The 56,309-nt window shown below is 69.4% G+C and carries 47 protein-coding genes, 10 pseudogenes and 1 CRISPR repeat array (1 of these 58 running past the window's edge); of the genes and pseudogenes, 27 read left to right on the top strand and 30 right to left on the bottom strand.

Going from position 1 to position 56,309, the window contains the following annotated elements:
• Together CTZ28_RS40020 and CTZ28_RS49030 are read right to left on the bottom strand one after the other, a co-directional pair.
• Positions 1-465 carry the 5' portion of a GNAT family N-acetyltransferase gene (locus CTZ28_RS40020; RefSeq protein ID WP_259472033.1) on the bottom strand. The gene continues 48 nt to the left of window position 1, outside the view, so 465 of the gene's 513 nt are visible here — the first part of the coding sequence; the start codon lies at positions 463-465; its stop codon lies beyond the left edge, outside the window.
• A gap of 204 nt (positions 466-669) precedes the next feature.
• Complete coding sequence (locus CTZ28_RS49030) at positions 670-807, bottom strand: hypothetical protein (RefSeq protein ID WP_259472038.1); 138 nt, start codon at positions 805-807, stop codon at positions 670-672.
• Here CTZ28_RS49030 and CTZ28_RS49025 point away from each other — a divergent pair.
• A pseudogene (locus CTZ28_RS49025) lies at positions 793-939 on the top strand (JmjC domain-containing protein); the annotation flags it as partial. The gene CTZ28_RS49030 and the pseudogene CTZ28_RS49025 overlap by 15 nt on opposite strands.
• A gap of 275 nt (positions 940-1,214) precedes the next feature.
• On the opposite strand, the gene CTZ28_RS40010 reads toward CTZ28_RS49025, so the two are convergent.
• Positions 1,215-1,559, bottom strand: coding sequence for a MerR family transcriptional regulator (locus CTZ28_RS40010; RefSeq protein ID WP_121894678.1), 345 nt, complete (start codon positions 1,557-1,559; stop codon positions 1,215-1,217).
• Positions 1,560-2,116: 557 nt separating this feature from the next.
• On the opposite strand from CTZ28_RS40010, the gene CTZ28_RS40005 reads away from it, so the two are divergent.
• Positions 2,117-2,551, top strand: a complete 435-nt coding sequence (locus tag CTZ28_RS40005) for an ATP-binding protein (protein ID WP_121894677.1) — start codon at positions 2,117-2,119, stop codon at positions 2,549-2,551.
• A 93-nt stretch (positions 2,552-2,644) separates the two neighbouring features.
• On the opposite strand, the gene CTZ28_RS40000 is transcribed toward CTZ28_RS40005, so the two are convergent.
• Entirely contained in the window at positions 2,645-3,304 is a 660-nt protein-coding gene (locus tag CTZ28_RS40000; protein WP_121894701.1) for a type III effector protein, read from the bottom strand.
• A gap of 127 nt (positions 3,305-3,431) precedes the next feature.
• On the opposite strand from CTZ28_RS40000, the gene CTZ28_RS39995 reads away from it, so the two are divergent.
• The 3 genes from CTZ28_RS39995 (at position 3,432) to CTZ28_RS39985 (ending at position 4,865) form a co-directional block, all read left to right on the top strand.
• Entirely contained in the window at positions 3,432-3,863 is a 432-nt protein-coding gene (locus CTZ28_RS39995; protein WP_121894676.1) for an Hsp20/alpha crystallin family protein, read from the top strand.
• A gap of 105 nt (positions 3,864-3,968) precedes the next feature.
• Positions 3,969-4,364, top strand: a complete 396-nt coding sequence (locus CTZ28_RS39990) for a DUF2267 domain-containing protein (RefSeq protein WP_121894700.1) — start codon at positions 3,969-3,971, stop codon at positions 4,362-4,364.
• Positions 4,365-4,427: 63 nt separating this feature from the next.
• Positions 4,428-4,865: a DUF2267 domain-containing protein gene (locus CTZ28_RS39985; RefSeq protein WP_121894675.1), complete on the top strand. Its 438-nt coding sequence runs from the start codon at positions 4,428-4,430 to the stop codon at positions 4,863-4,865.
• 312 nt (positions 4,866-5,177) lie between these two features.
• Here the strand turns inward: CTZ28_RS39985 and CTZ28_RS49800 are convergent, their stop codons facing one another.
• Positions 5,178-5,657 (bottom strand): RNaseH domain-containing protein, encoded by a 480-nt coding sequence (locus CTZ28_RS49800; protein WP_398657714.1) that lies wholly within the window; start codon positions 5,655-5,657, stop codon positions 5,178-5,180.
• A 602-nt stretch (positions 5,658-6,259) separates the two neighbouring features.
• A pseudogene (locus CTZ28_RS39975) lies at positions 6,260-6,579 on the bottom strand (DUF6191 domain-containing protein).
• Between the two features lie 197 nt (positions 6,580-6,776).
• Here CTZ28_RS39975 and CTZ28_RS39970 point away from each other — a divergent pair.
• Entirely contained in the window at positions 6,777-7,214 is a 438-nt protein-coding gene (locus tag CTZ28_RS39970) for a VOC family protein (RefSeq protein ID WP_121894674.1), read from the top strand.
• A 48-nt stretch (positions 7,215-7,262) separates the two neighbouring features.
• Here CTZ28_RS39970 and CTZ28_RS39965 read toward each other — a convergent pair.
• Together CTZ28_RS39965 and CTZ28_RS39960 are read right to left on the bottom strand one after the other, a co-directional pair.
• A pseudogene (locus CTZ28_RS39965) lies at positions 7,263-8,451 on the bottom strand (IS110 family RNA-guided transposase).
• Positions 8,452-8,758: 307 nt separating this feature from the next.
• Positions 8,759-9,034 (bottom strand): hypothetical protein, encoded by a 276-nt coding sequence (locus CTZ28_RS39960; protein ID WP_121894673.1) that lies wholly within the window; start codon positions 9,032-9,034, stop codon positions 8,759-8,761.
• 895 nt (positions 9,035-9,929) lie between these two features.
• Between CTZ28_RS39960 and cas3 the strand changes: the two genes are divergently transcribed.
• From cas3 to cas2e, 8 genes are read left to right on the top strand one after another with little or no spacing between them, the layout of a single operon-like run.
• Positions 9,930-12,743: a CRISPR-associated helicase Cas3' gene (cas3, locus tag CTZ28_RS39950; protein WP_259472032.1), complete on the top strand. Its 2,814-nt coding sequence runs from the start codon at positions 9,930-9,932 to the stop codon at positions 12,741-12,743.
• Positions 12,736-14,475 carry a type I-E CRISPR-associated protein Cse1/CasA gene (gene casA / locus CTZ28_RS39945; protein WP_121894699.1) on the top strand — a complete coding sequence of 580 codons (1,740 nt, stop codon included), beginning with the start codon at positions 12,736-12,738 and terminating at the stop codon, positions 14,473-14,475. The genes cas3 and casA overlap by 8 nt, the downstream gene beginning before the upstream one ends.
• The gene (casB, locus tag CTZ28_RS39940) at positions 14,472-15,161 is read left to right on the top strand and encodes a type I-E CRISPR-associated protein Cse2/CasB (protein ID WP_121894670.1); all 690 of its coding nucleotides are present in this window, start codon (positions 14,472-14,474) and stop codon (positions 15,159-15,161) included. Before casA ends, casB begins: the two co-directional genes overlap by 4 nt.
• Positions 15,158-16,348 carry a type I-E CRISPR-associated protein Cas7/Cse4/CasC gene (cas7e, locus tag CTZ28_RS39935; protein ID WP_121894669.1) on the top strand — a complete coding sequence of 397 codons (1,191 nt, stop codon included), beginning with the start codon at positions 15,158-15,160 and terminating at the stop codon, positions 16,346-16,348. Before casB ends, cas7e begins: the two co-directional genes overlap by 4 nt.
• Positions 16,345-17,097 (top strand): type I-E CRISPR-associated protein Cas5/CasD, encoded by a 753-nt coding sequence (gene cas5e / locus CTZ28_RS39930; protein WP_121894668.1) that lies wholly within the window; start codon positions 16,345-16,347, stop codon positions 17,095-17,097. Before cas7e ends, cas5e begins: the two co-directional genes overlap by 4 nt.
• A complete protein-coding gene (gene cas6e / locus CTZ28_RS39925) occupies positions 17,097-17,879 on the top strand; it encodes a type I-E CRISPR-associated protein Cas6/Cse3/CasE (RefSeq protein ID WP_121894667.1) in 783 nt (260 codons plus the stop codon). The genes cas5e and cas6e overlap by 1 nt, the downstream gene beginning before the upstream one ends.
• Positions 17,876-18,847: a type I-E CRISPR-associated endonuclease Cas1e gene (gene cas1e / locus CTZ28_RS39920; protein WP_121894666.1), complete on the top strand. Its 972-nt coding sequence runs from the start codon at positions 17,876-17,878 to the stop codon at positions 18,845-18,847. The genes cas6e and cas1e overlap by 4 nt, the downstream gene beginning before the upstream one ends.
• Entirely contained in the window at positions 18,844-19,227 is a 384-nt protein-coding gene (gene cas2e, locus CTZ28_RS39915; protein WP_121894665.1) for a type I-E CRISPR-associated endoribonuclease Cas2e, read from the top strand. Before cas1e ends, cas2e begins: the two co-directional genes overlap by 4 nt.
• Positions 19,228-19,316: 89 nt before the next feature.
• Positions 19,317-20,260: a CRISPR direct-repeat array (repeat unit 29 nt; unit sequence CTGCTCCCCGCACCCGCGGGGATGGACCC).
• A 526-nt stretch (positions 20,261-20,786) separates the two neighbouring features.
• Here the strand turns inward: cas2e and CTZ28_RS49020 are convergent.
• The 11 genes and pseudogenes from CTZ28_RS49020 to CTZ28_RS39865 all read right to left on the bottom strand — a co-directional run.
• Positions 20,787-20,912, bottom strand: coding sequence for a hypothetical protein (locus CTZ28_RS49020; protein ID WP_259472031.1), 126 nt, complete (start codon positions 20,910-20,912; stop codon positions 20,787-20,789).
• Positions 20,913-21,051: 139 nt separating this feature from the next.
• Entirely contained in the window at positions 21,052-21,801 is a 750-nt protein-coding gene (locus CTZ28_RS39910; RefSeq protein ID WP_121894664.1) for an SPDY domain-containing protein, read from the bottom strand.
• A gap of 54 nt (positions 21,802-21,855) precedes the next feature.
• A complete protein-coding gene (locus CTZ28_RS39905) occupies positions 21,856-22,980 on the bottom strand; it encodes a DnaB-like helicase N-terminal domain-containing protein (protein ID WP_121894663.1) in 1,125 nt (374 codons plus the stop codon).
• Positions 22,977-24,227, bottom strand: coding sequence for a DNA cytosine methyltransferase (locus CTZ28_RS39900; RefSeq protein ID WP_121894662.1), 1,251 nt, complete (start codon positions 24,225-24,227; stop codon positions 22,977-22,979). Before CTZ28_RS39900 ends, CTZ28_RS39905 begins: the two co-directional genes overlap by 4 nt.
• Positions 24,224-25,111 (bottom strand): adenine nucleotide alpha hydrolase family protein, encoded by an 888-nt coding sequence (locus CTZ28_RS39895; protein ID WP_121894661.1) that lies wholly within the window; start codon positions 25,109-25,111, stop codon positions 24,224-24,226. The genes CTZ28_RS39900 and CTZ28_RS39895 overlap by 4 nt, the downstream gene beginning before the upstream one ends.
• A gap of 124 nt (positions 25,112-25,235) precedes the next feature.
• Positions 25,236-26,075 (bottom strand): hypothetical protein, encoded by an 840-nt coding sequence (locus CTZ28_RS47475; RefSeq protein WP_183154830.1) that lies wholly within the window; start codon positions 26,073-26,075, stop codon positions 25,236-25,238.
• The gene (locus CTZ28_RS39885) at positions 26,059-26,622 is read right to left on the bottom strand and encodes a hypothetical protein (RefSeq protein WP_147481268.1); all 564 of its coding nucleotides are present in this window, start codon (positions 26,620-26,622) and stop codon (positions 26,059-26,061) included. Before CTZ28_RS39885 ends, CTZ28_RS47475 begins: the two co-directional genes overlap by 17 nt.
• 35 nt (positions 26,623-26,657) lie before the next feature.
• Positions 26,658-27,308 carry a hypothetical protein gene (locus CTZ28_RS39880; RefSeq protein ID WP_183154829.1) on the bottom strand — a complete coding sequence of 217 codons (651 nt, stop codon included), beginning with the start codon at positions 27,306-27,308 and terminating at the stop codon, positions 26,658-26,660.
• 64 nt (positions 27,309-27,372) lie between these two features.
• Positions 27,373-27,951, bottom strand: coding sequence for a hypothetical protein (locus tag CTZ28_RS39875; protein ID WP_121894698.1), 579 nt, complete (start codon positions 27,949-27,951; stop codon positions 27,373-27,375).
• 76 nt (positions 27,952-28,027) lie between these two features.
• The gene (locus CTZ28_RS39870; RefSeq protein WP_259472030.1) at positions 28,028-28,366 is read right to left on the bottom strand and encodes an XF1762 family protein; all 339 of its coding nucleotides are present in this window, start codon (positions 28,364-28,366) and stop codon (positions 28,028-28,030) included.
• Positions 28,367-28,483: 117 nt separating this feature from the next.
• Positions 28,484-28,708: pseudogene (locus tag CTZ28_RS39865) on the bottom strand (hypothetical protein); the annotation flags it as partial.
• On the opposite strand from CTZ28_RS39865, the pseudogene CTZ28_RS39860 reads away from it, so the two are divergent.
• The 3 genes and pseudogenes from CTZ28_RS39860 (at position 28,623) to CTZ28_RS49795 (ending at position 30,419) form a co-directional block, all read left to right on the top strand.
• Positions 28,623-29,330, top strand: a pseudogene (locus CTZ28_RS39860) (DUF2397 family protein). The pseudogenes CTZ28_RS39865 and CTZ28_RS39860 sit on opposite strands and share 86 nt — an antisense overlap.
• Before the next feature lie 65 nt (positions 29,331-29,395).
• Entirely contained in the window at positions 29,396-30,004 is a 609-nt protein-coding gene (locus tag CTZ28_RS39855; RefSeq protein ID WP_121894659.1) for a MarR family winged helix-turn-helix transcriptional regulator, read from the top strand.
• A gap of 115 nt (positions 30,005-30,119) precedes the next feature.
• Positions 30,120-30,419, top strand: a complete 300-nt coding sequence (locus CTZ28_RS49795) for a DUF2180 family protein (protein ID WP_121894658.1) — start codon at positions 30,120-30,122, stop codon at positions 30,417-30,419.
• A gap of 467 nt (positions 30,420-30,886) precedes the next feature.
• On the opposite strand, the gene CTZ28_RS49790 is transcribed toward CTZ28_RS49795, so the two are convergent.
• Positions 30,887-31,309 carry a DUF3040 domain-containing protein gene (locus CTZ28_RS49790; protein WP_398657696.1) on the bottom strand — a complete coding sequence of 141 codons (423 nt, stop codon included), beginning with the start codon at positions 31,307-31,309 and terminating at the stop codon, positions 30,887-30,889.
• Complete coding sequence (locus CTZ28_RS39840; RefSeq protein ID WP_121894656.1) at positions 31,233-31,685, bottom strand: SPW repeat protein; 453 nt, start codon at positions 31,683-31,685, stop codon at positions 31,233-31,235. The genes CTZ28_RS49790 and CTZ28_RS39840 overlap by 77 nt, the downstream gene beginning before the upstream one ends.
• A 350-nt stretch (positions 31,686-32,035) precedes the next feature.
• Here CTZ28_RS39840 and CTZ28_RS39835 point away from each other — a divergent pair, with 350 nt between their 5' ends.
• The 6 genes and pseudogenes from CTZ28_RS39835 to CTZ28_RS50055 all read left to right on the top strand — a co-directional run.
• Entirely contained in the window at positions 32,036-32,956 is a 921-nt protein-coding gene (locus tag CTZ28_RS39835; protein ID WP_121894655.1) for a patatin-like phospholipase family protein, read from the top strand.
• Positions 32,957-34,266: 1,310 nt separating this feature from the next.
• On the top strand, positions 34,267-34,470 hold the full coding sequence (locus tag CTZ28_RS49785; RefSeq protein WP_398657693.1) for a Helicase associated domain protein: 204 nt from the start codon (positions 34,267-34,269) through the stop codon (positions 34,468-34,470).
• Positions 34,471-34,642: 172 nt separating this feature from the next.
• A complete protein-coding gene (locus CTZ28_RS47470) occupies positions 34,643-35,119 on the top strand; it encodes an effector-associated constant component EACC1 (protein WP_310887650.1) in 477 nt (158 codons plus the stop codon).
• Positions 35,119-39,696 (top strand): caspase, EACC1-associated type, encoded by a 4,578-nt coding sequence (locus CTZ28_RS39810; RefSeq protein WP_121894653.1) that lies wholly within the window; start codon positions 35,119-35,121, stop codon positions 39,694-39,696. The genes CTZ28_RS47470 and CTZ28_RS39810 overlap by 1 nt, the downstream gene beginning before the upstream one ends.
• 378 nt (positions 39,697-40,074) lie before the next feature.
• A pseudogene (locus CTZ28_RS39805) lies at positions 40,075-40,533 on the top strand (8-oxoguanine DNA glycosylase OGG fold protein); the annotation flags it as partial.
• Between the two features lie 34 nt (positions 40,534-40,567).
• Positions 40,568-40,810: pseudogene (locus CTZ28_RS50055) on the top strand (hypothetical protein); the annotation flags it as partial.
• An 81-nt stretch (positions 40,811-40,891) separates the two neighbouring features.
• Here the strand turns inward: CTZ28_RS50055 and CTZ28_RS50050 are convergent.
• A pseudogene (locus CTZ28_RS50050) lies at positions 40,892-41,316 on the bottom strand (site-specific integrase); the annotation flags it as partial.
• Positions 41,267-41,507: pseudogene (locus CTZ28_RS50045) on the bottom strand (IS110 family transposase); the annotation flags it as partial. The pseudogenes CTZ28_RS50050 and CTZ28_RS50045, both read right to left, overlap by 50 nt.
• Before the next feature lie 350 nt (positions 41,508-41,857).
• Here CTZ28_RS50045 and CTZ28_RS39780 point away from each other — a divergent pair.
• Positions 41,858-45,892: a Pls/PosA family non-ribosomal peptide synthetase gene (locus CTZ28_RS39780; protein WP_121894651.1), complete on the top strand. Its 4,035-nt coding sequence runs from the start codon at positions 41,858-41,860 to the stop codon at positions 45,890-45,892.
• Positions 45,893-47,244: 1,352 nt separating this feature from the next.
• Here CTZ28_RS39780 and CTZ28_RS39770 read toward each other — a convergent pair.
• On the bottom strand, positions 47,245-47,436 hold the full coding sequence (locus tag CTZ28_RS39770) for a hypothetical protein (RefSeq protein WP_121894649.1): 192 nt from the start codon (positions 47,434-47,436) through the stop codon (positions 47,245-47,247).
• Between the two features lie 159 nt (positions 47,437-47,595).
• Between CTZ28_RS39770 and CTZ28_RS39765 the strand changes: the two genes are divergently transcribed.
• From CTZ28_RS39765 to CTZ28_RS39755, 3 genes are all read left to right on the top strand, one after another.
• Positions 47,596-48,273: a response regulator transcription factor gene (locus CTZ28_RS39765; RefSeq protein ID WP_121894648.1), complete on the top strand. Its 678-nt coding sequence runs from the start codon at positions 47,596-47,598 to the stop codon at positions 48,271-48,273.
• A 3-nt stretch (positions 48,274-48,276) separates the two neighbouring features.
• Complete coding sequence (locus tag CTZ28_RS39760) at positions 48,277-49,773, top strand: sensor histidine kinase (protein ID WP_183154825.1); 1,497 nt, start codon at positions 48,277-48,279, stop codon at positions 49,771-49,773.
• A 242-nt stretch (positions 49,774-50,015) separates the two neighbouring features.
• On the top strand, positions 50,016-50,420 hold the full coding sequence (locus CTZ28_RS39755) for a nuclear transport factor 2 family protein (RefSeq protein ID WP_121894647.1): 405 nt from the start codon (positions 50,016-50,018) through the stop codon (positions 50,418-50,420).
• Between the two features lie 225 nt (positions 50,421-50,645).
• Here the strand turns inward: CTZ28_RS39755 and CTZ28_RS39750 are convergent, their stop codons facing one another.
• The 6 genes and pseudogenes from CTZ28_RS39750 to CTZ28_RS47460 form a co-directional block, all read right to left on the bottom strand.
• Positions 50,646-51,518: an ABC transporter substrate-binding protein gene (locus CTZ28_RS39750; RefSeq protein ID WP_121894646.1), complete on the bottom strand. Its 873-nt coding sequence runs from the start codon at positions 51,516-51,518 to the stop codon at positions 50,646-50,648.
• 104 nt (positions 51,519-51,622) lie between these two features.
• Entirely contained in the window at positions 51,623-52,348 is a 726-nt protein-coding gene (locus CTZ28_RS39745) for an SDR family NAD(P)-dependent oxidoreductase (RefSeq protein ID WP_259472037.1), read from the bottom strand.
• Between the two features lie 389 nt (positions 52,349-52,737).
• Positions 52,738-52,932, bottom strand: a pseudogene (locus tag CTZ28_RS39740) (site-specific integrase); the annotation flags it as partial.
• Positions 52,933-53,279: 347 nt separating this feature from the next.
• Positions 53,280-54,050, bottom strand: coding sequence for an MgtC/SapB family protein (locus CTZ28_RS39735; RefSeq protein ID WP_121894644.1), 771 nt, complete (start codon positions 54,048-54,050; stop codon positions 53,280-53,282).
• Positions 54,051-55,400: 1,350 nt separating this feature from the next.
• Positions 55,401-55,748, bottom strand: coding sequence for a hypothetical protein (locus CTZ28_RS39730; RefSeq protein ID WP_121894643.1), 348 nt, complete (start codon positions 55,746-55,748; stop codon positions 55,401-55,403).
• 114 nt (positions 55,749-55,862) lie between these two features.
• Positions 55,863-56,006: a hypothetical protein gene (locus tag CTZ28_RS47460; protein WP_183154824.1), complete on the bottom strand. Its 144-nt coding sequence runs from the start codon at positions 56,004-56,006 to the stop codon at positions 55,863-55,865.
• Between the last annotated feature and the right edge of the window lie 303 nt (positions 56,007-56,309).

The raw sequence follows: 56,309 nt of genomic DNA, 5'->3' as shown, positions 1-56,309 counted from the left end.
GGGCACCTCCTCCCGCTCGTCGCAGACGACTTTGCCGAGCGTCTGCCACAGCCCCATCGCGCCGGGCGAGTGCGGATACGTGTGCAGATACACGGCTCGGTAACCACCGTCCGCCCGGGCAAAGTCCAGCAGGCTGTCCACCAGTCGCCGGGCCAGCCCGCGTCGGCGGTGCTCCGGCCGGACGTACACCCGCCGCAGCTGGGCGGTCTCGCCCGACGGATACCGCTCGGCCAGCCACCGCGGGTTCGGTGGATGCGCCGGCCCGCGCGCGTCGAGCGCGGCCGTCGCGGCCACGGCCCCGTCGCGCTCGTCCACCGCGACCAGCAGGGTGTGCCGGGGCGGGACGACATAGAAGGACTCGGGATCGACGATGTCGGCGTGCCAGCGCGGCACGTACCCGGTGCCGAAGTCGCGGTAGACGGTGTCGAGCATCACTGCCCGGGCTTCGCCCAGGTCTGCGAGCATGGCTGTCTTAATACGGTACTCAAGCACCTGCGCATCATATGCAGTAGATTCTGTGGGTCCGATCCGGGGCGGGCCGGGGCCCGCGGGTACCGCGCTCGCTCGCGGGCAGCTCGCCGACCCAGACCTGATCACCCGGCTGATGGGGCCGGACCGTCTGCCGGAGATCATTCGGCACCGCCACCTCGCCAACCCCCAGCTGCGCTGCTACGCCGAGGGGGACGAGGTACCTCCCTCACTCTTCCTGTCCACCAGCGTCAACCGGCGCAGGCAGGCTGTCAGCCAGGCCGACGGGCAGCCCTCGGCCGGATCCTCGACGGCGGCGGAACCGTGGTCCTGGACCACGTCGACTCCTTCGACCCGACACTGGAAGTCACCTGCCGCGCCCTGGGCTGGTGGTCCGGCGAGTTCACCTCCGCCAACGCCTACCTGGCAGTCGGCGACACGGACGGCTTCACCCTGCACTGGGGCGACCACGACGTGATCGCCGTCCAGCTTTCCGGCGAGAAGCCCTGGGAGGTCCGGGGCCCCTCCCGGCCCGCTCCCATGTACCGGGGCGCCGAACGCAACCTCCCCCCGTCGGAGGAGGTGCTCTGGAAGGGCGCGGGCCCGGCAGTGGGATGCCGGGCGATCGCCATCCGCACCCGTGCGTGGTTGGTCAGGAAGGTCCAGCGTCGGCTCTGGTGGTCCATGATGATCGAAGCCCTTCCCACCGCAGTGCCTGTCAGTGTCCAGCTCGGCCCGGCGTCCGGTCAGGCTGAGGTCTTCGACTGCGGACCGGGGCCTTGTGTGCGCAGTTGCTCGTTGATGCGCTGGGCTTCTTCGAGTTGGTCTTCGAGGACGATGATGCGGCAGGCAGCTTCGATCGGGGTGCCCTGGTCGACGAGTTCGCGGGCGCGGGCGGCGATGCGCAGCTGATATCGGGAGTAGCGGCGGTGGCCGCCCTCGGAGCGCAGAGGTGTGATCAGACGATGTTCGCCGAGGGCGCGCAGGAAGGCGGGGGTGGTGCCGAGCATGTCGGCGGCCCGGCCCATGGTGTAGGCGGGGTAGTCGTCATCGTCGAGGTTGTCGGCGGGACGAGATGCGGCAGGGGGCATAGACCTCTTCTTCCGGGGACGCATCGGGGGGCCCGGGTGCCGTACCGGCACCCGGGCCCCGAGCTTGCAACACCATCTACCGGCGCATCGTGCCGGTCTTCTGTGTCCGCAGGTTCCGCCTGGGAGGACGGGGCTGCGGGGATCGTGAATACGTAACCGGGGACCACCTTCCAATCCGGGGTCTGCGTAGCCGGGCGGACTGCTTCCTCGCCCGGGCGATCCTGATGGCGTCTCGCTCCTTACCTTCGGTTACACGGTTTGTACTGCTGGATATCGCGGGTACTGCTCGCGGCCCCCTGCGGGGTCGCGTCCTGCTTGACCTGCTTGCACGGCAGTTCGTGTCTGCCGTGCCCTCTTTGACTTCCTGAGTGCGACCACAACAGTAACTCCGCGACGAGCCCATGTCTACTACCGCCATGACAGGTTTTCTCCAGGAGTGATGCGCAGACTCTTGTCTCAGATGAACCCGAAAGACTGCTGTCCCGGGTTGCTTCCTGGCCCGGCGGGCACATGCTGAGCCGGGAGGCGCAACCGATCCAGGGTGGGGTGATACGCGCATGACCGACATGGAGACGACACGCACGCAGGCCCTCAAGGCTCCTGCCGTGGTTGAGGGCGACAGCCCCGCCGGTGTCGCTCGTGCCCGTGACGTCGCCCGCGCCTTCGTCGAAGACCTGGATCCGCCCCCGGCCTCCGAGACGGCGGAAACTTTCGTTCTCGTGGTCTTTGAACTCACCACCAACGCCCTGCGTCACGGCGGCGGCCGCTACATCCTCCGACTCGGCGCCACCGCCGACGCGGTGCGCGTCGCCGTCACCGACCTCAACCTGTCACCCCCGCAGGGACGCGCCCCCGACCAGGGCGATGGCGCCGGTGGGTTCGGGTGGCCCATGGTCCGTCGCCTCGCCAGCGGGGTGACCATCGCTCCTGGCCCCGGGCGGGGATGGCCGCCTGCCACGGTGACAGCGCCGCCAAGGGGCAGCCGTGGCTGATTGGAGTTGATCTCTTAAAGAGCGGCAGGCTCCGGCCGACCGGCCGGAGCCTGCCGCGTGCGTTCCGACGTCGCGCTTGGAGCTGTATATCGGTCAGTCGGGGGCGGCATCTGTGGCTCCGGCGGAGTCCGTGAGGGCGTCGAGCCGGGCGGCGAGGCCGGGGTGGGTGGGGGTCAGGTGGGGGCGGGTGGCGCCCAGGGGGCGGATGAGGGCGGCGGGGTCGTCGTCGGCGAGGGCCGCGTTCAGCTGCCTGAGCGGGGAACGCGCGGCGGCTGGAAGGTCGGTGAGGGCGGTGATCTGGCCGGCGATGCGGCGCAGGTCGGCGGCGTTGCGGCGGGCCCAGGTGGCGGCGCTGCGTTCGGCGGCGCGGTGTTCGCGGGTGGCCTGGACGCGTTGTTCGCCGGTGGTTCCGGCGGGTCCGGGCCGGCCGCGCAGGTAGCGGCGTTCGGCGGCCTGGCGGCTGGCGACGCCGAGGGGTTGGGCGAGGTCGGCCCAGCTGGCGCCTGCGTGGCGGGCGGTTTCGATCAGGCCGGTTTCCCAGCCGGCGAGCTGCTCGCGCACCTGTCGCAGCAGCAGCAGGGAGGCCAGGGCCTGCTCAGAGCCGACGCCGGGGGCATCGGGGGAGCCGGGGGCCTCGTGCCGAGCGGCGCGCAGGGCGTCATCTATGGCGTGCAGGGCCGCCGTGGCGGCGAGAAACGATGCCGGGCTCTGCGCGCCGGTGCTGGAAGAGGCCGGCTGGTCGGCTGCTGTCACGGGCACCTCCCTCAGACTGTCATCCTTCAGACGACGCTCTTGTTTGTCATCCATTGGATGACATGTTACAACGGTGTCAGTGCAGCGCATTGGCAGCAACTGCCCGAACCTGCTGGAGGTGTTTTCGATGTTGATGCGCACCGACCCCTTCCGTGAGCTCGACCGGCTGGCTCAGCAGCTGATGGGCCCGGGCACCTGGTCGCGGCCGTCCGCGATGGCGATGGACGCCTACCGCGAGGGGCACGAGTACGTAGTGGCCTTCGACCTCCCCGGTGTCAGCGCGGACGCGATCGACATCGACGTCGAACGCAACATGCTGACCGTCAAGGCCGAACGCCGGCCCATGGCCAAGAGCGACGACGTGCAGATGGAACTCTCCGAGCGGCCGCTGGGCGTCTTCTCCCGCCAGATCGTGCTCGCGGACACGCTGGACACTGAGCAGATCAAGGCCGACTACGACGCTGGGGTGCTCACCCTGCGCATCCCGATCGCCGAGCGGGCCAAGCCCCGCAAGATCTCCATCGACTCGGGATCCGACCGCAAGGAGATCTCCGGCTGAGCCGGACGATCCGGGCCGAACGCCGGCGGAGGACGGGCACCTGATCTCCCCCTCACCCCGTCCTCCGTCTCCACGGGACAGGCTCGAAGAAGGGCGGCGATGAACGTGACCCTGCGACGGGAAGCGTTCCTGGAACATGTGAGGGAACGCGGCGAGTACGACAGCCTGCCAGAAGCAGAACGCGCGGCCCGCGTGGTGCTCGCCCTGCTCGGCGCACACCTGGTCGGCGAGGTCCGCGCCGAGCTGGCCGCGCGCCTGCCGGAAGACTTCGCCCTGATCCTCCTCAACCCGCTGCAGAGCCGAGAGCCCCTGCCACCGGAGCGGTTCCTGCGCGCGACCGTCGCCTGGATCGAAGGGGCCACCGAGCAGACCGCCGCCTGGGACGTCAGCGCCATCCTCAGCACGGTCGCCGACGCGGCCGGCGACAACCTGCTGGGCCAGATCCTGCTCCAGCTCCCCGCCGGCTACGACCTCCTCTTCGGCCGCCCCCAGCCCGCCTGACCACCCACACCCCGGTGCCCACAGGCACCACGACCTTCGGCGGCAGAAAGGGCAACGACCACGGTGATGACCGACCGGCGTGCACCACTCCAGCACACGCCCGTGATGACGTACGAGCAGCTGCTGGAGAAGGTCCGCTACGAAGGCGCCTACCCCACCCGAGAAAGAGCGGAGAAAGCCGTCCGCCTGGTCCTCGCAGGACTCGGACGCCAGCTGGCGGGCGACGAACGCGTCGAACTCGCCGCCCGCCTCCCCTTCGAAGCCGCAACGATCCTCACCGCGCAGATCCCCGACACCCAGCCCCTGACCGGCTGGGCCTTCGTCAAGGACCTCGCTGCCCGCACCGGAGATACCCTGGGCACCACCCGCTGGGACACCGGATCCGTCCTCTGCGCCGTCGCAGCCCTGGCCGGCCCCGACCTCCTCACCCGCATCCTGCACCAGCTCCCCTCCGGCTACGCCCTGTTGTTCGGCCGTGCCGAACTCACCCAAGCCGCATAGACGGCCGACATGCTGCTGAACATGCCGAAGTCGGTGGGCCTGTAGGGGCCCTGAGCCTTTACGCTGGGAGGAGCCGTCCCGGTGGCATCCCCGTGCCACCGGGACGGCTTGTGTGTCCGGGCGACGATAGGGGTCACTCCCTCATCTACGGCCTTTACATCGGTACATCCGTTGACACTGAGATTAATCATGGCCCGTCCCGGCACGACACGACGGAAGGTGGACACACTCGACGCCGCGATAAGCGGAGGATCCCCGGTTTGGCCAACCGGCGATCCCGCGCTATGTTGCCCCGCTCTGGCGTGCCGGTGATCAGCATGCTTGGCCCCGGGACCGGCCGCGAGCGGCGTGGCGGTTCACGGTGCCTACAGCCAGTCGCACGACCTGGATCAGTAGCCAGGGGATGCGACTGCTCACCGCCATCGACTGGGCCAGGAGGCTGTCCGGCCCCTCCTCCTGGCATCGCTGCTGGCAACGCTTCCCTGGACTACCTGTCGGCGGCTTCGTGTCCTTGTTCCTTGGGCGGCGCCGACCGATGGTATTGGGGGTGGTTGAGGTCGAGCTGTTTCGCTGCATGCAGAGGCATGGGTTAGCGGGAACGGTCGGACCAGCGATGGTCTGGTGACACAAGCGCGCGGTGGCCCGTAGAGGCATCGTCCGGTCGACCCCGTTGGCGATGCCGACCGGGTAGATCTCGGTCGCCGTGACGGCCCGCCATGGGGTTTTGAGCTCGTTCGTCTCCCGTCCTCTCTCCTCGCCGTCCTTGCCTGGGCCGGCGTCCCAGCGAGTGATGGTTTTGCCCAGTTCCTGCCCTTGGCCCTGTAGTTGCCGCGGGCGATGACGTCTTCATGCTGATCGTCGACCTGATGAGCGGCTGCGGCCTGCGAAACGGAGAGGTTGCTGCGGTGAACCTCAACAACATCGTGGCCGACGATGTGTATCGGATTACCGAGCAGGTCGTCCTGTCGACCTGTCAGTACGGGCCGCCTCAGCACAGGAGGGTGGGGGACTACCGCGATGTGCCCCTACCCGCTTGGACCAGGGAGACGATCGAGTGGTATGCCGAGAAGCACGGCATGGTCGATGGCTACTTGCTGCGCCAGTCGGCCGATTTCCGCAGGCTGTATCCGCATTGGGGGACCCATGGAGATGCCGTTCCTTGGAGTTGTCTTCGTCCTGTGGGCGTCGGTGGCGTGTGGCTAGGCCGTGGGCGTGGGTCCATCGGGTGGGGAGCAGGCCGTGAAGTTGTCCCGCGCCTGGTACAGGTTTTGGGTCATCCCCGCGGGTGTGGGGAGCAGCTGAGGACCGGCCGAACGGGAGCGCCCGAGCTGGGGTCATCCCTGTCCTGTGACAGCGAACCTTGAGTTTGTGCCATCGGAGGTTGAGCGAGCCTTCTACTGGCTGGAGCGAGGCATCCGGACGACCGCGGTCCCTCCGTCCACATCAACCGTTGTCCTGTTCGGCGGAGCCCCGTCATCCTCGTTGTCCGGTAGGACCAAGGCCGACTGCCGCTCCTTCAGCTCGTTCTGCTTGCCCGGCGAAAGGCTCGCGTGTAGCTGCTCGAACCGGTCGCTGATATCTGGCCCTGACGTCCGCTGTTCCGCCATGGCAGCACTCCGGCCCGTCCCGCGCGCAACAGCAACTGGTCAACGAAGGCCAGCAGGGTCAGCACGATGACGAGCCCGGGAAGGGTCATGAAGAAGACGAATTCCATGCCCTGAGTATCCGGGCCGCAGTCTCCCGGCGCTCAGTCTTCGATGACACGCACTCAAGGTTCGTTGTCATAGGATAATTGTCCTGTGCCACCGATTCCTAATGCCGTTCATCAAGCCGCAGGGCGCGCGCGAAGTGACGGGCCGGGGGTTGTCAGAGGTGTCCGGTACGGTCCGTTCATCAGACTGAGGAGGGCTCATGGCGACCAAGTGGAGCTTGACGATCGACTGCGCGTACCCGGCCAAGCTGGCCGCGTTCTGGGCGCTGGCATTGGGCTATGCGGAGAAGCCCGCGCCCGCAGGGTTCGGGAACTGGGAGGAGTGGTTCTCGTACCATGGCGTTCCGGAGGACGAGTGGGACGACGGGGCGTATCTCTCGGATCCGGACGGCGTAGGCCCCACCTTGTCCTTCTTGAAAGTGCCGGAGCCAAAGTTGGTGAAGAACCGGTTGCACCTCGACGTGCAAGTCGGTGGTGGCCGTGAAACACCGTGGGAGGTCCGCTGGCCGCGTGTGGTCGAGGCGGTCGAGCGGTTGACCGCGGCGGGTGCGACTGTGGTCCGCGAGGACGAGTTGCAGGGCAAGCCGGATCACGTGGTGATGGCAGACCCTGAAGGTAACGAGTTCTGCTTGGTCTGACGGAACCCGCCAGACGACTGGCCGACGCGCAACGTGTCGCGTCCTTTCCTACGCGGCAGCCCTTGCCGGCGGAGCCGGCTCGTAGCACCGGCCGTCACGCAGGAGGGCCCATAGGACGTTGACTCGGCGTCGAGCGAGAGCCAGGACGGCCTGGATGTGGCGCTTGCCCTCGGCGCGTTTGCGGTCGTAGAAATGACGGGATTCTTCGCAGTGGCGGATGCTGAACAGCGCGGAGGCGTAGAAGACGCGTTGGAGGCGGCGGTTGTATCGATGCGGACGCCGGAGGTTTCCGCTGATCTTGCCGGAGTCACGTGGGACGGGCGCCTCGCCGCCGAAGCCGGCGAGGCGGTCCGGGGTGCCGAAGACGCTCATGTCGCCGTCGGCGGCAGCCAGGAACTCGGCGCCGAGGATGATGCCCAGGCCCGGCATGCTGGTGATCACGTCTAAGGCGTGGTGGTCGCGAAATCGGGCCTCGATGAGCTTGTCAAGGTCGGCGACCTGCTGATTGAGGGCCATCACTTCCTTCGCCAGCGTGTGCACCAGCTGAGCGGTCAGCTTCTCCCCGGGGAGGCTGGTGTGCTGGTGCTCAGCGGCCTGGACGGCCGTTTCGGCGAGCTGGTCGGTGCTGCGGACCTTGCGGTTGCGCAGCCAGGTCTCCAGCCGCTTGGTGCCGAGCCGGCGGATGGTGGCCGGCGTCTGGTAGCCGGTCAGGAGGGTGAGCGGGCCGGTGTTGGTGAGGTCCAGCGCGCTCCAGACCGGGGAAGATGCCGGGGAGTTGGGCGTGGAGGCGGTTGACGGTGCGGGTGCGGTCGGCGACCAAGTCCATGCGGCGGCCAGTGAGGATCTTGAGGTCGGTAACGGTGTCGTCGCCGCTGCGTAAAGGGTGCAGATCGCGGCGGACGCGGGCCTGGTCGGCGATGATCGCGGTGTCCTTGGCGTCGGTCTTGCCCTCGCCGCGGTAGCTCTCGGAGGCGCGGTGGATGGCCCGGCCGGAGATGTAGCGCACCGTCTGGTCGTGGTTGAGCAGGATCGCGATGGCCAGGGCGGCTCCGCCGTCGGCCAGGTCGATGCCCCAGGTCACTTCGTCGCCCATGGCGAGGATGTCGGCGAGGAGTTCGAGCAGTTCCGTCTCGTCGTTGGCGACGCGTCGGGACAGCAGCCGGCGGCCGCTCTCGTCGATCGCGACGCAGTGGTGGTGGGTTTTGCCTGCGTCGATGCCGGCCCAGATTGTGGCCACGTTGTGCCTCCGTACGGTGTGCTGCAGGTGCCTCCCGACGGACGACCTCGCTGTCGATTCCCTACGGAGCGATCATTCGCAATTCCTAATTGGCAGCCGAGTCGTCGTGGGGCGCCGGGCGGCCAATCGATGGAAGCCACAAGCGGCAGAAGTTTGAAAGCCACACCCGACGCCCCTGGGTGGGAGAACCATACGAAGGGCTCGCCCAGTCCTGGTGAACAACGTAGGGAAGGTTGAGCACGTCCTATGAAACGCGTCAGGCAGTGGAAGGCTGACTCGTTATGGCTGTCAGTCGTCCGGCGACAGGTCAGGTCCGGGGGACGGGCTTGGTCAGCTGCATCGGAACGAAGATCGCCATCGTGTACCCGGCGATTGCGAAGACGGTGAGCCCGATGCGCAACCTCACACCTCCGCCGAGCGCGCTGGTTCCCCACACCAGGCCCAGCCCGACGAGCAGGCAAAGGATCCACCAACCCATCAGCACCCTCCAGGCCCGGAGCTTCTCGCGGTACTCGCGCTCCTTGGCCGCTCGCGCCTCGGGGGTGTCGCTGAGGATCCGGTCGTGCCACGCGAAGTAGGCCATGCGCTGATCATGGTCCAGGGCATCCCAGTCGGCTGGCCTCAGTGGGATCCGTATCCCGTGTTGGTTCAGGTGGGCTCGTTGTTGGTCGCCGCTCAGCTCGTGCCAGCCGGGCGGGGGCTGTCAGGCCATCAGCTCCCTGCTGGTCTCGATCGTCATGGCTGACACGATACTGGCGGGATCTCGAAGACGAGCGTGCTGGCGTCGCGCAGACGTCGAGCCCGCCGCCCTTCCAGCAAACCAGGGAGTCCGTCCTTCGGCGCCGTCCGGCCCCGCCGCGCCTCTGACCAGGCGTGATCAAACTCCGATGACACAAACTTGCGTCAGTCAAGGTTCGATAGCACGCGCTCAATGTTCGGTGGCACAGGACAACAATCCCCGCGGGCGCGGGGAGCAGCCGAGGTGCGCCGCCGTCCGCGACGCCACCGAGGGATCATCCCCACGGGTGCGGGGAGCAGCCGGCCACGAGGCGACCGGGATCGGGGTAGCTGGGATCATCCCCGCGGGTGCGGGGAGCAGTCGTACCGCCAGTCGGTGACGCTGCCGTCGGCGGGACCATCCCCGCGGGTGCGGGGAGCAGGCTCGTTGGCCTGCGGGTTTATGGCGTTGGCAGTGTGGTTCTGTCAACGTTTACGGAGTCCGACAAACGTAGCAAAGCAAACCTCACGCCTTCTCCCCGTCCGGCGCTTGAGCCGGAGGCCCCATTCGCGGAATCCTGGTCATCGTCGATTTTGTAGGTTTCCGCGCGCGGTTGCGCCGTGAACCGGTATGAATTTTCTCTATGAGTCGTGGGGGGATTGCCCGCTCTGGCCTGTTGCGTCGGCTTGGGGGGCCGGCCCGGTCGGTGTGGGCGAAGCATGATCGTGACAGTGACGGGTGGCTGCCTTTGTGGCGGCATATGGAGGATTCGGCTGCGGTCGCGGGCCTGTTGTGGGATGAGTGGCTGCCGGTGGGCGTGCGCGGTCTCATCGGCGGTGTGCTGCCCGGGGGCGAAGCGGATGCCCGGTCTCTGGCCGTGTGGCTGGCCGGCGTCCATGACATCGGCAAGGCGACGCCCGTGTTCGCCTGCCAGGTGCCGGCGCTCGCCGGTGTGATGCGTGACCGGGGTCTGGCGATGCGTTCGGCCGAGGCGTTGGGGCCGGACAGGCGGCTCGCGCCGCACGGTCTGGCCGGACAGGTGCTGCTGGGCGAGTGGTTGGAGGAACGGCACGGCTGGGCGGCGTCGCGGACCGGGCAGTTCGCGGTCGCGGTCGGTGGGCATCACGGTGTGCCGCCCGAGCACGGGCAGATCAAAGCCCTTTACGAACATGGAGAGTTGCTGAGGCCTCCCGGTGCGGCCGGCCGTGCCTGGCGTGAGGTGCAGACCGAGTTGCTGGATGCCTGTGCCGTCCACTTCGGGGTGGCGGAGCGGCTGGGCGGCTGGGGTGCGGTGCGGCTGCCGCAGCCGGTGCAGGTGCTGCTGACCGCGCTGGTGATCGTCTCGGACTGGATCGCGAGCAACCCGGAGTTGTTCCCGTACTTCCCCGACGGGGCCGGGTGTGAGGGTGAGGAGCGCCTCGCGCGGGCCTGGCCCGGTCTGGACCTGCCGCCCCCGTGGCAGGCCGAGGATGCGGGCCTGGGCGCGCAGGAGTTGCTGGCCTCGCGGTTCGGGTTGGCGGCGGGGGTGAAGGCACGGCCTGTGCAGGGGGCCGCGGTGGACCTGGCCCGTGAGATGGAGCCGCCCGGTCTGATGATCGTGGAGGCGCCGATGGGGGAGGGGAAGACGGAGGCCGCGCTGGCGGTGGCCGAGGTGTTCGCGGCGCGTTCGGGTGCGGGAGGGGTGTTCTTCGCGCTGCCGACGATGGCGACGGGCAATGCCATGTTCGTCCGGCTTCTGTCCTGGCTGGACCGGCTGCCCGGGGTCGCCGGCAGCCGGCGGACGGTGCACCTGGCGCATTCCAAGGCGGCGCTCAACGAGAAGTTCGCGGGTCTGATGACGCGGGCGGGACAGGTCACGGCCGTCGGCGTGGACGAGGACGCGGTCGCGTCGCGCGGGCAGTCGGACCGGGCGCGGCGGGCGGGCGCCGAGCTTGTCGCGCATGCCTGGCTGCGGGGCCGTAAGAAGGCCATGCTGGCGTCGTTCGTGGCGGGCACGATCGACCAACTGCTGTTCGCGGGACTGAAGAGCCGGCACCTGGCGCTGCGTCACCTCGCCGTTGCGGGCAAGGTGGTGGTCATCGACGAGGCGCACGCCTATGACACCTACATGAGCGTCTACCTCGACCGGGTGCTGTCCTGGCTGGGTGCCTACCGCGTTCCCGTGGTCGTGCTGTCCGCGACACTGCCCGCCGACCGCCGCCACCGGCTTCTGCACGCCTACGCCGGCTCCGAGCCCGAGGCGGGCGAGGGGGCGGACGCGCCGGAGACGGTGTATCCGCTGGTCACCGGTGTGGTGCCCGGCGGTGCGCCGGTGGAGCGGCATCCCGGTGCTTCGGGCCGGGCCACGGATGTGGTCCTGGAGCGGCTGGACGACGACCTCGGACGGCTCGCCGGCCGGCTGGATGCGGAGTCGGCCGATGGCGGCTGCGTGCTGGTGGTGCGCAACACCGTCGCGCGGGTGCTGGAGACCGCGCGGGTGCTGCGGGCTCGGTTCGGCGACGACGCGGTGACCGTGGCGCACTCCCGGTTCGTCGACCTGGACCGGGCGGCGAAGGACCGCGAACTGCTGGAGCGGTTCGGACCGCCGGACAGGGCGAACAGGCCGCAAGAAAGGCACTTCGTGGTGGCCAGCCAGGTCGCCGAGCAGTCCCTGGACGTGGACTTCGACCTGCTCGTCAGCGACCTGTGCCCGGTGGACCTGCTTCTGCAGCGCATGGGCCGCCTGCACCGCCACCGGCGCGGTGAGAACCAGAGCGAACGCCCGGAGCGGCTGCGTACGGCCCGGTGTCTGCTCACCGGCGCCGACTGGGGCGGTTCTGCGGCAGACGTGCCGGTGCCGGTGCGTGGGTCGGTCGCCGTGTATGGGCGGCACCTGCTGCTGCGGTCGGCCGCAGCGCTCCTGCCGCACCTTGCGGGCGGTGGGAGGCCGGTGCGGCTGCCCGGCGACATCAGCGTCCTGGTGCAGCGGGCCTACGGGACTGCCCCGCTCGGACCCGCTTCCTGGGCCGAGCGGATGGACGACGCCCGCGCGCAGTTCGACGCCCACCGGGCCGATCAGGCGGACCGGGCGTCGGTGTTCCGTCTCGGTGACGTCGGCAAGCCCGGCAGACCGCTGTTCGGCTGGGTGGCGGCCGGGGTCGGGGACGCCGACGACAGCCGGGCGGGGAAGGCACAGGTCCGTGACAGCCGGGAGAGCCTGGAGGTCGTCGTCGTACAGCGCCGCGGCGACGGCACCCTGGCCACTCTTCCGTGGCTGCCGCCGGATGGCAGAGGCCGCAGGCGGGCGGGTCTGGAGCTGCCGCAGGACCATGCGCCGGCGTCTTTCGCGGCCCGTACCGCTGCGAGCTGCGGTCTGCGGCTGCCCGCGCAGTTCTCCTCGCCGCCGGTGATGGACCGGGCTATTGCGGAACTGGAGCAGCTGTACCTGCCGGCGTGGCAGGGCAAGGACTGTCCCTGGCTCGCGGGCCAGCTGATTCTGGCGCTGGACGAGCATTGTCAGACCCGCCTGGCAGGCTTCTCACTGCACTACAGCCCATCGGATGGCCTGGAGGTGACCCGTGACGAGCGTGGCTGAAACCACCGCCGAACCCCCTGCCGTGTCCTCGTCGTTCGACCTGACCGCGAGGCCCTGGATAGGCGTCCTCGACGTCAATGGCCGACAGCACGAGGTGTCGCTGCGTCAGGTTTTTGCCCAGGCAGGCAGTCTGAGGCGTGTTGTCGGGGATCTGCCGACGCAGGAGTTCGCTCTGCTGCGGCTGCTGCTGGCCATCGCGCACGACGCCCTCGACGGCCCCCAGGACATCGACGAGTGGGCGGAGTTACGGGACGACCTGGACTGCTTCGCACCGGTGCAGGCCTACCTGGACGCCCACCGGGAACGATTCGACCTGCTCCATCCCGAGGCGCCGTTCTTCCAGACGGCCGGGCTGCACACGGCGAAGAACGAGATCTTCCCGCTGAACCGGATCGTGGCCGACGTGCCCAACGGTGAGCCGTTCTTCACGGCCCGTCGGCCGGACGGGCTGCGGCTGACGTTCGCCGAGGCCGCCCGCTGGGTCGTCCATGCCCACGCCTACGACACCTCAGGCATCAAATCCGGGGCGGTCGGGGACGACCGGGTCAAGGGCGGCAAGGTGTATCCGTTGGGTACCGGATGGGTCGGCGGTCTGGGCGGTGTGTTCGCCGAGGGCGACACGTTGCGTGACACGCTGCTGCTGAACCTGGTCGGCGCCGACACCGATGGACTGGACATCGATGCGGGCGACCGGCCGGCCTGGCGCCGGGAGCCGCCCGGTCCCGGCGGCGCGGAACGTGCGCCGACCGGGCCTCGCGATCTGTACACCTGGCAGTCCCGCCGCCTGCGCCTGCATCACGACCACGACGGCGTCCATGGCGTCGTCATCGGATACGGAGATCCGCTGGCCTCACGGAACAAGTTCCGCCGGGAGCCGATGACGTCGTGGCGGCGCAGCAGGACGCAGGAGAAGAAGCTCGGTGAGGCACCGGTCTACCTGCCTCGCGAGCACGATCCGGCGCGCGCAGCCTGGCGGGGCATCGCTTCGCTCGTCGCTGACCGCACGGACCAGGGCCAGACGTCGCAGCCGGCGGCGAACTTGCGCCCGGGGGTTCTGGAATGGATCGCGCGCCTGGTCACCGACGGCCATCTCGAACGCGGTCACCTCGTCCGGACCCGGGTGGTCGGTGCCGCCTACGGTACGCAGCAGTCCGTGATCGATGACATCGTCGACGACCACCTGCTGATCCCGGTCGTGCTGCTGCACCGCCAGGACCGCATCTACGGTCGCCAGGCCGTGAACGCCGCCGACGATGCCGACCTGGCCGTGCGCGCGCTGGGCGATCTGGCCGCCGATCTGGCTGCCGCGGCCGGCAGCACCCCGGACGGACCGAGGGACGGCGCCCGCCGAATTGGGTTCGACCAGCTGGAGCAGCCCTACCGCGTATGGCTGGCCGAACTTGCCAGCGCCGATGATCCGTTCGAGCTGCGCAGCCAATGGCAAGGGGAAGTACGACGTCTGCTCGGCCGGCTCGGGGACCGCCTCATCGAGGCAGCCGGAGACGCCGCCTGGCAGGGCAGGACCGTCACCGGCAAGAACGGCACCGTCTGGCTGAACGCCGGGCTTGCCGACACCTGGTTCCGCGCCCGCCTGGCCAAGGCACTGCCCGGACCCGCCGGCGGCGGTGCAGATACCGACGCCGGCGGCGGAACACCAGGCACCGGCATGGCGGCCTCGCCGAGGCCGACCAGCAACCCCGACGACAGGACTGACCCGGAGACGGACCGATGACCACCACTCCCACGACCGCCCCCACCAGCATCCGTGGCCGAGTCGCCCGTCTCGCCCACGAGTTGATCGTGCCGCGGCAGGACGGCTGTCTCCGCGACAGCGCCGTGGACGTAGCCGCTCTCGCCCGGCTGCGCCGAGGCGCCGGCCGGGACGCCGCTGCCCTGCCCGACCTGTGGGGTCTCATCGACACCAGTCCTCTGCACTCCACCGCGGACGGCCGGCGCCAGTTGAGCGAGCGGGAACTTGTCCGCGCCGAGAACGCCCTGCATACTGCACTGACTCTGTGGGCGCTGCACCAGCAGTCCCGCGGATCACGCATGCACCGCCTGCACAGCTACCAGCGGCCTGGCGGGCTTGGCGCCGCGATCCGTCGGCTGATGCCCGTCGGAGAGATCGACGACGCGGTCCGCAAGCGACTGGTGCGGGCCGGTACCGCACCCGACCTGACGGCACTCGCTCAACGGCTGCGGGACATCGTTACCCTGCTGCGCGGCGCGGACATCCCCCTCGACTACGGGCTGCTCGCCGGGCAGCTCTACGCCTGGCAGTGGCCCGACGGTCCCGCCGCCGTACGCCGGGAGTGGGGCCGTTCCTTCCACGCCCGCCTCAAGTCCGACTCCGATTCCGACTCCCGCGACGCCGGGAGCAACCCGCCGGCCGCCAAGGACGACAAGGACGCCTCGTGAACCGCTTCTTCCTGGACGTGCACGCCCTGCAGACCGTCCCGCCCAGCAACCTCAACCGGGACGACACCGGAGCGCCGAAGACGGCCGTCTACGGCGGGGTGCCCCGCGCCCGGGTATCCAGCCAGGCGTGGAAGCGGGCGATCCGCACCTACTTCCGTGACGAGCACCTCCTCGACCCGAGCGAGCTCGGCGTGCGGACGAAGAAGGTCGTCGAACTCCTCGCCGCGCGCATCATCGTTCTCGATCCCGCGCTCGGCGACGCGGACGCGCTGCGTCTGGCCGACGAGACCATCAAGGCGACGGGGCTGAAGACCGAGGTGCCCAAGCGCAAGGCCGGCCAGGCCAAGGACGGCGGGCCCGCTCCCGCACCGGAGACCAAGTACCTGGTCTTCCTCTCCGCCCGCCAGCTCGACGGTCTGGCACGCCTCGCCCATGAAGGCGCCGCCGACATCACCGGCTTCTTCAAAGGCAAGAAGAACAAGGACCGGGCCCGCGAGATCGCGGACAGCCGGCACTCCGTGGACATCGCGCTGTTCGGCCGGATGGTCGCCGACATCCCCGACATCAACGTCGACGCCGCCGTCCAGGTCGCCCACGCCCTCAGCGTCCACCGCGTCGAGACCGAGTCCGACTACTACACCGCCGTCGATGACGAGAACACCGAGGAGGAGACCGGCGCCGGCATGATCGGCACCGTCGACTTCAACTCCGCCACCCTCTACCGCTACGCCGCCCTCGGTATCCACCAGCTCGCCGCCAACCTCGGCCAGGGCCTGCGCGAGGACGAACCGCGCACCGAACCCGTACGCCGCGCGGTCGAAGCGTTCGTGCACAGCTTCGTCGCCTCCCTGCCCACCGGGAAGATCAACACCTTCGGGCACCACACCCTCCCCGACGCCGTCCTCGTCACCCTCCGCTCCAGCCGCCCGGTCAGCTACGTGTCCGCCTTCGAGGATCCCGTCCGCGCGGACGAGGGAGGCCACCTCCGCGCCGCATGCGACCGGCTCACGGCGTACGTCCCCGACATCGAACGCGCCTACAGCGCCGAAGCCGACCCGACCTGGATCCTGCGGGTCGGCCCGAACACCAGAGAGCTCAGCACCCTGGGGAGGGAGAGCGACAATCTGCCCGCGCTGGTCGCCGCCGTGGGCCAGGCTGTGGCGGAGCGGCTGGAGAAGCCGGAATGAGCCGCACCAGCGTCCTGACCCTCCTGCTCGCGGGCCCCCTGCAGTCCTGGGGGGCCTCCTCCCGTTTCACGAGGCGGACCACCGAGTCCGCCCCGACCAAGAGTGCGGTCATCGGCTTGCTCGCAGCCGCGGCCGGCATCGACCGTGACGACGACACCCGCCTCGCCCCTCTGGCTGCCCTGCGGTTCGGCGTCCGGATCGACCAGCCCGGCATCCGCATCCGCGACTTCCACAAGGCGATGCACCCGGTCACCGGGAAGACCATGCCGCTGTCGGAGCGTTTCTACCTCGCCGACGCCGTGTTCGTCGCCGCCGTCGAAGGCGACCACACCCTGCTGACCGGACTGCACCAGGCCCTGCGCACACCGGTCTACCCGCCGTTCCTCGGCCGCCGCTCCTGCCCGCCGTCCCGGCCCGTCGACCTCGGCCTCCACGAGGACGCCCGCATCGAGGACATCCTGGAGCACGTGCCCTGGCAAGCGGCCGCCTGGTACCGGCGACACCACCGAGCGACGCTTCCGAACCGGCTGACCGTCCTTCGTGAGAAGCACACCGGCGAGGACGCCGCCGGCGACACTCTGCCCGATCAACCGGTCAGTTTCTCCCCAACGCGTCGCCGCCACACGCTGCGCACCGTCGTCACCACGTTCGTCCCCGGACCGACCGCCTCAACCACGCAACCCCAACAGGCGGTGCACCACGACCCGTTCGACGCGCTGCCCGCACTCCCGGAGGACGAGAACGCCTGATGTTCCTCACCCGTTTCCGCCTCAACACCGCCCGGCCCGGCACGCGCCGCCTGCTGTCCTCCCCTCAGACCCTGCACGCAGCTGTCATGTCGTCCTTCCCGCACATCCTCCCCACCGACACCCCCGCCCCCGGCGCCCCGCGAGTGCTGTGGCGGCTGGACCAGGAGGCCCGCGCCGAGATACTCCTCTACGTCGTCAGCCCCGACCGGCCCGACCTCACCCACCTCGTCGAACAGGCCGGCTGGCCCGCCGTCGCCACCCCGGACGCGCCCGGCTGGCAGACCCGCCCCTACCAGTCCTTCCTCGACCGCCTCGCCTCCGGCGGCCGGTGGGCATTCCGGCTCACCGCCAACCCGGTCCACACCATCCGCCGCAAGGACGGCGAACCCCGCAAGATCACCGCCCACCTCACCCCCGTCCACCAGATGGCCTGGCTCCTCGACGAAAAACGGCAGAACCGTGCAGGGTTCCGCATCCTCGAAAAGCCCGACGACCGACGAACCCTGCCCAGCGGCACCACCCACAAAGGCCACCCCCACCACGGCGACCGCTATGAACTCACCGTGGCTGACACCCGCGCCCTCGCCTTCGGAAAACCCGGCCAGGACAACTCCACCAGCAGGAACAAGGTCACCCTCGTCACCGTCACCTTCGACGGACGCCTCGAAGTCACCGACCCCGACACCCTGCGCCGCACCCTCACCCAGGGCATCGGCCGAGCCCGCGCCTACGGCTGCGGCCTCCTCACCCTCGCCCCCCTCCCGCGGCAGCCGACACCGTGAGTACCGTCTCCCAGCGCGCGGCCCTGACTCCGCGCCACCTCACCCGCACTGCCGAACGCCTCTCCTTCATCTACCTCGAACGCTGCACAATCCACCGCGACGCCAACGCGATCACCGCCACCGACGCCGAGGGCACCACCCACATCCCCTCCGCCACCATCGGCACCCTCCTCCTCGGACCCGGCACCCGCATCACCCACCAGGCCATGATCGTCCTCGGCGAAATCGGCGCCGCCGTCGCCTGGGTCGGCGAACACGCCGTGCGCTACTACGCCTCCGGCCGCGCCCTCACCCGCTCCTCCGCCCTCATGGAAGCCCAGGCCCACCAATGGGCCAACCCCCGCGCCCGCCTCGCCGTCGCCCGAGCCATGTACCGGCTGCGCTTCCCCGACGAAGACCCCGACGGCCTCACCCGCCGCGAACTCCTCGGCCGCGAAGGCAAACGCGTCAAAGACTGCTACCACGCGCAGGCCGCCCGCACCGGCATCCCCTGGAAAGGCCGCCGCTACACACCCGGCGACCACACCAGCGGCGACAACGTCAACCAGGCCATCACCGCCGCCGCCCAGTGCATGTACGGCATCGCACACGCCGTCGTCACCTCACTCGGCTGCAGCCCAGCCCTGGGCTTCGTCCACTCCGGCCACGAACTCTCCTTCGTCCTCGACATCGCCGACCTCTACAAAACCGACATCGGCGTCCCCGTCGCCTTCGACACTGCAGCCCACAGCGACGAAGACATCAGCTCCCGCACCCGCCGCGCCCTGCGCGACCGCATCAACGAAACCTCCCTCCTCAACCGGTGCGTCGACGACATCAAACGCCTCCTGATGCCGGACACAGAGCAACCGGCCGCCGCCACCGACGACCGGGACGTGGTCACCTTCCAGAGCGACGGCGGCGACCACCTGACCTCCGGCATCAACCACGACGGACCCGACCACACCCACGCGGACGGACTCTGGTGACCGTCATCGTCCTCACCAACTGCCCCGTCGGCCTGCGCGGCTTCCTCACCCGCTGGATGCTCGAAATCTCCGTCGGCGTCTTCATCGGCAACCCCTCCGCCCGCCTTCGCGACATCCTCTGGGACGAGGTCCGCCACTACGCGGGACAAGGCCGCGCCCTCCTCGCCCACACCACCAACAACGAGCAAGGCTTGACCTTCCGTACCCACGACCACACCTGGCACCCAACCGACCACGAAGGCGCCACCCTCATCCACCGCCCCACCTCCAGCCCACCCAGGTCTCCTGCGGTTGCCAGCACCGCCCCGCCGGACAACCCTCAGCAGCCGCCGACCGGCTGGAGCAAGGCATCCAAACGCCGACGCTTCGGCAAAGGCTGACCCACATGTCCAACATGGGCGGTTCGCTCGGTTCAGCGAAAGTAGCCAGAAACCCGCACCAGGCGCTGTAAAGCTGCAGGTCAACCAGACTGCTCCCCGCACCCGCGGGGATGGACCCACCATCCTGAGGATCCTGACCGACCCGCGTTTCTGCTCCCCGCACCCGCGGGGATGGACCCTTCCGCGCGCTGATGGCCGCGATCCGGTCTTGCTGCTCCCCGCACCCGCGGGGATGGACCCGTCCAGCGGCACGGAGGGACCTGGCCTCACGGCTGCTCCCCGCACCCGCGGGGATGGACCCAAGTCCGCCGGCAACTTCTCCGGCCGCCCCACCTGCTCCCCGCACCCGCGGGGATGGACCCGCGATCAAGGGCGGGTTCGTCGCAGCGTGGAACTGCTCCCCGCACCCGCGGGGATGGACCCACTCAGGCCCCGCCCAGCAAGGTCAGCATCACCTGCTCCCCGCACCCGCGGGGATGGACCCGAGCGCCGCATCGTTCAGTACCTTGAGGAAGTCTGCTCCCCGCACCCGCGGGGATGGACCCGCGGCCTGAAACCGGGCCAGGAGATTCGCACGCTGCTCCCCGCACCCGCGGGGATGGACCCTACGGGATCAGCGTCGAACAGTACGACCGCATCTGCTCCCCGCACCCGCGGGGATGGACCCAGCTCTGCCCACACGGGGGGAGGCAGGTTCGGCTGCTCCCCGCACCCGCGGGGATGGACCCCCGAAGGCGGCCGGCACCCCGGTCACCTACAGCTGCTCCCCGCACCCGCGGGGATGGACCCTCCCGCACCTCGTCGGCGAGCTCACCGGCCGCCTGCTCCCCGCACCCGCGGGGATGGACCCCTACGCGCAGTGTGGGCCAGAGCCCGCACGGACTGCTCCCCGCACCCGCGGGGATGGCCCCGCCCGCCTCCGCGACACCGTCTTCGGCAACCCCTGCTCCCCGCACCCGCGGGGATGGTCCCGCGATGCGGACCCGGATCGCCAAGCGCCTGGGCTGCTCCCCGCACCCGCGGGGATGGACCCCAGCCACGGCGAGCGCGGCGCAGGTGAGCACGACTGCTCCCCGCGGGGATGGCCCCACACCGAGCACGCCGACGACATCCAGCGGCAACTGCTCCCCGCACCCGCGGGGATGGACCCCAGCACATCCGCTTCGGGGCGCCGCCCTGCAGTTGCTCCCCGCACCCGCGGGAATGGTCCCCCGGACACCACCAGCGCAAGACCGTCCGCGTCCTGCCCTCCGCACCCGCGGGGATGGACCCTGACCTGGCGTGTTCCCGTTGTTCCGCTGTTCCTGCTCCCCGCACTCGCGGGGATGGACCCACGTTGGGCGACCGTCGTCGGCGTGGGCGTGGATGATGGGGCGGGTGTGGCGGATGTCGTCGTAGATGTTCTGGGCCGTGTCGGAGACCTGGCGGATCTCCTCTGGGGTGCACCAGGACATGGGGTAGTGGGCCCAGGTCCATTCCTTGTCGATGGCCTCCCTCAGACCCGGTGTGATCTCGGTCGTGACGTCATTGGAGTTCAGTGCCTGGGCTGCCCTTTCTGCCTAGTAGGGCTCCTCCCGGTCGATGCGGGCCAGGACGAGAGTGTGCTCGTCGGTGGCTTCGAATCCATGGGTGGTGAGGAGGGCCTGGGCTGTGTGCTGGTGGGGGCCGGTGAGGTGGGCGGTCACGGCACTGGGGTGGGTGGGTGGCGGTCGAAGTGGATGCGCGCGTTGAGGCTGGGGAGGTCAAGCGGGATTACTCGTTTCTGCCTGTGACCGGGTGGTGGGCAGCGGGCACAGGCGGCTCGGTGTCGGTGTTGGGGTGGCGTCAGCGTCGGGGAGGCGTCGATGGTCCCCGGGATGGTTTGGGCGGGAGTGTTGCGGCGGTCTGTGTGATCCGTTGTGTGCTGCGGCGGGCGGTGCGGTGGGTGCCGGTGCCGGTGCCGTGAGCGAGTTCTTCCGCGAGGCGGGTGAGTAGGTCGGCGGGGGTGTGGTTGGAGGCGTTGATGGCCCAGTCGGGTTGGTTGATGTTGGCGCCTGCCGAGATGGTCCAGGCAATGAGGGTGCTGTCGGGGTCCCGGGCGGCGAAGGCGTCGAGGCTGAGGCGGACGTTGCCGTGGAGTGGTTTCCAGTGCAGCCAGCGTCCTGGTGGGGTGGGCTGCCATGCGGCGTCGAGGAGGGGGCGGGTGGCCTGGGCGATGGTCTTGTCGGTGATGAAGTCGGCCGGGCCCCAGTCCTCTTCGGCGAGGACGGTGAGCAGGCGCTTGAGGATGGGAGCCGGGGTGTCGGCGGTCAGTGTGAGGTGCCAGGTCCGGTCGGAGACGGGTGTGTCGTAGGCGGCGATGGTCCAGGTGTCCTCGCGCGGGTCGGCGTTGTTGAGGAACTGGATGCGCAGCGTCTGCGATGCGTGGATGACGTGGGTGGTGTCGTGGGGCCAGGTGCGTTTGTCCCAGCCTTGTTCGGTGGCGAACTCGTCGAGGATGGCTCGGTGGTCGCCGGGGTCCGCGTTGTAGGCGGGAACGGTTTCGACACGTGTGTCGGGTTCAGGGTCGGCGTTCGGGTGTTCGCTGTCGGTCATGTGTTTGGGTCCTGGGATTGGGGCGTGGTCGGTGGCGGGTGAAGGCTGGGAAGGTCAGCGGTTGGTGCGTGGCTTGGGCGGCACGGTTTGTGTGCGGGGAGGGCCGGCTCGTGGTGGTGGCGTGGCTCGGGTCTGTGGGGGCCGGGGTGCGGGTGGGGGTGAGGTGGCGTGGTTCCAGCGGGTGCGTACGGCGGTCAGGTCGGCGAGGGCGCGGCGGCTGCCGGTGATGAGTTGGTGGGGGGTGATAGCGGGATCGTCGGCGTATGCCTGGATGCGCTTGGCCGCGTGGTGTGCCGTGGTGAGGAGGGAGCGCTGGAGGACGCTTTCGCCCCACTTCTGCGGGAAGGCGGCCACTTCCGTGAGAAGGCGGAGTACGTCCGCAGGATCGGTGTCCGTGGTGAGCAGACCGTGCTGCTGGGCTTCCCACAGGAGTGTGACCGGGTCGATGGCGGCGCTGCGCCGGATCAGTGTGTTCAGGCACTGCCACAGGCCGGCGTGGAGGGGATGGGTGAAGTCGTGTGCGGTCAGCCACCGCATGTCTTCGGCTTCCTGTGGCTGGGCGGTGGCGGTCGCGATGACCAGCCGCTCCTCTGCGAGGGCTTCGTCCGCATCGCCGTGGGGCACGGTGGCCGGGGGCGGGGTGCGGGGCAGGGAGGTGTGGTGGCGGGGGAATCGGTCGGCGAGTTCGTCCAGCAGGTCGGCGAGCGCGTCGGCCTGGGCGAGGGTGGCCGATACGGGGTCGGGGAAGGTGCTGTCGGTGGCTGTCTGCGCGAGGCGTTGGGCGCGGGCACGCACGGTGCGGCGGGCATGGTCGGCCTCGACGATCCGCGCGTAGGCGGCAACGTTCTTTGTCCATGGGCATGCCTGGATGAGGGTGTGCAGGTAGGAGGCGGTCAGGCCGCGGGTCTGCCGGCGGGCGTGGTCCAGGATGCGGGTTTGCCAGGCCACGTCTTCGCTGTGCTGGTGGGGTGTCGGCGCCGGGATGGTGCGGATGGCGTCGAACACGGCGGCGTGGGCGACGCTGTCGAAATGGGCGGGTTGGGTGTTCGGGATGTCGTGGAGGCGGTGGGGTTCGAGGAGGAGTGCGCCGAGGAGGGCCTGCTCGGCGTAGTGGACCGGGGGCGGTGCTGCGGGGTCGGGCAGGTCCTCTTCGAAGGTGCTGGGGGGTGGGGGCCTCATGCGGCGAGGGTGAAGTCGTCGGGATCGAAGGGCACGTTGAGGTGCGGGGCCAGGAGGTGGGCGGCGAGCTGGGGCGGGACGGCGTTGCCGATCTGGGAGAACTGCTGTCCCTTGTTGCCGGCCCAGGGGTAGTCGGCCGGGAAGGTCTGCAGTAGGCCGGCTTCGCGGGCGGTGATCCGGATCGGGTCCGGCGTCCCTGCGGCGTTACCTTCCGGCGGTGTGGTGACGGGTTCGGCGATCCACGTGCACTCGTTGGCGCGGTGCCCGAAGAACAGCGTTCCGGCCGGTTCCTCGATCGACCGGACCGTGGCGTTGGTCTGGTTGTTGCTGCGCAGGGACCACTTCCAATGGGTGACCTTGCTGGCGGACGTGGGGCCACGGGTGTCGTGCCGGGTGGTCCGTCCCGCGCCTCGTGTCTGCGGTTCGAGTACTACGTCCCTTCCGGCGTGGCGGGGTTGCCAGGTGTCGCGGTCGCGGGCGTTGGCGAGGGTCTGGCGGGAGCCGGAGGGGAAGGGTTCGGGTCCGCCGCCCGGCCCGCCGCCGGCGCACACGGTGGGTACGGGCCGGTCGGTGGCGCCCCAGCCGAGGGCTTCGGCCATGGACACCCACCGGGCGCGGCCGGGCCCGAACAGGGAGTCCGGCTCGGCCACTTGAGCGTGGGTGGGCGTGGGCGGCTGTGCCGTGCGGATGCGGGAGGCGAGTAGGATCGCACGGCGGCGGGTCTGGGGTACCCCGTAGTCGGCGGCGTTGAGGATGCCCGTCCAGGTGGAGAAGCCCCAGCGGCGCAGGATGGCCGCGTACTGCTTCCACAGGGGCAGGACATCGGGGACTTCCTCCATGGCGACCCATTCCGGCTCGCCCACTGTGTTCAGGGCGTGGAGGTAGCGCATGGGCTCGGCGGCCAGCAGACTGCGCGTGTCCTGGCAGGCGGCATGGAGTTGTTCGCGGGTGTCCCGGCCGACGGCGAGGTCGGCGACGGCCTCGTGCACGAGGGGCTGGTCGACCAGGCCGAGGCGTTTGCCGGCCACGCTCCACGCCTGGCACGGCGGGGAAGCGATCAGGCCGCGGGTCCGGCCGACCCACGGCCACACCGGATACAGCGCCACGTCGGTCCGCAGCGTCAGCATCCCCGCCCGCGTGCGAGTGGCGCAGGCCCGCAGGTCCCATTCCAGGCCGACGTCCCGCACCCCGAGGACGGAGAGCGCATGGCTCCACCCGCCCGGGCCCGCGAAGAGATCAAGGATCAAGAGGCCAGTCCGAAATCGCCCTGCGTCAGCTCGGCGTCCGCCTCACCGCGGCAGGCCCAGGGGGAGCAGCCGTCCTCCACATCCTGCTCCAGTTCTTCCACGTCTGGCACGGGCGCCTCAGCGGTGGAGAGTTCTTCCTGGTGGGCGGCCCATTCGGCTGCGGTGACGTGGTCGATGGGCGCCTGGTCGAGCGGCATGCGCGAGCGGTGCAGGAACGCCTGCCCGAGCAGCTTGTTACCGGCTGCGTTCGCGCGGGCGTTGCCTCTGCGGATCGCGGCGTCGAATGCGACGACGTCCTGCCACTCCTCCGGGCTGGTGTCCCGGATGCGACGCCACTGTGCGTTTCCGTGGAACGGGCACCCGAGGCAGCTGGATTTCGGGGTGTCGGCGAGGCCGATGGAGGTCAGGTAGCGGATGCAGTCGCTGCGGGACCATCCCATGTCGATCAGGGGATGGCGGTTGTGCATGTAGCGGACGTCGGCGTCCTTGGCGCGGTGGAATTCGTCTGTGGAGATGCCCACCCACTGTTCGACGAAGACGTCCTTCGGGATGCGCAGCGGGTAGGGGTATCCGAGGAGTTCCCGGACCTGCCGCTTGATCGGTTTGATCTTGTATTCCCCGGTGCACTGGCGCCGGGTCATCCCCTGCTTGCCGTCCTGGTTGAGGATGTACAGGGGCATGGAGGCGAAGCGGTGCTCCGGGTCGAGAGCGTCTCGCCGGATGTTGCCGGAGGAGACGCGCAGGATCGGTATTCCGGCTGGAGCGGCTATCTCCTTCTCCAGCCGGTCGAGGTGCTGGTAGACGGTGCGTGGTTCCCACCCGGTGTCGGCAAAGATGGCGTAGTCGGCCTTGGGGAGAACGCCGTTGGCGGAGAGGGCGAGCATGGCACTGGACTGAATGCCGGCACCGAGCGAAATGCAGATGAGTGCGGGAGAGGAGGGAATCGGTACTTCCTTGCGTGAACGAGGCGGCGTCAGGCGGGCGCTGAGGAGCGAGCGGGCGGTGCTGTCAGCGGTGTGCTCGGGCGGCGTTGGCCGCAACGGGGGCGGAAACGGGGCGTGTCGCGGACAGGCTGATGTGCGGAGGGGCATCGATGACCGCGCTGAGAGTGGAGATTCCGAGGGCGGTCAGGCGTGCGCGGTCGCGAGGCGGTCCGCCGGGGAAGAGCGGGGGTGCGGACGCGGGCTGGCGGGTCACCAGGTGCTGCGCCTCCAGGTGGCGCAGCACCTCGACGGCCACCGTCGTGGTGTGGCTGTGGACGCGGTGCCCGTGCTGCTCGGTGACGGTGATGTGGCCGCGGGCGACTTCGAGCAGGGCGTTGTGCTGGGCTGCGTCAATGCCGGTGACAGTGCTGGTGTTGCGGGCTCTGTTGTGCAGCCTGGCGGCTATGTGGGTGGTGGAGGAGACGATGGTCAGGGGGGCGAGGGCGGTGAGTTCACGGGCCAGCTGTACGTACTGTCCGAAGCCGCGGTGGGGATCGGGGCGTGCGTGGTCCGCATCCTGTGGGGGCAGGGTGTGCTGGGCGGCGGTGAGATAGCGCGTGGCCCCGCTGGTGAGGTAGACGGTCTGCTTCAGCCGCACGACAGCGCTGGACACTGGTTCGCTGGCAGGCAGACGCTGCTGCCGGACGCCCTTGATGCAGGCGAGGGCCTCGCGTTCCAGACGGTGGGCGGAGGCCACGTAGGCATCGGGGGCGGCGTGGGCTTGACCGGAGAACAGGAGGTCGATCCTGTCGTTCTGCTGGGTGTAGAGGTCAGCGAGCGCCAGCAGCCGCTCCACGGGCGTCAGTGGCACGGGCGCGTCCACGTTGAACAGGGGTGTGTGTTCAGGGTCAGGTGGTGTCGTCATGCGGCAGGTCGTGGAGGCGGCCGGGGTCAGCGGTGGCGGCTGGCCTGCTGACTGGGGGGGGCGGCACGGGCATGGTGTGTTCGCTCGGCTGGTGGGGTTCGGTCAGGGCGCGGAGAGCGTCGTGGAAGTGCACGCTCAGCTGGGACTGGACATGGATTGCGCCCAGTTGCTGCTGGAGCGTGCTCTGCGTGTTTGCCTTGAGTAGGGCAAGGGCGGGGGCCAACGTCAGGGTGTAGTGGGCCGCCGCGCGGCCGAGATGCGCGGTTGCTCGGCTGAGCGGCTCGACCGCAGCCTGGGCTGCGGCATCGGCGTGGTCGTAGACCAGGCCGAAGTGGGCTTCGCCCGTGGCGCGGGTGGTGAGGTGGCACAGGAGGTCGATGTGCCGCATCACGGTGAACACGCGGTTAGAGGCGGTGGTGATCGGGTGGTCGAGCAGGTCGGTGAGGACGGCGTCGAGCCCCTCGGTGACCGTCATGTCGTCGAGATCGGCTGGCTCGTAGGCGTGCAGAACGGGCTCCTGGGTGGGCGGAAGGAGTCGGTAGGTCAAGGACGCTTGCCTGGACGGGATGAACGGCAAACAGGTCAGTGCCGGCGTTCGGTTCCTGGGGCGGTAGCAGAGGCGGATGCGGGCGACCGTGGCACCGGGGTGGTGTCCGGGCAGCGGGTACGGCGCTGTGCCGGCCCTGTGGCCGGGTCGCTCGGGACGGGGATCGCGTCGGGTGTGGGGATGCCCAGTTCGACGCGGACGGTGATCCCCAGGGCATGGGCGTGGGCTTCGGCCCGGACGACCGCGTACAGCAGATCGGCTGTGTTCAGTGGCGTGGCCGGCTGGTACGAAGTGCCGTGGCCGGAAGGGGTGAGACCGTGTTGCTCCAGGAGGGAGCGGGCTTCTGCTGTGATGGCGGTCGCGGTGAGGGTGGTGTCGGTGAGGGTGAAGCGAACGTCGGGTTCGGGCTCGGTGGCGTGGGGGCTGCACTGGGTCGTCGAGGACAGGTCGACCAGGTCGTGTGTGTGGGCCAGGAGCCCGTACATCGCGGTTCCGGCTTGCTCGTTGGCTTCCTCGGCCGTGGTGGGTGGCAGCAGGTAGATCGTCCGGCCGTTCACCTTGTGGGTGGTGAACCCGGCGTCGGTCAGTAGGCGGTTGGCGTCGGGGACGGGGCGGTTGAGAACGACGAACGTGTGGGCGTCCTCGGTGGCGCCGATGAACACGTCCGGCACGTCCACGAAGGACATGGGATCTCCGAGCGGGGGATGAGCTGCGAGGCGGACTGGGTCTTCGCCGGGTTCGGCGGGGCGGTCAACGTGTTGTGTGCGTGGACGGCTTGCCCGCCGGGGCCGGTGATGTTGTGGCGGCCGGCGCGAGCGGGGTGGTAGTGGGTGCCTTCTTCGGGCCGTCTGCCAGGGCGTGGGCGATGAGCTGCTGGTCCTCGTTGCGAGCCGCGGCCGATGCCAGGCGGCGGGAAAGTTGCTGTGCGACGGATCGGTATGTGGTGGCCGCGCGCTGCATCTCGTCACCGGCCTGTTGGAGTCGGTTCCGGCTGGCTGCGGGGGTGGGGTCGGCGTCCTCGTACAGCAGGATCTCGGTGCGGTCCTGGATGGCCAGGTTGCACAATGTGGCGGCGAGTGAGATCTGGGAGCAGGCACCGGCGAGGTGTGCCAGGTTCTCCGCGCCACCTTTCATCGCGGCGTACTGGCTGACCGACAGGTCGTGGAACTGCCGTGTGCACTGCATCGCCAGCTCCTGCACCCACAGGCTGATGGGTGCGATCTCCCGGACCGGTTTGGCGATCTCGCCTTCCCATACCCGTTGCACCTGCGCGCAGAGGTCCTTCAGCGCGGGCGCCACCTCGCCGAGGAGACGGGTGTGCTCGGTCAAGTCGACGGTCTGCAGGACAACTCCCAGGGGGTAGGCGGTGGTTTGGGGTGTGAAGCCGAGGCGGGCTTGCACAGGGTCAGGGGGCTTCCCACAGGAGCCGGGAGATGCGGTCGCTGCCGTGGTCGGCTCGGCGGCGGGAGGCGGTGAGCCATCCGGTCCGGGGCGGGTGGCTGGCGATGACGCGCCATCCGGCGCCGCGCAGGGACGCGCCGCTCTCGCCGTCCTGCGTGTAGGCGATCAGCCGCAGGTAACCGAGGGCTTTCGCCGCCCGCCACGCCGCCTCGTAGAGCGGCGAGTTGGTTTTGTGTGCGGCGTCGGTGGTGGTGCGGGTGACTTCGAGGGTGGTGCCGTCATCGAGGTGGTGGGGGGACAGGTCGGCCGACGATCGCCACGGCACGCAGGGTGCCGGTCTCATCGGCGGCTCCGACGGCGAAGATCTGTCCGGCCGGGGGCGCGTGGTGGCGGTGCCAGGTGGGGACGAACTCGCTGGCCAGGTGGGAGCGGACCGCCACCGGGTGCAGCCGGGATCCGGTCATGGGGCCAGGCCGTTGTCGGAATGGGCCAGGGCGTGCTTGGTGACGGCGCGTTGGGTGATGGCCTTCGAAGCGCGGGCGGAGGCGGCGGCCAGTTCGCCGGCGCCGGGCTCGGCGTACCAGGGGCGCAGGTCGAGCATGGCGGCGCGCATGCCGGTGGCGAAGACCAGGGCGGTGCCCTTGGGCAGGGCGCGGATGGCGTCGGGGGGCAAGATCCGTTCTGGACAGCACCTGCTGTCCCGGCGGGTGGCCAACGACGAGTCCGAACGGCTGGCCGTGATGGGCCAGGCTCTCGGCCTCGCCGACCAGGTGACCTGGGCCGTGGACACCCTCGCCGGGCGGGCCGCCCGCCCGGAGCCCGCGGCCACCCCGTGGGCCGAGGCCGAGCCACTGCGGATCAGCCCGCAGCTGCGTCGCACCGGCAGCTACGAGCGGCGCGGCAAGGCGCGCAAGGTGCAGGACCGCTCCGAACAGCGGCGGCGGCTGGCCGAGATCGCCGCGCGTCAGGCCGAGTAGATCACGGCGGCCCACGCCCGGCTGGCCACGGACGGCACCACCCGGTTGTCCGCGCTCGGCGAGCTCGACCTGGCGGCCTTCGGCCTGTTCCTGCGGCTGCTCGGCGAGGCCCTGGCCACCCGGCGGCCCGGCATGACGACGACCGTGGCCACCAGCAGCGACGGCACGATGGAGATCCGCCTCACCACTGTGACGGACGGTACGACGCAGGCACACGAACGAATAGGCTTCATGTATTGGCTCGGCTTCTACGTCGTCACGCCTCGTCGCCGGAGCGTCGCGCTTGGTTCCGTGCCTGTGGACACATTGCAACATTGCATCGTGCAATGATTGTAGGGGGTGAGAATGTCATGCCAGACCGCGAGACTGCCGAACGGAGGGGTGCAAATAACGCGATGACGCCGCAAGAGTCCCGACTCAACCCCTCCGGCACACCGTCCTCTCGCACGGAACTCGACCGGGAGGCCGAAGAGGTCACCCTGGCGGTCATGGCGGCATCCAGAGTGCTCGTCGCGATCTCGGCCCGCGCGCTTGCGTCCACCGACGACTCCCTCACATTGCCCCAGTTGCGGGCCCTGGTGGTGCTCGACACGTGCGGGCCCGTCAAGCTCGCCGCCATGGCCGCGACGCTGGGCGTCAACCCCTCGACGGCCTTGCGCATGGTCGAACGCCTGGAATCCGTCGGCCTCATCGACCGCAAGACCAACCCAGACAACCGGCGCGAAGTCATCCTCCGCCTCACGCCCACCGGACGGGACCTCGTCGAGCGCGTCCTTGCGGACCGGCGCACCGAGATCCGCGCCCTCGTGCAGCAACTGCCCGCCGAAACCCGCGCCGCGCTCGTTCCCGCACTAAAGGCGCTCGCCGAGGCGGCGGACGAGATGGCCATGGACCCCTTCGACGAGGTGCGTCGTATCGCCGGCCTCATCGACGACCCGCTCAACCCGGCCCCTCCGGACGCCCCACAAGGAGGACGTCGTCGACCAAGAGACAGGACGACCTGACTCTGGCCTGCTTGGCGCGCAGCACCTGAAGGCCGCCTGCCGGCTGGCTCCCCATTCCCTTCTGCCTCACTCTCCCCGTCCGGCGATCGTGGGCCACGGTTGCCAGTGCGCACAGATGCCCACAATTTCTTGCATTCTGCAATATTCGGCGGGAGCATGGAAGTGCGGGCGGGCTGGCCTTGATGCCTGGCCCTGGCACAGCGAGAGGAGAGGGATGAACTGCTACGACTGCCCTGACATCATCGCAACGCCGGCAGTGGCCGTGTGCGTCCGCTGCGGGGCGGCAGTCTGTCGCGAACACGCGTACCAGAGCCGCATTCTGGTCCAGGACGTCAACGGAAGCGGCCGTGCGACACACGGCGAACCCTTGCGGCACATCACCTGCCTGGCCTGCCACAAGGCAGAGGCGAGTTGAACCGGCAGGAGCCATGCCCGGGCTCCGCCCCCGAACCAGTGAAGTCCCGCGCCATCTCAGCGACCGGCTTGCCGGTCTCCTTCACGATTCGCACCCGTCCCGCCCGGAGCTCAGGGTCAGAACTGCGCCTCTTGGCTACCACGACCACGCTACAAGAAGAAACGCACGACCGGTGGTGGCCGCTGCGGACATGACAGGCACGTTTGTCCGACGGGGACTGTGCAGACATCCTCGTCCACCATGACCTGTCCTCTGCGCTCGCCGCCCATGCGGCGCGATCCGGCGATGACTGAGCAGGGGCAGCGTGCCGACGGCTGATCCGCCGGACCGCTGAGGTGGCACGGCTTGCTGCTCCGGAATGCGAGCCCCGGCGACTCGTGCGGTGGCTGATCACATGGCCAGTGCCCGGGGGCGCTACGGTCAGCGGTTCGTGCGGCCGCCGTGGCGAGAGTACGGGAGGGATCTGGTCAGTTTCGGCAGTGCCGAGACGCAGGCCATGGCCATCGCCGTGATGAAGAGGGCCGGACCGCGAAGGGTGATGGCCACGACGAGCAGTATTGCGGCAAGCGACAGGAACGCCGCGTTGACCCAAAGGGCCTCGCGGCAGTGCCGGAGGAGGATGCGCAGGGGGCCTTGCCGAAGGAACTGGGCATCCGCGTCAGGTAGGGGTCGTCCTCGGTGAGTTGCTGCTCGATGTCGGCGAGGACCCGCTGGTCGTGCTGGGAGAGGCTCCTGGGACCCTCACGAGGGCGTTCCCGTACCAGAGGCGCGGCCAGGCCAAGGTGACGCAACCTGCGCCGCGCCAAGGGGGCACTACTTCGTGGCGGTGCTGGGGCTGGCCGACCTTGCCATGGCCATGGCAGCAAGCCCCAAGGTGAGGGCGACGCCACCGATCCAGCAGTTGTTCCAGATGATCCCTGCAGAGGCGCTGTGGCTGGCGGTGACCACCCACGGCGAGATGATCAACCAGACGCCCATGGCGGCGACCGTCCAGCTCGGCCGGAGCAACTTCTCGCCCGCCATTGTCAGCCCCAGGCCGATCACGGCCATGGTGATGCCGACGATCAAGTTGTTCACGGTGACGTCGGGCTGTGCATGGAAGTGCACGACCCAGGGTGAGATGGCCGTGTATAGCCCGGCCAGCAGGATCAGCCCGTCCACGGCGACGACCTGACGGCCGCCCGCCACGCGTGCATACCGTTCCCGCATCTCGGCCACGTCGGCGTGGCCGGCGATGTTGGGCCGACCGTGAAAGAGGTCAGACATTCGACTCGCTTCCTCTCGGTGCCCTGAAACGCCCTGAATAGGCTCAAGCGGTCACGTGCCGGCACTGACCGCCGCGTCACGATGACCAAGGGGACCGGGCGCGCGCCAGCAGGGCGACTCCGGCCTTCGGGGTGATCTCTGGGGGCGCCCACTCCACGGGCCCCTTCCTCGTGCGGCTCCGGCCATCTTCCGGACCCGCTTCTCCAAGCGTACTCTTGCATTAGGCAATGATGTGAGAGTCGTATTGGGTGACTTTCCTGGCAACCACTTCGTGCACGAGCCAATCGAGCAGTTCGGGGAGCCACTGGACCGTCAGAAGGAAATTCCGGGATTCGCGAAGAGGTTCCGTGATGACGACAGCATTTGTTCTGTCGGGGGGCGGTAGCCTGGGCGCCGCACAGGTAGGGATGCTGCGTGCTCTTACCGCGCACGGCATACATCCCGATCTTGTCGTCGGCGCCTCGGTGGGTTCCCTGAACGCGGCTTTCTACGCAGCCCGGCCGGATACGCAGGGTGTCGACGCACTCGCACGGTTGTGGCTGCAGGTCGGGGCACACGATGTGTATCCTCTGGAGCCCTCAGAAGTGCTGCCGAGACTGCTCTCCAGCTTCCCGAGCCGCCCTCTTCGTGCCGTTCTGCGGGCACTGGGAGGACTGAACTACATTTTCCCCATCAACCCGCTCCTGGTCGGCCAGGCGGCAGCCGGCCGGGCCGATCACGTTTTCAGCAACCGTCATTTCGAGGGTTTCCTTCACCGCGTCCTGCCACTGAAGCGCATTGAGGACGCTACGGTTCCCCTCAAGATCCTGGCCACGGATGCATGCGACGGGCGAGGGTTCCTTCTCACCCACGGACCGGTGGTACCGGCCCTCATGGCCAGCACCGCCGTTCCGGGGTTCTACCCGCCGGTGGAAATCCAGGGACGCTACCTCATCGATGGCGCCGTAGCCAACGGAACCACACTCGACCGTGCGATCGCGCTCGGTGCAGACGAGGTGTATGTCCTGGCCCGTGGGTTCCCGTGCCACCTGGCCGCGCCACCGTCCACCGTACTCGCGATGGCTATTCACGCGTACAACCTGCTGGAAGAGCAACGCATGGCAGCCTCGATCGCGCAGGCCCGCGCCCGCGTGCGGCTCCATGTTCTGCCGCCGGTACGCCCGCTGGAACTGCTGCCCATCGATTTCCGGCAGACTGCGCAGCTCATCAAGGCGGCCACGGACTCAACCCATCAATGGCTCGACCACGACCGCACGGCGCGCCGAATGTAGCCTCTGAGGCCGAGGTGTCCTGATTTTTTCGGATAGTGAGGGTTTTACCCTGCAGGTGCTGCACGGAGTTGGTACTCGACAAGGGCTGAGCATGCCCAGGTGCGGAGTGCCTGCGCTGCCCGTTGTGGAAGATCTCTAGGACCCCCTTGCCCAATTGCTTATGTGGCAAGGTCGAGGGCAGCGAGGTGTGATGTCCGGATGGGGGCGAGTGGTTGCCCAGTCCACCAGGCATCGATGGGGATGAGGTTGATGGCGCTGGCTGTGAGGATGTGTGCGAGGGCGGTCTTCCGCAGTCCTGCGTAGCGGGTGCGGCGAGCCCCAGTGGCGGTGACGGCCTGCGTTCAGCACGAGGTCCTCACCAAGGGCGGCGGCCGCAGTGGCGATGTCAGGGAAGGCACCGGTGAGGTGTGCGCCCTGGCGGGACTGGAGCATGACGAGTCCGGGACGGGCGAAGAGGACGGCCCGGAAGCCGTCCGCCTTCTGCTCCGCGATCCATTCCTGCGGCAGAGCCTCATCCGGCGGCATCTGCCGCCGTGCATCGGCAAGCATCGGTGCGATCGGAGGAGTCAGGACCACACCGTCACATCTATGCGATGCCAGCCGCCCGCGCGCTGAGCAGACCCAGATGGGCCCAGGCCAGGGCTGCGCTGGCGGGCATGTCCGACTGCGGATGGGCAGAGGAACAACGGTGCCGCCCTGGCGAAGGGCATCGTTTTCGAGGGTGAGCTGCCGGACGGCCTCCTCATACAGGGCGAGAGTCCGGCGCAGGTCGGCTTCTCTTTCCACAGCCGACTGAGGTTCTCCTCCTGATCGCCAGGGTCGGAGGACATGCGATACAGGGCGCGGTCGGGGTTGTAGACGCAGGTGACGAAGGTCCCCGGTACACGTACGGGTCGTGGCGGGCCACGATGCGGCGTAGGCGGGCTTCGTCGGTGACGACCTGGCCGTCGAAGACGGTGTGGCGGGCAAACTTGGCGAGGCGGACTCAACGCCAGCCGGTCCGGCCAGCGTCGGGAACTGCCCTGGCCGCTCGACTAGCAACGCCACTACCGCGTGCTCGTGGACCTGGTCGACGCCGACGGTACCCTGCTCGACATCCAGCCCGGCGTGCTGTTCGAGGGCGACGACTTGGGCGAGTGACTGGCACGGCAGAAGCAGCCAGGCACCTGGGCGCAGCTGTCCACCGAGCAGCAGGTACGGCTGTCCCGACAGGGCGTGCAGCCCACTGAGGCGCCGTCTCCCACTCCAGCGGCCGAGCGCGCGACGAAAAAAGCCCGAGCAAGGCGGAACACGCGTTCCAGCGGGGACTTGTGGCTCTCGCGCAGTGGGTGGAACGGGAAGGCGCCCACCGGCCGGTACCCTGCGGCCACAGTGAGCAGATCGCGGTCTACGGCGAGACCGAGCCGGTGGTCGTGAAGCTGGGTGTCTGGGTCTCGAACACCAAATCCAAGCGAGCCAAACTCAATCAGGACCAGTGGGCAGCGCTTGCTGAGCTAAGTATGGAGTGGGCGTAGCCGTACGGACGAGTAGCGGGGCCGGGCAGCAGCACGGCTCTCGGTCCATCGGCCTGGCATGAGCAGGCAATGCGCTTCGAGAACGGCACGGGTGTAATGAAGGGCCTATGTGCCCGAGCCGAGGCGGCTGAAGGCCCAGCGGAGTACTTCTTGATCGACGCGGGCCCGGCCGATGCGTTCCATGGCCGTCGGGGTACGGGCGGGCAGGCGGGCCCAGTTGCGGAAGCCCTTTTGCTGGCAACACAGTTGCTGTAACCATGTCCGTGTGGACGTACGGGTGGAAGTTACGGGAGAGCGTTCTGCCGACGAGCTACGTTCGTTGCGGGAGTGGCTCGTAGCCGAGGAATCACTGCGGGGACGGGTACGACTGGTGGCCCGTCCGCCGTCGGAGGGTACGTTGGGCACCGGTCTGGATGCCCTGGTGATCGCCCTCGGCAACGTAGGCGCCTTCACGGGGTTTGCCACGGTCGCGGTGACGTGGTTGAAACGACGAGCGGGTCGGATGGAAGTGAAGATCACCAGGCCGGACGGTTCAACGCTGGTGGTCAGTTCGGACCTGGTCCTGCCCCAGACGGCGCAGGAGCTGCGGGAGACGGCTGACCGTTTGACGAGGGACCTAGCTTCTCGCCCCGATGAGGTGGATGGCTGATGACGCCGTCCGATCTCCCGCACAGGCCCACGGCGCTGAGTTCGGAGGGGTCCCGGGCCCTGATCGTGGGCTCGGGTCGTCATCTGCCAGGTTCGGCGCTTCCCGACGTGCAGGCCGTCGAGGAGACGGTGCGCGAGCTGAGCCGAATCCTGGTGGAACGGTGCGGTCTGCGGGCGGAGCACCTACGGTCCCTCATCGACCCCGAGGATCCGCGCGTCGTAGGTACCACGTTAAGGGATGTCGCTGCGGAGGCGGCCGACGTGCTGCTCCTGTACTACGTGGGCCACGGTCTCGTCAGCCCCGGTAACGAGCTATACCTGGCCACGCATGCGACCGACGATCCGGTGACCGGGCTGACGTTCAACGCCCTGCCGTACCAGGCGGTGCGCGAGACCCTGAGCGACTGCCGGGCCCGCTCGGTCGTGGTGGTACTCGACTGCTGCTTCGCCGGGCGCGCCAAGGGCGCAATCGGCACTGCGGCCGCCCATGCCTTCGAACTTGCCTCTCTCGGCGGGACGTATGTACTGACCTCGGCGTCTGCCGATGAGCAGGCGCTGGCCCCGGTCGGCGCGCAATATACGGCCTTCACCGGCGCGTTGCTGTCGTTTCTGCGTGAGGGCGTCCCCGCCGGGCTGCCGGATCTGACAGTCGAGGACGCGTACCGGCATCTACGGCGCGCTCTGCCGGCGCAAGGGCTGCCGGAACCGCACCGGCACCTCAGCGACCGCGGGGGCGAGCTGGTGCTGGCGGACAATCCCGCAGCCGGCCCGGCTCGGGTGCCGCTGGCGCCGGGGACGAAGCAGGAGGGGCCCGAACCGCCGTGCCCGTATCTGGGCCTGCGCTCGTTCGGTGTCGACGACGCCGCGTACTACTTCGGTCGCGAGCAACTGGTCGGCGAAGTGCTGCAGAAGATGTCGGAGTGGTCCGACAAGGGGGGACCAGTCGCGGTCGTCGGGCCGTCCGGCTCAGGTAAGTCCTCCCTGCTGCACGCTGGGCTCCTGCCGGCGATCCGGCGCGGAGAGCTCCGGGTGCGCGGATCGGGGACCTGGCCGTATCTGTCGCTAACGCCCGGGGACCGTCCGCTGAGCACATTGGGCAGACGGTTCGCCCAGAGCGCCGGGACGTCTGACGAGGTGCTCGCCGCAGAGCTGCGTGAATTCCCAGGGCAGCTGTCGGCTTTGGTCAGGCAGGCACTCGTCCGGGAAGACGGAGATGAGGGACGGCTTCTGGTTCTGGTCGACCAGTTTGAGGAGTTGTTCACCCAGTGCACTGACGAAACCGAAAGACGCGCCTTTGTCGAGGCGCTGTGCTCGGTCAGCAGACCGGATGGGCCCTGGCCCGCGGCGGCGTTAGTCGTGATCGCAGTCCGGGCCGACTTCTACAGCCGCTGCTTGGCCTATCCGGAACTGGTCCCGACCTTCCGTGAGAATCAGGTGCCGGTTGCGCCGATGACCCCTGAACAACTGCGGCATGCCATCGAGCGGCCCGCAACTGTGGTCGGCTATCGCGTGGAGGATGGCCTGAGCGGTCTCGTGCTGCGTGACCTGCGAGTCGGCGCGGAGCAACAGGAGTCCACCGAGTTCGGCTTCCTCCCTCTGCTCTCGTACGCCCTGGAGCAAACCTGGGCACACAGCGAGGGTCGCGATCTGCTCATCCAGCGATACGAAGACAGCGGCGGAGTGTGGAACGCAGTCACCAAGCAGGCCGACCTCGTCTACGAAAGGCTCGATCCTGGTGCCCGCGAGGCAGCACGACATCTGATCCTGCGCATGGTGCACGTCAGTGAGGATTTCGAGGACACCCGGCGCCGAGTCGAGCTGGCCGAGCTCACTGAGGGACGCTCTGAGGCCGAGGCAGCGCATATCTCGACAGCTCTTGACGCTCTGGCAGACGCCCGACTGATTACGCTCGATGACCACACCGCCCAGATCACTCACGAGGCCCTGTTGCGCTGGTGGCCTCGCCTGCGGGGGTGGATCGACGAGGACCGAGACGCGTTGCGGATCCACCGTCAGCTTGCCGACGCGGCTCGCGAGTGGCAGAGCACCCATGACCGTGGGGTCCTTTACAGCGGTGCACGCCTGGCCACGGCCCGTGAGTGGTTCGCCGACGCCGGCCACCGCACCGTGCTCACCCCTACCGAACAGCGCTTCCTGAAGCGGAGTGTGCGCAGTCACCGACTGCGGCGGTCCTCGGCCGTGATCAGCGTCGGTGTACTGGTGGCCGCGCTGCTCAGCGGCCTGATCGCTGTGCGGCAGAGCAGATTGGCGGCCGACCGGGCGGACACCATCGCGTCCCGGCAACTCGCTCTGCTCGCCGACTCACTGCGCGACGGCGAACCTGCGACGGCACTCGGGCTGAGCCTGGCCGCCTACGACATCTCTCCCACCACCGAGGCCGGCGCCAGCGTGCTGCACTCGTACGTGACAACGGCCCCCGTCCTTCTGACCGGTCCCACCGACCGGGTGTTCAACGTCGCCTACAGCAGTGACGGCCACACCCTCGCTGCCTCCGCCAAGGACCTGACGGTACGGCTGTGGGACGTCTCCCACCCCAACCGGCCGGTCGCCCGCGGTGTCCTCAAGACCGACGGGCTCGCGGCTATCGCTTACCAGCCCCACGGACACATCCTCGCCGTGCAGACGGAGCGGTCCCTGACCCTGTGGGACGTGACTAATCCCGCCAAGCCCGTCTCCAGAGCGCGCCGATCAAGCCCCGCGGCGCTCCCCCCGGACATCGCCTTCAACCCGAACGGCTCGGTACTCGCCGTGACCGACGCGCACGGAGTCGTCCACTTGTGGAACACGGACTCAGCCAGCCGCCTGACACCGCTCCCGCATGTCACGGTCGGTGCCCCGGACGTGCATGCCGTCGCCTTCGCGCCCAACGGCAAGACCCTGGCCATCGGCACAGCAGCGACCGGTGCCGGCCCGGGCACCAGCAGAGTCATGCTGTGGAGCATCGACGACCACGGCCGGGCTGCCAAGAACCCCGCTATCACCCTGAAGACCGACTCCGTCTGGAGTCTGGCCTTCAACCCACAGGGCACACTGCTCGCCGCAGGCGGATCACTGGGCGCCATGACGGTATGGGACACCACCAACATCAACCACCCCATTGCCGAAGACGTGGATCAGTCCTCGGGCGGAGGCCACAGCGACATTTTGTCGATCTCCTTCAAGCCGGACGGCAGAGCATTCCTTGCCGCCGACGCGACCGGGACGGTCCAGCAGTGGGAGGCCAGGAGGAACGCCGGCCCCCCGGACACCCGGAGTATCGATGTCTTCAGTAGCTACCCCACAACACACCCTGTCTACGCGGTCGCCTACAGTCCGGATGGTTCCGCCTTCGCGAGCGGAGGCGAGAAGGGTTCACTGAGTGTGTGGAGTTCCGCGAGCCCCGTACTGCATGGATCCCTCGCAGCCGACGGCACGGATGTGCCAGGCAGCGGGTTCAGTGACGACGGCCGGTTGCTCGCTGTCTCAGCAGACAGCGAGCAACCGGAGCCGGCACGTGTATGGGACGTCACGGACCCGCATCACCCCACGATCGCCTACACCTTCCCTCAGCAATGGAACAACGCCAACTTCATCGGCGACGGAAGAAGTGTGATCACCCAAAGTGACACCAAGATTGCCCTGTGGGACATGCGGAACCCCCAACACCCCAAGCACATGTCGGAACTCACGGCGACCGGTACTGCAGCAGTCTCCAACGACGGACGGATGCTAGCGGTGAGCGCCGATGGTCAGCCGACCGTATCCGTCTTCGACATCAGCGATCCAAGTCGGCCCCGGCCTGACGGAAAGATCCCAGTGCACAGCAAAGGCCCATATTCCGAGGTCCACTCGCACCTGCTGAACGACACGACACTGATGGTCTGGGACAACTTCGGGGCCAGCTTGTGGAAGGTCGGCGGCACCGCCGAGCCGCAGCGCTTGTACATCTTCGACCAGCCGCATTACATTGCCGGCCTCGCACACAACAACAAGACACATCTGCTGGTGATGTGGGACTTTGAGGGCCCTCTGACCATGTGGAACCTCAAAGATCCCTGGCACATAAAGAAAATCGGCTCCGGCGGGATCTCGGCCAAGGTGCAGACCGCGGGCTTCATCGATGAGAACACCCTCGCCGTGGCAACCAAAAATGACTCCAGTATCACCTTGTGGGACATCGGCGACACCGGCACGGACCCAGAGCGCGTCGGAGTGGTCACCGGAGACGGTGAGATGTCGAGCTTCTCACTCAGCCCTGACCATCGCACACTGGCCGACCGGACAATCCTTGCTTGGCAGGAACACCTATGGGACGTCGGAGATCCCACGCATCCCTGGGACAAAGGCACGCTACCCGATCCCTATGCACACGCAGGTGAGTTCAGCCCCGATGGCCGCACGCTCGCCATGACGACAGACCTATTGCCCGGTGGTGGATCCGGCATCAAGCTCACCGACTACAACGCCGAGGACGCCTACCGCTATCTGTGTTCCCTCAGCCCGCAGCCGATCAGCCGGACCCGATGGGAACAGGCGGTGGGCCGGATCCACTCCTACCACGAGCCGTGCGGCGGATGACGCAGATGTGGCATGGCTCCCAGCATTCCAGCGCTGATCCGTTCCTCGGTAGCCTGGCGGCAGCAAGCGCCGCCTCCGGCGTGGTCGACAGATCAGCCCGCAGGGCGCGAGGCCAGTCGCGTCGCGGGTAAGACCACCGAACGAGAACGCGACGCCCGGCGCGCACACGGTCCGCTACACCCCCAGCCAGTGGGCGCAGATCACACCCTGGCCATCAGTACTGGCTTCGGCCTTCCGCAGTGGTGATGCCGGGGTCAACCGGGCGGCAGTGACGTCGATCGTCGCGGACGCGCTGCAACGCGAGGCCCTCTAGAGAGGGACTGGTCGCGACCTACGTATGGAGGGAAGGGGAAACGCGGTTCCCCCGGCGGCAGCGGACCGGTCACCCTGCACATGATCCTGGCCGCCGAGGGCTCGGACGCGGCACTGGCCTCGGCGGTCACCGCGTTGCGCCATCACGACGCAGGAGCGGCCTACGCGGCGCTCCGCAGCCGGGGTCCCTGGTTCGGGCCGTCCTTCTTCACCAAGTTCCCGCTCAGTGCAGGCGCAGACTGCCGTGCCGTCTCCAGCGCGGCGGTCTCGCCAGTGATCAAGCATGAAGCAAGTCGTAAGCAGCGCGTGACGGTGAGTCGGCCTGCGGACGTTCGCGAGGCAGCGAACAGCGAGGCAGGCGGGAACCTGTCCGCGTACGCGGCGAAGGCGCTCATGGCACAGGCCGTGCGTGACTCCGCCGCATGGCTGTCCCAGTGGAAGGAGTCCCGCCTGGACACGCTCGCCGAGCTCGACGAGCTGCAGCTCGACACTCTGGACGAGCTGAACGGCGGGACCGCAGCGTGAGCGAGACCCTTCCGCCGCCGCGGCGCGGCCAGGCGTGGGAGATCCCGGGCCGGCGCAGCGGGCACACACTCCTCGTGATCGAAGCCGACCCCGCCCTGTCGGTGTTCCCCCGCACCGCTGTTGCACTGGCCTGCGCGGCGCGGACCGCAACCCGGGAGGCGGCCTGCCCAGGCTGTGCACGGTGTCTGCTCGTGTCCACGGCGAGTACCGGCGGCACCTGGCCGACCTGGCGGTGGCCGGTCGGAGGATCGTGATCGACCTGGCGGTGCGGCGGTTCCGGTGCCGGAATGCGGGATGCGGAATGCGGACGCCGTACGTTCGTCGAGCAAGTGGACGGGCTCACCGAGCGGTTCGCGCGGCGCACCTCGTCCTTGCGCCGGACGTTGGAAAGGATCACGCTGGCCCTGGCGGGGCACCCGGCGGCCCGGCACTTGTCGATTCCCGCCAGCGCGACCCGCGCTCGGCGCCTGGCCGGGTCCAGCTCCTCGATGTTGACCGCAAGGATCTCCTCCGCGGGCGATCAGCCGGTCGACCGCCATCTTCGAACGGGCCGGGGGCTCCGAGTCCGGCGGTGTCAGCCGCTTCACCCAGGCTGGCTTCGCCGGGCCGTTGTAGCCGCGCTCGGCACACCAGCCCAGCCATGACAACACGGAGGCCCGGAGGGCGTTCCACGTATTGACCGCCGACGTCCCACCGCAGCAGTTCCAGGGCCTCCCCGATCTCGTCGTCCGCCCTCACGAAGCCGCTCGGCCTCGGCGTCGATGCCGCGTTGGCGGCCGGCCCGTCTGAGCGCGGAGCTGAGTGTGAGTCAGCCGAGCCGCCCGCGTGGGGGTCGGAGCGAGCTTGAGGACCTTGTAGGCCTCAGCGCGGCAAAGGCTGTTCTTCCAGGGTTCGAACGCTGCCAGGGCAGCCGGGTAGTACTCCCGCAGCAAGGACGGCAGCTGGTTGGCGATCTGCTGCCGGTTCCATGTCGCCAGGTTGCGATCTTCAGCCGGGCCTCGGCCCAGGTCGCGAACGTGTGCCGATGAATGTACTCGGCCTTGATCAGCGAGTTGAGCTTTCGGCCGCGGCGTTGTCCAGGACCAATCCCACTTGCCCCATGGACTGCACCACGCCCAACCGGCCGCATAGGCCGTTGTCGTTTCTACGCCTGGCTGGTGTATTTGCTGCCGCGGACGCTCTCCTGCGTGTCGACCCCCACATCGCCCCTCGGGCTTCCTCCCCGAGCGGATGCTGGCTCTCAGCGTCCTCTCAGCGGGCAACGCACAGGCTGGAGGAGTCACCGGGGACACCGATCCCTCCTCCTAGCGAAGAGGCGGAGCCCATGCCCGTCGTTCCGGCTCGGAGCCGCACCGTCCCCGACAGTGCGGGTACTCACGGCCGGCTGAACCACTTCTTCGAGGACGCCTGCGACCGTACCCCCTCGGCCCGCGCCCTCGAATGCGGATCACGACGGCTGAGCTATGCCGAACTCGACGCGCGGGCCAATCAGGTCGCCCGCCACCTGCGCGGTGCCGGGATCGGCCGGCACAGCCGGGTGGCTCTGATGCTGCCCCGGTCCGTGGAGATGTACGTGTGCCTGCTGGGCGTCTGCAAGAGTGGCGCGGCGTTCGTGCCGGTCGATCCGGCGGCGCCGCCCGAGCGGGTGTCCTTCATTCTCGGTGACTCGGGCGCCACCGTGGTGTTGACCACGTCCGCGCTCGCCCGGGGTGCCGCTTGGGCGGAGCCGGACGGAACGTGCCTGGTGATCCGGGTGGACGCGTACGCCGAAGAGTTCGCCCGTCTGCCGGCCGCACGGATCCCGGAACGCTCGGCGGGCGCGGACGACCCGCTCGCGTACGTGATGTACACCTCGGGCTCCAGCGGTCGGCCCAAGGGCGTGGAGATCGCCGGGTCCAGCATCTGCAACTTCCTGCGTGTCGTGTCGCCGGTCTACGGCATCCGGCCGCAGGACCGGGTGTACCAGGGCATGACCATCTCGTTCGACTTCTCCATCGAGGAGATCTGGCCCACCTGGGCGGCCGGGGCCACCTTGGTCGCCGGACCGGGCGGCCCGGCCCGGCTCGGTGCCGATCTCGCCGACTTCCTTCAGGAACACGACGTCACCGCCTTGTACTGCGTTCCGACACTGCTGGCGACGATCCCGCGCGACCTGCCACGGATCCGTCGCCTGATCGTGGGCGGCGAGGCCTGTCCCGCCTCGCTCGTCGAGCGGTGGAGCAGGCCGGGGCGACGCATGCTCAACACGTACGGGCCGACCGAGGCGACCGTGACCGCCACCTGGCAGGAACTCCGGCCGGGCCGCCCGGTGACCATCGGCCGCCCGCTGCCGACGTACTCGGCAGTCCTCCTGGACGAGCGGCTGCGGCCCGTGCCGCAGGGCGCCGTCGGGGAGATCTGCCTGGGCGGTCCCGGCCTGGCGCGCGGCTATGCGGGCCGTCCGGATCTGACGGCCGACCGCTTCATCGAGCACCCGCCGGCGCCCGACCCAGGCCGCCTGTACCGCACCGGCGATCTCGGCCGGATGACCGGCGACGGGGAGATCGAATACCTCGGCCGGGCCGACGCCGAGGTGAAGATCCGCGGCTACCGGGTGTCCCTGGACGAGATCGACAACGTACTGCTCGAAGACCCCGGGGTCATCCAGGCGGCCACATCCCTCGTAGCCCCGCGCGACGGGTATGACGGCGACCGTGTGCTCGCCGCCTACGTGGTGCCCGCCAGCGACGGCACGGTCCTCGGTGACGACCTTGCCGCGCGGTTGCACGAGAGGCTGCGCCGCGCGCTGCCCGCCTACATGGTGCCCTCGACGCTGGACTTCCTGGACCGGCTGCCCGTCATGCCGAGCGGCAAGGTGGACCGCGGGGCCCTGCCCGCGCCGAGCGGCCGCAGACTCATCAGTACCCGCGAGGTGGTACCGGTCAGCGATGCGCGGGAGGCTGAGGTGCGGGACGCCTGGGCACAGGCGCTGGGTATGGCCCCGCAGGAGCTTTCGGCAGAAGCCGACTTCTTCACCGATCTCGGCGGCCACTCCCTGCTCGCCGCCCGCGCCGTGTCGCTGGTGCGCGAACGGGCCGGCGCAGCCGGATCCACCCTGCGCGACCTGTACGAGAACCCGACCGTGCGCGCGTTCGCGGCACGGCTGCGCTCCGCGCAGAGTGCCTCTCCTGCGCCGCCACGGCCCGGGCCCGAACCGCTGCGGCACAGCCGTGCGGGCATCGCGCGCGCCGGACTGGCCCAAGCGGCGGCGTTCTACGTGCTGCTCTTCCTGCTCACGGGGCCGGTGGCCGGCACCTACGCGCTGCTGCACGGCCAGGCGTCAGGCATGGGTGTCGTCGGGCCCGGCGTCGCCGTGCTGGTGGGTTACTTCGCCGTACGCTGGCTCGTCCCCCTCCTCCTCGCGCGACCGCTGACGGCCGCCATCCGGCCCGGCCGGTATCCGCTGTGGGGAGCGACGTATCTGCGGCTGTGGGTGCTGGACATTGTGCTGCTCGGCCTCAGCCCGGTGCGGGTGCTCAGCGGATCGCCGCTGATGGGCCCCTACCTGCGGCTCCTCGGCGCCCGCGTGGGCCCCGGCACCACTATCGTCAGCAGCGTGGTCGGTCTGCCCGCGCTGCTGCGCATCGACCGTGACGCCACCATCGGCTACGGCGCTACGCTCCGCCCGTGGCAGGTAGCCGACGGATGGGTGACGGTCGCCCCGATCACCGTAGGCGAGCGGGCCCATGTCGGTGCCAACGCGGTACTCGAACCGGGCGCCTGCCTGGGTGCCGGGTCCGCGCTCGGCGAGCAGTCCGTGGTGGGACCGGACGAGGCCGTCCCGGCTGGAGCACGCCGCGCCGGCTCGCCGGCCCGCCCGGTCGCCTCGCTCGACCCGCACGTGGAGACGATGCTGCGCGCCCGGACCGCGACCGACCACTGGCGGCCGCGGCACCTGGCCGCCGTAGTGCTCGGCCTGACCGCGCTGGAAGCCGCGGTGCTCATCATGGTCCTGCCGAGCGCCGCCCTGTTCTGGTTGGCCGCTTCGTACGGCGGTACGGCCGCCGTCCTGGCCGCGCTCGTGCTGTCCGGCCCGCTCTTCGTGGCTACGGTGTGCCTGGTCGTCGCCGTCGGCAAGCGAGCCGTTCTGCCCAGGACACCCGTCGGCATCCACCCGGCGCGCTCGGGACTCGGCGTGCGCAAGTGGATCGCCGACAAGCTGCTCGAACACAGCCTGTTCTTTACCAACTCCCTTTACGCCACGCTCTACACGGCGCCCTGGCTGCGGCTGCTCGGCGCCCGCGTGGGCCGGTACGCCGAAGTCTCCACGGCGGCGCACATCGACCCCGACCTGCTCACCCTCGGAGAGGGAAGCTTCGTCGCCGACATGGCCGGCGTCGGCATCGCCACCTTCGCGGCCGACCGCATGGCGTTGCGGCCCACCGAGATCGGCTCGCGCGCCTTCGTGGGCAACGCGGCGCTCCTCCCTGCCGGAACCCGGCTCGGGCCGGGTTCCCTCATCGGGGTCGGCACGCTGCCGCCACCGGACCGGGTGCCGCCTGGCAGCACCTGGCTCGGCTCGCCCGCGCTGCGCCTGCCGGTGCGGCAGGACAGCGGTGCCTACCCCGAGGAACAGACATTCCGGCCCTCCCGCAGGGCCGTGCTGGGCCGGCTGGCCATCGAGTTCTTCCGGGTCACGATGCCCGCCTCGGTGATCGCCGCCACCGCCTTCCTGTACCTGCTGGCCCTGGCTGGCATCGCCCGCCAGACCGGACCGCCGGCGCCGCTGCTGATCTCCCCGCTCCTGGCCGCAGGTTCGGTGCTGACCGTCATCGGGTTCTGCGTGCTGGCCAAGTGGGCGGTCGCGGGCAGGTACCGTCCGCGCGTCGAGCCGCTGTGGAGCTTGTTCGTGCGCCGTACCGAATTCGCCACCGGTCTCTTCGAGGCCGCAGCGGTGCCGGCGGGCGTGGGCGTCCTGGTGGGGACGCCGTTCCTGCCGCCGGTGTTGCGCTGGTTCGGCGCCCGCATCGGACGGCGCACCTGGATCGGCACCACGTACCTCACCGAGTTCGATCTCGTGGAGGTGGGCGACGACGCCGCGGTCGGCATGCACGTATCGCTGCAGAGCCATCTGTTCGAGGACCGTGTCATGAAGATGTCCACGGTGACCGTCGGCCCCGGCGCGAGCATCGGTGCGCGGACGGTCGTGCTGTACGACACGCAGGTCGGCGCCGGTGTCCGGCTCGGGGCGCTGTCGCTGGTCATGAAGGGCGAACGGCTGACACCTGGGACCAGTTGGCACGGTCTGCCCGCCGAGGGGCTCGCCGCACCGGCCGACGCCCGCGCCAGCCGCGCACCGACGAAGAGGCAGGAGAGGTAGCGGTGGCACACCCCGAGAGCGGCGCCGGACACCGCCCCTCACCCTCGTCTACTGTGGGCCGGCCTCGCTGCCCGGCTGCCCCGAGGCGGTAGCCGCGCTGCTGGCCCGCGCCCGTGGGATCTTGATGTCCGCTTCACCGGCCCCCACGAGGCACTGGCCCTGACCGCCGGAATCCCTCGCCCACGCGGTGGTGTACGCCCAGCCCAGTGGCGGCAGGCTGGCCTCCGCATACCGGAGGCGGCAACCGCAGCGCGGGGCGATCCGCACCTTCGTCCGGTGCGACGGGCGCAACCTTGGGCTCCTGCCTCGGCGGCTGTCTGACCGGGGCCACACCGGGTTTCGGCCTGCTGCCCTCGGACAGCAACCGGTACATCTCCTCCCCAGGAGCCCCCAGGGCACGGGCGACACACTGGTCCAGGTCGCCTGGCGGGGCCGCCCCCGCACCCTCTTCTTCCAGGACGGCCCCTACCTCATCCTCGACAAGCACGCTGACGCTACGGTCCTCGCCACCCACCCGCCCGGCACACCTGCGACCCTCACGACCCGCTTCGGCGCAGGCCGGGTCGTGGTTGTCGGCCCCACCCGGCGGCCCCAGACGACTGGTGCACGGGCCACGGTCTTGCCCGTGCACCACACCCTCGACCTGGCCAGGAACCTGGTGGAGGCGCTGCGGAGGCAGCCGTGAGTCTGCCGCCCGCACGGTGGCCGGTGCGCGCCCAACCGCAGGCAGCGCCGACGTCCCCGGACGCCGGAGAACACCATCGGGCGTACGCCATCGCACAGCCCAAGATCCACGAACGTGCCTCACCGCGCACACCACGCTGCGCCGCCTCGTCGCCGACCGGCTCGGCGTCGCACCGCGCCAGGTGACGTACACCCGCGAGCCGTGCCCGGTGTGGGGCGCCCGCACGGTTGGCCCGCGGTGACGAGCGGCCGCGCGTACTTCTCCTTCGCCTACAGCGGCGACCTGTGTCTGACCGCGCTCGCCGACAGGCCGGTCGGCGTCGACATGGAGCGCGTCCCGTCGCCGTCGGTCGTGACCGGGCTGGCCCCGGAGCTGCACCCGCAGGAGCAGGCCGAGCTTACGGCGCTGCCGGAGCGGAACGGGCGCCGGCCTTCGCCCGGACCTGGGTGCGCAAGGAGGCGTACCTCAAGGGCCTGGGCACGGGTCTGGCCCGGGGCATGGCCGCCGGCTACGTGGGCACGGGCCCCAGGCCGGCCCGGACGCTGCCTGGCTGGGGGATCGAGGATGTCGCCGTGGGGTCCGTACCGCGGCGGTCGCGCTCCGCCGCTACTGACGCCGCCTGCGGGCGGTCCGTGCCCCACAGGTCACGGATCGCCCGCAGACACCGTCAGCCGAAGGGCTGCTCGGCGACCCGTGCCATGCGCACCTGGCGCTGCCGCTCGTCGAGTTCCGGCACCCCCCGGCGCTCCGGACGCCCGCCCTCCCGCGGGCCGTCGGCCTTCCGTTGTTCATCGCGCCCTAGGCGCTCCCGGGGATCCCGCAGCCGCGCCTGGCGCTCGTCGTCCCTGAAGTCCCTCATCGTCGCTCGCCTCGCTCCGCTCACCCGCCCCCGCCTGACCTGTCACGTTCAGCCTGCGCCCTGGGCACTGAGAAGGGCCTGAGAGCCCGCCCCCTTCTCAGCAAGCCTCAAGAAACAGCTGTGACGGTCCGGAGCTAGGGTGGATATGGAGAGACAGTCATGCGGATGCTGATCATCGAGGACGAGCACGCACTCGCCGAGGCGATCGCCGACGGACTCGCTGCGGAGGGCTTCGTTGCTCATGTCGCCCCCGACGGCGCGGACGGACTGTGGCGGGCGACCCACGAACGCTACGACGTCATCATGCTGGACATCATGCTGCCCTCACTGTCCGGGTATGAGGTCCTGAAGCGACTGCGGGCGGCCCGGGTGTGGACACCGGTGCTGATGCTCACGGCGAAGGACGGCGAGTACGACGAGGCGGACGCCCTCGACCTGGGCGCCGACGACTACCTGAGTAAACCGTTCTCCTACGTAGTGCTCGTCGCCCATCTCCGGGCCTTGCTGCGCCGCGGAGCGCCCGCCCGGCCCGCGGTGCTCACCGCCGACGATCTCACCCTCGACCCCGCGCGCCGCCGCTGCCGCCGCGGCCACCACGACATCGACCTGACAGCACGGGAGTTCACCCTCCTGGAATACCTGCTCCGGCACCCCGACGAAGTGATCAGCAAGACCGACATCCTCTCCCACGTCTGGGACGAGTACTTCGACGGCGACACCAACATCGTCGAGGTGTACGTGGGCTACCTCCGACGCAAGATCGACACTCCGTTCGACCGCCGGACCATCGAGACCGTCCGCGGGGCCGGCTACCGGCTGCGCGGCGACACGAGGTGACTTGTGACCGCCGGCCTCCGCTCCTGGTGGGCACGCCGGTCGCTGCGCCTGCGGCTGACCGCCGCCGCAACCGCGGTCATCGCGGCCGGGCTGACCGGAGCGACCGTACTGCTCGTCGTCTGGCTGCACGCCAGTCTGATCAGCGGCCTCGACCAGACCGCCCTGCAACGCGCCCAGGTCGTCGCCTCGGACACGGGCAGCGACCACATCCCCCCGAACGTGCCTTCCATCGGCCACGGAGAAGGAGCCGTCCAGGTCGTCGACGGCAAGGGCGTCGTGCTGGCCAGCTCGTCCAACCTGCGAGGCCACCCCCGTGCGTTCGGCTTTCCCGCGAGCCGTTCGGACACCCCCCGCGCGCACACCGTCAACGACATCCCCATCGGGCAAGGCGGCACCTGGCGTGCCGTCGGCATCCCCGCGGGTACCCCTCGCACCCCGGTGACCGTGTACGTCGCCGTACCCACCGAGAGCGTCGACCACGGTCTCGCGCAGCTCACCGCGGCCCTGGCCACCGGCGTACCGGCGGTCGTCGCCCTGCTCACCGGCGTGGTCTGGCTGCTCACCGGGCGCGCGCTGCGCCCGGTGGACGCCCTCCGCGCCCAGACCGCCGAGATCACCGCGTCTGACCTGAACCGACGCGTCAACGTACCGCCCGCCGACGACGCGCTCGGTCGGCTGGCCACAACCTTCAACGACCTGCTCGCCCGACTGGACACCGCAGCCCGACGGCAACGGCGGTTCGTCGCGGACGCCGCCCACGAACTGCGCAACCCCCTCAGCACGCTCCACACCCGCCTGGAAGTCGCCGCCCACCACCCCGGCGCGGTCGACGGGCACAGCCTCGCCACCGGTCTCCTCCAGGAAAGCGAACGGCTCACCAGACTCGTCGACGACCTGCTCCAACTGGCCCGGCTGGACGCCCGGCCCCGGCTGCGGACCCGCCCCGTCGACCTGGACGAGGTCGTCTACACCGAGGTACGTGAGGCGCGTCGGCGCACCCCGCTCATCATCGACCAGCACTCCGTCGGCGCGGCACGCGTACAGGGCGACGCGGACGCCCTCGCCCGGGTGGTACGAAATCTGCTGGACAACGCCCTGCGGCACGCCGAGACGCGGATCGACGTCACCCTGCACACCCAGCACGGCACCGCACAACTGGTCGTGGCGGACGACGGCCCAGGCATCCCCGAAGCAGACCGCGAGCGGGTCTTCGGACGCTTCACACGACTCGACGACGCCCGCGCCCGAGACACCGGCGGAACCGGCCTGGGCCTCGCCATCGTCCGCGACATCGTCACCGCACACCACGGCACCGCCCACATCGAGGACAACAGGCCTGGTGCCCGACTGGTCGTATTGCTGCCCGTCGAGCACCAGCCGGCGGAGGACCAGCCGACGGGGCCGGGCACCATGAGCAGGCCGGACACCACGAGGATGTACTACCGATCGCCCAGTCCGACGAGGCCCGACACGGCACTCCACTCCCGAAGTGACAAGTAGTCTCTGCAGTGGATCGGAGGCGTGTTTGTCAGGACTTTCGGTCTGCTCCGGTCCCTTGGCCGTGATGCTTGGTCACCCCGGTCGGGGAATTGAATCGCAGTGTCCTTAAAGATGAGTCGCCGCCTCGGCGATCTACGCCGTCACCGATGCCCATTACGTTCAACGGCCCGGCATCCTGGGGAGCCTCGAAGCGTTCCCAGGTCCCCCGGATCGCTCCGGCCGCCCGCAGAGGGGACAGTGCGATGGATGCTGACATCCGGACCAGGGCCGCAGTCGAGGAACACTGGCGGGCGTCGGAACGTGGAGATACCGAAGCCGAGCACGCCATCTACGCTGCGGACGCGATCCTGGACTACTCCCAGTCAGGTGAACGATTCCGGGGCCGCGCGACGATTTCGGCGCAACGCGGCGGGCACCCTGCCAGTCGGCACTTCACCGTCCACCGGATCGTCGGCGGCGGGGATCTGTGGGTGAGCGAGTGCGTCATCACATACGACGGGGTGCCCACCTACTCAGTGAGCATTATGCAATTTGCCCACGGGCATGTGGCGCACGAGACGCAGTACTTCGCGGACGCCTTCGGTGCCCCTGAATGGCGGACAGCACTCGCTGAGCCGATGCCGGGCAGGGAAAACGGCAGGGCCTGACCCAGGGGCGGCTTCGATCGTTCATGAGGCTGTGACAGCTTGCCGACGCGAGCTCCGGGCTCTTGGGGATAAGTCTTTCTGCCGTGTAGGTGTGGCGCGGCCCGAGTGTCGACTCGGGGTCGCACAGCCGCCTGGAGCTCCTGGCCAACGAGCGGCCGCGGAGGTCTCTGCGTGGGTGGTCTTGAGGTACTGCCCGCGCTTTGACAGCGCGGCGTCGCCGCGCTTCTAGGCTGCGGCGTTGCGGTAGAACTCGGCTGCCGTGACGGTGGCGGGGACATCGAGTTCGGCGGCGACCTCGATGATCGCGCTGCCGCCGACCGCGAGGTCGGCCTGGCCGTCGGTGGTGAAGTATGGCGCGATGAACGTCTCGTAGTGGGCTCGGACTTCGTCCTCGGTATGTCCGCCGAGAAACGTCCGCATGTGCCGCACGGTGGTGTCGGGGTCGTTGTGGATCACCTGCAGGGCGCGCCGGTGGGCTCGAACGACGGCCTGGACCGCAGGGTCGTCCGGGTCGATGCAGGTGGGGTCGACGGCCACGCCCACGGTGGGGATCTGGAAGTGGTCACCAACCCAGGCCGGCACCTGCCAGCCCTGCTCAGCGGCGACCGCCTCGGGCGCCATGGTGCTGCCGACGTAGGCGGCATCGATCGTGCCCTCGCGCAGCCGGCGCAGGTCCATGCCGTAGTCGCCGGGCGAGCGGACGACGGTGTCGACGTCGCGGTCGGGATCGAGGCCGGCCTTGCGCAGCACGATCCGGGCGAAGCACCCGGGTGGGGTGCGGGGGGCGTGTACCGCCAGTCGTCGGCCGGCCAGGTCGGTCAGGGAGGTCAGGCCGGGGCGGGCGAGGAACCAGAACAGCGGGTGGTGGGTGTTGACGTTGAGGGCGACCCACGGGATGCCGCCGGTCAGGCGGGAGAGCAGTGCCCGGCCGAGCCCGATGGTGGCGCAGCGGCGCAGCCGTTCGATGTCCCAGGTGCAGCCGTCGCGCAGTGCGACGTGGACGCCCTCGTCGGCGTAGTAGTCCTGCTGGTCGGCGATGTAGGCGGCCAGTTCCTCGTGCAGGCCCCGCCCGACGTAGGCAAGATCGATCCTGTACATGCAGCTGTTCCTTGATCCTTTCATCGCCGCGCCGTCCTGCACGAGCGTGGGACGGCGCGGCGTGGGGTGCTGAGGTGACGGTGCGGCGGATGCCGGTCGGGCTGTCAGTCCATCGACATTCCGCCGTTGACCGCGGCTGTGGTGCCGGTCATGAAGGAGTTGTCCTCGCTGGCGTAGAAAGCGACTGCTTGGGCGATGTCGGCCGGGCGTGCCAGGCGGCCCACGGGGGTGAGGGCCACTTGCCGCTGCTTGGTCTTCTCGTCGAGCGCGGATCCCATGCGGGTGTCCTCCACCGGGCCGGCTGCGACGATGTTGACCGTGATGCCCTGCGGGCCCAGTTCCTGGGCGAGGTAGCGGGCGAACTGCTCCAGGGCGGCCTTGGCCGCGCCCAGCGCGATCATGCCCGCCCGGGGTCGGCGGCTGAGGCCGGTGCTGATGTAGACGATGCGTCCCCAGCCCCGTTCACTCATGGCGGGCAGGACGGCCTTGGTGACCGCGAACGCCGCATGCATCTCGGCGTCGATCTTGCCGCCCAGCTCCTCCCACGTCATGCCCTGGAACGACTTGACCGCATACGGGATCAGTGCGTTGTGCACGAGCACGTCGATGTCGCCCCACGCCGCCTGGATCTGTTCGATCATGCTCGCGACGGCTGCTGCCTCGCGCACGTCGGCCTGCACGGCCATGGCCTGCCCGCCTGCGGCCTCGATGCCGGCCACGACCTCGTCGGCCGCCTTGGTGTTGCGCAGGTAGTTGACCACCACGCGCATCCCTCGCGCGGCAAGGAGACCCGCGGTGGCTGCACCGATTCCGCTGCTGGCCCCTGTCACCAATGCCACCCGGCCCTCTGCCCCAGTCACGAGCCCACCTCCTGCTCATCATCGCGGGCCGTCGGAACGACCGCCCGGAGTCCTGCGCCGTCGGTGCCGCGGTCTGCTGAGCGGACCGTTCCCGCAGAGCACGGTGTCGATGGTCGCCCGCAGCAGATCTGCCGCAGGTCCAGTCCAGTTCGTGAGGCAACTGCGAGTCAAGTAGCCGCTCCAACGCGTGGCGAGTGGTCTCACCGAGCAGCTCAGGCGACGGCGAAGCAGTCCCTGACGGTGTCCGTCCTAGGCTACGTGCCTGGTCGGCTTAGTGACACGGCAATCCAGGCGGTCACCCGCGCTTGGTAGGCGGCCGGCGCACAACCCCACTCCAAGATCACCATAGCTACGAAAGGTCAGCGGTGTGCGTTGCCGGGGGCGAGCAGGCTGGTCAGCTCCGAGATCGCCTCGGGGGACGGCTTGAAGCAGCGGCGGACGTGCTCCGGCTTCTTGTGCCGAGACTTCGCCATCAGCAGCAGGGAGGCGCCCTGCTCACCGAGGTGGGCGAGAGCGGAATGGCGGTACTCGCGCAGGTCCCAGCCGGTGCCCGGCGTGTTGCGAGGACTGTTAGGTAGAACCCAAGCACTGACCGCGGAAGGCCGGGGCCGCAGCCGCTGGTGCCAGAGGTGAGACTGGACCAGCGGAGGGCGGGTGTGCTCCTTACCAGGCGCTGCGATCTACGAGGGGCACACCCTGCGCGGACCCGCCGTGCCGGGTCTGAGAGGTGCCAGAGACCCACGGCGGTACCCAGGGTTCATGCTCGTGGCGCCTCGGCAGGCCGTCGAATCAGGTGGGACAGTCGGGTTATGGGCTCGCCGGAGACCCTCAGCCGAGCCGTGGTTCACGGGGTGAGCAGCGCTGCACCACGGTCACCGCCGTGTCGTGCGGGGCGCGGCGTTCAGACAGCGTCCACGTCGTGTCTGATCTCGGCGGTCAGGACGCCGTGCAGCTCGGCGATTTCTCCTACGAGCTGGTGTACTTCCCCACGTCCTTCCAGGCGCAGCAGCACCTGGGCGACGGCGGGCGCAGGCATCTCGTATTCGGCCGGGGGCTGGAGTGTCTCGGTTTCTTCCCACGGGGCACGGCCGATGCGGGTGTCAAGGACGCTGAAGCCTCGGCCGGTACACAGCTCCAGGATGCGTGGCAGAAGGCTTCTGCCGACCTGGTACGACAATTGCAGTTCGACCTGCTGGGCCGACAGGCCTGGACCGAGCCGGCGCGTCAGCGGCGGGTAGCCCCGGACGACGAGGAAGTGCACCCCTGTTGCCGCGGTGGCCAGCAGTGCCAGGCCCCCGCCGCAGGCCATGCCGATGGCGCACGTCAGCCAGACGGTGGCGGCCGTGGTCAGTCCCTTGACGACATCGCGACGCACGAAGATCAGGCCACCGCCGATGAATCCGATCCCGGAGACGATCTGCGCCGCCACCCGGGACGGGTCCAGGGCGACATTGTGTCCGAGCACCGGCATGAACCCGTGCTGGGAGACCTCCATGAACAGCGTGCTGCCGACCCCGACGAGGGTATGGGTACGCAGGCCGCCGCTCTTCTGCCGCGCTGCCCGCTCCAGCCCGATCAGCGAGGACAGCAGCAGCGACAGTCCCAGCTCGGCGAACTGCCTGGCGCCCTGCCCGTGGCCGAACCCCCAAAGAGCTGAGGCGATCACCTGCACACTGGCCTCCCTGCGCGGACCGTGGCTCCGATGCCCGGCTAGCTGACCGCCAGGACTGTCCGGCCCACTGTCCACTCTCCCCTCAAACGCTGACCTTCATGGGTAAGCGGCCCCGCCCTCCCCTGGCCGTGGGGAGAGCGGAGCCGCAGCCACTGGTGTCAGGATGAGGTCGCTCCAGCGGCGGGCGGGTGCACCCCTCATGTGATCGCGCGGTCGGTGAGGGGCACACCCGGCACGGGCCAGCCGTGCCAGGGCATGAGAGGCGCCAGCAAGGCCCAGCACGGTACCCACGCTCATACTGGCGGCCGGCACATCGGGCCGTCGAATCGGACGGAGCATTCGGGCGACGGCCAGGCGTTCGGCACACACATGTGCTTCTGTCGCACGGGGGCGTCAGCAGAGGCCCAAGTCGCCACATCGGCCCGGAAGGAACCAACGGGCAGGCCCGTAGCATTCGCCTGTTCCGCCCAACATCGCATCTCTGGAGGCGGATTGGCGGGCCCGCCGCCCGCTCCGAGAGCGAGCCCACCCAATCGCCCCTGGGGCACAGCAAAACGCCCCCTGCACAGTACCGCCGACCGGCTGCACAGAGGGCGTAAGCACCCCAGTGGCATAGGGGGCGGCCCGGACTGCCCAGAACCTAACCGAACCGTTCCTGGGCTTTTTCTGCGCGCGGGGCTCCCGGCCCGCATGTTGATCTCGTGGGCGGGGCCTCTCGGGCGGAGCGTATGTGTGCGAGGGACCCCACCCCGCCGTGGCCTGCGGAGCAGCCCAGGAGGCCAAGCCGCTGCAGGCCACGCAGACCGCTCGGCCTCGCGGCCACCCTTCAGGAAGCGGCCGTACGGGTGAGGGACGGCAGCACGACCCGGGACTGAGGTACCTGCCATCTGAACCGGCGGCGTGCCCGCCCACCTGGCATCCGCTGTGATACGCCCCTGTGCACAGCCGTCCGCTGGAACCGTGCCAGGGCATGTCAGGCATACCGTGGTGCGGGCGAGAGCAGCGCAGACAGACGCAACCACACCTAGAGCCAGTGTGCGCGCCCCGCTTCCCACCCGCACGTCGACCTCGCGGGCAGGGCCCCTACACGCCGTCTCATGAGGGGCCCCGCCTGGCGTGGCACGTGTCCCGCCGGGCCCAATGGCAGGGCGCACCACGGCGTGACCTGCTGGGAACCCCGAGGACCACGCCGGTGCCCATGCTGACCGCTCGCCGCGACGGCCGTCCACGGCGGAGGCAGCCCATCGGGTGACCGGCCGGATGCACCCGGACGTATTAGTGACCCCGGACGCAACGAAGCGCCCCCTGTACCACCCGTGCGCGGGGGTAGCAGGGGGCGTGGTCGGTCTCCTACTCTTCCGTGGCCGGTTCCTCGGTCGCGCCCTCTTCAGACGCGGGTGTGGCGGGTTCCTCGGTTCCGGTCTCTTCTGCTGCGGCGGTGGGTTCCTCGGTCCCGGTTTCCTCGCCCGTGGTGGCCGCGGGCTCTTCAGGACTGCTCTCCGCCGCCTCGGCGGCCGGCTCCCCGCCTTCAGCGGGGACGGCCTCAGCCGTGGCTGGTGCCTCTTCGGTGGTGGTCTCCGCCTCTGTCGCTTCAGCCGCAGTGGGCTCCTGCTCGGCGTCGCTCATGTCCTCACCGCCTTCCCGTATTGACAGGTAGGAAGAGGCCCAGGTGTCGCCCGGCCGGGCGACCGTCATCATGCGGAAATCACTATCATGATGTCACTGACATCGCGCCCTGGCCTCTCGCGCCATGACCCTCGTGACTCCCGCCCGGTCATCACTTGCGGTCCTGGGCATGCAGGGGAGATCGTGTCAGCGGACGAAGAACGCGACCACGGTGACGACCAGGACGCCCAAGCTGACCAGGGCCCCGAGCTGGGTGAGCGGCCAGCGTCCCTGCTTCAGCGCCTCGACTTCAGTGCGCAGGGCCCTGGCCTCCTCGTCGCGCTTCCTCAACTCGGCCTCGGTGCCCTCGGAGCTGCTTAACCGCCTTCATCGGTGTCCGCCCGGAGCTGCTTCAGATCCTCGTCGGTGCGAGGCGTCCGCTCCACGAGGACGGCCAGCTGCCCCTGATCTCCGTCAGCCCCGTGCGGATCTCCCTTCTTAGCTCGGCCAACTCGCTCATCGCCAAACTACTGACGTTGAAAGCGTGATGTCGTCAGGGTGGGGCGAGCACGAGTCCGGTTCCGGTGAGACAGCCGTCGAGGACGTCGTGGCGGTACTGGAGTTGGCGTAATCCCCGCCGGACGGCGTTGATCA

The organism is Streptomyces shenzhenensis, assembly GCF_003688995.1.
GTDB classification, from domain to species: domain Bacteria; phylum Actinomycetota; class Actinomycetes; order Streptomycetales; family Streptomycetaceae; genus Streptomyces; species Streptomyces shenzhenensis_A.
The sequence above is the reverse complement of the archived record's forward strand: the minus strand, read 5'-3'. Positions and strand labels throughout refer to the sequence as shown.

What these genes read in the sequence shown, in the direction of transcription:
- CTZ28_RS40010 (WP_121894678.1), bottom strand. Translation starts at nt 1,559, where the DNA reads ATGCCCCCTGCCGCATCTCGTCCCGCCGACAACCTCGACGATGACGAC.
- CTZ28_RS40005 (WP_121894677.1), top strand. Translation starts at nt 2,117, where the DNA reads ATGACCGACATGGAGACGACACGCACGCAGGCCCTCAAGGCTCCTGCC.
- CTZ28_RS39995 (WP_121894676.1), top strand. Translation starts at nt 3,432, where the DNA reads ATGTTGATGCGCACCGACCCCTTCCGTGAGCTCGACCGGCTGGCTCAG.
- CTZ28_RS39970 (WP_121894674.1), top strand. Translation starts at nt 6,777, where the DNA reads ATGGCGACCAAGTGGAGCTTGACGATCGACTGCGCGTACCCGGCCAAG.
- CTZ28_RS39960 (WP_121894673.1), bottom strand. Translation starts at nt 9,034, where the DNA reads ATGGCCTACTTCGCGTGGCACGACCGGATCCTCAGCGACACCCCCGAG.
- cas3 (WP_259472032.1), top strand. Translation starts at nt 9,930, where the DNA reads ATGGAGGATTCGGCTGCGGTCGCGGGCCTGTTGTGGGATGAGTGGCTG.
- casB (WP_121894670.1), top strand. Translation starts at nt 14,472, where the DNA reads ATGACCACCACTCCCACGACCGCCCCCACCAGCATCCGTGGCCGAGTC.
- cas5e (WP_121894668.1), top strand. Translation starts at nt 16,345, where the DNA reads ATGAGCCGCACCAGCGTCCTGACCCTCCTGCTCGCGGGCCCCCTGCAG.
- cas6e (WP_121894667.1), top strand. Translation starts at nt 17,097, where the DNA reads ATGTTCCTCACCCGTTTCCGCCTCAACACCGCCCGGCCCGGCACGCGC.
- CTZ28_RS39910 (WP_121894664.1), bottom strand. Translation starts at nt 21,801, where the DNA reads ATGACCGACAGCGAACACCCGAACGCCGACCCTGAACCCGACACACGT.
- CTZ28_RS39905 (WP_121894663.1), bottom strand. Translation starts at nt 22,980, where the DNA reads ATGAGGCCCCCACCCCCCAGCACCTTCGAAGAGGACCTGCCCGACCCC.
- CTZ28_RS39895 (WP_121894661.1), bottom strand. Translation starts at nt 25,111, where the DNA reads ATGCTCGCCCTCTCCGCCAACGGCGTTCTCCCCAAGGCCGACTACGCC.
- CTZ28_RS47475 (WP_183154830.1), bottom strand. Translation starts at nt 26,075, where the DNA reads ATGACGACACCACCTGACCCTGAACACACACCCCTGTTCAACGTGGAC.
- CTZ28_RS39880 (WP_183154829.1), bottom strand. Translation starts at nt 27,308, where the DNA reads ATGTCCTTCGTGGACGTGCCGGACGTGTTCATCGGCGCCACCGAGGAC.
- CTZ28_RS39870 (WP_259472030.1), bottom strand. Translation starts at nt 28,366, where the DNA reads ATGAGACCGGCACCCTGCGTGCCGTGGCGATCGTCGGCCGACCTGTCC.
- CTZ28_RS39855 (WP_121894659.1), top strand. Translation starts at nt 29,396, where the DNA reads ATGACGCCGCAAGAGTCCCGACTCAACCCCTCCGGCACACCGTCCTCT.
- CTZ28_RS49795 (WP_121894658.1), top strand. Translation starts at nt 30,120, where the DNA reads ATGCCCACAATTTCTTGCATTCTGCAATATTCGGCGGGAGCATGGAAG.
- CTZ28_RS39840 (WP_121894656.1), bottom strand. Translation starts at nt 31,685, where the DNA reads ATGTCTGACCTCTTTCACGGTCGGCCCAACATCGCCGGCCACGCCGAC.
- CTZ28_RS39835 (WP_121894655.1), top strand. Translation starts at nt 32,036, where the DNA reads ATGACGACAGCATTTGTTCTGTCGGGGGGCGGTAGCCTGGGCGCCGCA.
- CTZ28_RS47470 (WP_310887650.1), top strand. Translation starts at nt 34,643, where the DNA reads ATGCGTTCCATGGCCGTCGGGGTACGGGCGGGCAGGCGGGCCCAGTTG.
- CTZ28_RS39810 (WP_121894653.1), top strand. Translation starts at nt 35,119, where the DNA reads ATGACGCCGTCCGATCTCCCGCACAGGCCCACGGCGCTGAGTTCGGAG.
- CTZ28_RS39780 (WP_121894651.1), top strand. Translation starts at nt 41,858, where the DNA reads ATGCCCGTCGTTCCGGCTCGGAGCCGCACCGTCCCCGACAGTGCGGGT.
- CTZ28_RS39770 (WP_121894649.1), bottom strand. Translation starts at nt 47,436, where the DNA reads ATGAGGGACTTCAGGGACGACGAGCGCCAGGCGCGGCTGCGGGATCCC.
- CTZ28_RS39765 (WP_121894648.1), top strand. Translation starts at nt 47,596, where the DNA reads ATGCGGATGCTGATCATCGAGGACGAGCACGCACTCGCCGAGGCGATC.
- CTZ28_RS39755 (WP_121894647.1), top strand. Translation starts at nt 50,016, where the DNA reads ATGGATGCTGACATCCGGACCAGGGCCGCAGTCGAGGAACACTGGCGG.
- CTZ28_RS39750 (WP_121894646.1), bottom strand. Translation starts at nt 51,518, where the DNA reads ATGTACAGGATCGATCTTGCCTACGTCGGGCGGGGCCTGCACGAGGAA.
- CTZ28_RS39730 (WP_121894643.1), bottom strand. Translation starts at nt 55,748, where the DNA reads ATGATGACGGTCGCCCGGCCGGGCGACACCTGGGCCTCTTCCTACCTG.